The sequence below is a fragment of the Streptomyces sp. NPDC088254 genome (assembly GCF_044740925.1).
GTDB lineage: Bacteria > Actinomycetota > Actinomycetes > Streptomycetales > Streptomycetaceae > Streptomyces.
In genome coordinates, this window is record NZ_JBIURQ010000014.1 from 1 (window position 1) to 57,671 (window position 57,671).

The 57,671-nt window shown below is 72.1% G+C and carries 43 protein-coding genes and 1 rRNA gene; 20 read left to right on the top strand and 24 right to left on the bottom strand.

Annotated elements, in window-relative coordinates:
- A 5S ribosomal RNA gene (gene rrf / locus ACIOC0_RS34195) occupies positions 1-85 on the top strand; the annotation flags it as partial.
- 93 nt (positions 86-178) lie between these two features.
- On the opposite strand, the gene ACIOC0_RS34200 is transcribed toward rrf, so the two are convergent.
- The 5 genes from ACIOC0_RS34200 to ACIOC0_RS34220 are packed head-to-tail and all read right to left on the bottom strand — an operon-like array spanning position 179 to position 5,837.
- The gene (locus tag ACIOC0_RS34200) at positions 179-1,489 is read right to left on the bottom strand and encodes a DUF58 domain-containing protein (RefSeq protein ID WP_402159709.1); all 1,311 of its coding nucleotides are present in this window, start codon (positions 1,487-1,489) and stop codon (positions 179-181) included.
- On the bottom strand, positions 1,489-2,478 hold the full coding sequence (locus tag ACIOC0_RS34205; RefSeq protein ID WP_402160254.1) for an AAA family ATPase: 990 nt from the start codon (positions 2,476-2,478) through the stop codon (positions 1,489-1,491). The genes ACIOC0_RS34200 and ACIOC0_RS34205 overlap by 1 nt, the downstream gene beginning before the upstream one ends.
- On the bottom strand, positions 2,478-3,695 hold the full coding sequence (locus ACIOC0_RS34210; RefSeq protein ID WP_402159712.1) for a DUF4350 domain-containing protein: 1,218 nt from the start codon (positions 3,693-3,695) through the stop codon (positions 2,478-2,480). The genes ACIOC0_RS34205 and ACIOC0_RS34210 overlap by 1 nt, the downstream gene beginning before the upstream one ends.
- Complete coding sequence (locus ACIOC0_RS34215) at positions 3,692-4,486, bottom strand: DUF4129 domain-containing protein (RefSeq protein WP_402159714.1); 795 nt, start codon at positions 4,484-4,486, stop codon at positions 3,692-3,694. The genes ACIOC0_RS34210 and ACIOC0_RS34215 overlap by 4 nt, the downstream gene beginning before the upstream one ends.
- Positions 4,487-4,490: 4 nt before the next feature.
- Positions 4,491-5,837, bottom strand: a complete 1,347-nt coding sequence (locus ACIOC0_RS34220; protein ID WP_402159717.1) for a glycerophosphoryl diester phosphodiesterase membrane domain-containing protein — start codon at positions 5,835-5,837, stop codon at positions 4,491-4,493.
- A 140-nt stretch (positions 5,838-5,977) separates the two neighbouring features.
- Here ACIOC0_RS34220 and mtnA point away from each other — a divergent pair, with 140 nt between their 5' ends.
- From mtnA to ACIOC0_RS34255, 7 genes are all read left to right on the top strand, one after another.
- Positions 5,978-7,120, top strand: coding sequence for an S-methyl-5-thioribose-1-phosphate isomerase (gene mtnA / locus ACIOC0_RS34225; protein WP_402159720.1), 1,143 nt, complete (start codon positions 5,978-5,980; stop codon positions 7,118-7,120).
- A gap of 204 nt (positions 7,121-7,324) precedes the next feature.
- Positions 7,325-8,014, top strand: coding sequence for a two-component system response regulator MtrA (gene mtrA / locus ACIOC0_RS34230; RefSeq protein WP_207228638.1), 690 nt, complete (start codon positions 7,325-7,327; stop codon positions 8,012-8,014).
- A gap of 2 nt (positions 8,015-8,016) precedes the next feature.
- Positions 8,017-10,218 (top strand): MtrAB system histidine kinase MtrB, encoded by a 2,202-nt coding sequence (gene mtrB / locus ACIOC0_RS34235; protein WP_402159723.1) that lies wholly within the window; start codon positions 8,017-8,019, stop codon positions 10,216-10,218.
- A complete protein-coding gene (locus ACIOC0_RS34240; RefSeq protein ID WP_402159726.1) occupies positions 10,208-12,040 on the top strand; it encodes an LpqB family beta-propeller domain-containing protein in 1,833 nt (610 codons plus the stop codon). Before mtrB ends, ACIOC0_RS34240 begins: the two co-directional genes overlap by 11 nt.
- A gap of 144 nt (positions 12,041-12,184) precedes the next feature.
- Complete coding sequence (locus tag ACIOC0_RS34245) at positions 12,185-13,159, top strand: ComF family protein (protein ID WP_402159729.1); 975 nt, start codon at positions 12,185-12,187, stop codon at positions 13,157-13,159.
- A 314-nt stretch (positions 13,160-13,473) separates the two neighbouring features.
- On the top strand, positions 13,474-14,166 hold the full coding sequence (gene hpf, locus ACIOC0_RS34250) for a ribosome hibernation-promoting factor, HPF/YfiA family (protein ID WP_402159732.1): 693 nt from the start codon (positions 13,474-13,476) through the stop codon (positions 14,164-14,166).
- 206 nt (positions 14,167-14,372) lie between these two features.
- A complete protein-coding gene (locus ACIOC0_RS34255) occupies positions 14,373-15,119 on the top strand; it encodes a response regulator (RefSeq protein WP_402160257.1) in 747 nt (248 codons plus the stop codon).
- A 15-nt stretch (positions 15,120-15,134) separates the two neighbouring features.
- Here the strand turns inward: ACIOC0_RS34255 and ACIOC0_RS34260 are convergent, their stop codons facing one another.
- Positions 15,135-16,307 carry a winged helix-turn-helix domain-containing protein gene (locus ACIOC0_RS34260; protein ID WP_402159735.1) on the bottom strand — a complete coding sequence of 391 codons (1,173 nt, stop codon included), beginning with the start codon at positions 16,305-16,307 and terminating at the stop codon, positions 15,135-15,137.
- Positions 16,308-16,386: 79 nt separating this feature from the next.
- Positions 16,387-16,983 (bottom strand): GNAT family N-acetyltransferase, encoded by a 597-nt coding sequence (locus tag ACIOC0_RS34265; RefSeq protein WP_402159738.1) that lies wholly within the window; start codon positions 16,981-16,983, stop codon positions 16,387-16,389.
- Between the two features lie 480 nt (positions 16,984-17,463).
- Here ACIOC0_RS34265 and secA point away from each other — a divergent pair, with 480 nt between their 5' ends.
- Positions 17,464-20,307: a preprotein translocase subunit SecA gene (gene secA / locus ACIOC0_RS34270; protein ID WP_402159741.1), complete on the top strand. Its 2,844-nt coding sequence runs from the start codon at positions 17,464-17,466 to the stop codon at positions 20,305-20,307.
- A gap of 89 nt (positions 20,308-20,396) precedes the next feature.
- Here the strand turns inward: secA and ACIOC0_RS34275 are convergent, their stop codons facing one another.
- Entirely contained in the window at positions 20,397-21,182 is a 786-nt protein-coding gene (locus tag ACIOC0_RS34275) for an Rv3235 family protein (RefSeq protein ID WP_402159743.1), read from the bottom strand.
- 332 nt (positions 21,183-21,514) lie between these two features.
- On the opposite strand from ACIOC0_RS34275, the gene ACIOC0_RS34280 reads away from it, so the two are divergent.
- Positions 21,515-22,045 carry a DUF6912 family protein gene (locus tag ACIOC0_RS34280; protein ID WP_402159746.1) on the top strand — a complete coding sequence of 177 codons (531 nt, stop codon included), beginning with the start codon at positions 21,515-21,517 and terminating at the stop codon, positions 22,043-22,045.
- 72 nt (positions 22,046-22,117) lie between these two features.
- Positions 22,118-22,780 carry an HAD family hydrolase gene (locus ACIOC0_RS34285; RefSeq protein ID WP_352252160.1) on the top strand — a complete coding sequence of 221 codons (663 nt, stop codon included), beginning with the start codon at positions 22,118-22,120 and terminating at the stop codon, positions 22,778-22,780.
- 119 nt (positions 22,781-22,899) lie between these two features.
- On the opposite strand, the gene ACIOC0_RS34290 is transcribed toward ACIOC0_RS34285, so the two are convergent.
- Genes ACIOC0_RS34290 through ACIOC0_RS34300 form a run of 3 tightly spaced genes read right to left on the bottom strand, consistent with a single transcriptional unit; the run spans position 22,900 to position 25,364 of the window.
- Positions 22,900-23,712 carry an ABC transporter permease gene (locus ACIOC0_RS34290; protein WP_402159749.1) on the bottom strand — a complete coding sequence of 271 codons (813 nt, stop codon included), beginning with the start codon at positions 23,710-23,712 and terminating at the stop codon, positions 22,900-22,902.
- Positions 23,709-24,665, bottom strand: a complete 957-nt coding sequence (locus ACIOC0_RS34295) for an ATP-binding cassette domain-containing protein (RefSeq protein ID WP_402159751.1) — start codon at positions 24,663-24,665, stop codon at positions 23,709-23,711. Before ACIOC0_RS34295 ends, ACIOC0_RS34290 begins: the two co-directional genes overlap by 4 nt.
- 27 nt (positions 24,666-24,692) lie before the next feature.
- Positions 24,693-25,364 (bottom strand): DUF4097 family beta strand repeat-containing protein, encoded by a 672-nt coding sequence (locus ACIOC0_RS34300; RefSeq protein ID WP_402159754.1) that lies wholly within the window; start codon positions 25,362-25,364, stop codon positions 24,693-24,695.
- 236 nt (positions 25,365-25,600) lie between these two features.
- On the opposite strand from ACIOC0_RS34300, the gene ACIOC0_RS34305 reads away from it, so the two are divergent.
- A complete protein-coding gene (locus ACIOC0_RS34305; protein WP_402159756.1) occupies positions 25,601-26,407 on the top strand; it encodes a helix-turn-helix domain-containing protein in 807 nt (268 codons plus the stop codon).
- Between the two features lie 7 nt (positions 26,408-26,414).
- Here ACIOC0_RS34305 and ACIOC0_RS34310 read toward each other — a convergent pair whose 3' ends face one another.
- A complete protein-coding gene (locus ACIOC0_RS34310; protein WP_352252150.1) occupies positions 26,415-26,981 on the bottom strand; it encodes a DJ-1/PfpI family protein in 567 nt (188 codons plus the stop codon).
- Between the two features lie 583 nt (positions 26,982-27,564).
- Here ACIOC0_RS34310 and ACIOC0_RS34315 point away from each other — a divergent pair.
- Positions 27,565-32,520 (top strand): NAD-glutamate dehydrogenase, encoded by a 4,956-nt coding sequence (locus tag ACIOC0_RS34315; RefSeq protein ID WP_402159759.1) that lies wholly within the window; start codon positions 27,565-27,567, stop codon positions 32,518-32,520.
- A gap of 84 nt (positions 32,521-32,604) precedes the next feature.
- Here ACIOC0_RS34315 and ACIOC0_RS34320 read toward each other — a convergent pair whose 3' ends face one another.
- Together ACIOC0_RS34320 and ACIOC0_RS34325 are read right to left on the bottom strand one after the other, a co-directional pair.
- On the bottom strand, positions 32,605-33,456 hold the full coding sequence (locus ACIOC0_RS34320) for an ABC transporter ATP-binding protein (RefSeq protein WP_402159762.1): 852 nt from the start codon (positions 33,454-33,456) through the stop codon (positions 32,605-32,607).
- The gene (locus ACIOC0_RS34325; protein ID WP_402159765.1) at positions 33,449-34,366 is read right to left on the bottom strand and encodes an ABC transporter permease; all 918 of its coding nucleotides are present in this window, start codon (positions 34,364-34,366) and stop codon (positions 33,449-33,451) included. The genes ACIOC0_RS34320 and ACIOC0_RS34325 overlap by 8 nt, the downstream gene beginning before the upstream one ends.
- Before the next feature lie 184 nt (positions 34,367-34,550).
- On the opposite strand from ACIOC0_RS34325, the gene ACIOC0_RS34330 reads away from it, so the two are divergent.
- Positions 34,551-35,177, top strand: coding sequence for a TetR/AcrR family transcriptional regulator (locus ACIOC0_RS34330; RefSeq protein WP_130436504.1), 627 nt, complete (start codon positions 34,551-34,553; stop codon positions 35,175-35,177).
- A 42-nt stretch (positions 35,178-35,219) separates the two neighbouring features.
- Here ACIOC0_RS34330 and galE read toward each other — a convergent pair whose 3' ends face one another.
- Positions 35,220-36,200, bottom strand: a complete 981-nt coding sequence (gene galE, locus ACIOC0_RS34335) for a UDP-glucose 4-epimerase GalE (protein WP_402159768.1) — start codon at positions 36,198-36,200, stop codon at positions 35,220-35,222.
- A 96-nt stretch (positions 36,201-36,296) separates the two neighbouring features.
- Positions 36,297-36,908, bottom strand: a complete 612-nt coding sequence (locus ACIOC0_RS34340; RefSeq protein ID WP_402159770.1) for a MarR family winged helix-turn-helix transcriptional regulator — start codon at positions 36,906-36,908, stop codon at positions 36,297-36,299.
- Positions 36,909-37,053: 145 nt separating this feature from the next.
- Between ACIOC0_RS34340 and ACIOC0_RS34345 the strand changes: the two genes are divergently transcribed.
- Positions 37,054-37,467: an organic hydroperoxide resistance protein gene (locus tag ACIOC0_RS34345; RefSeq protein ID WP_130436506.1), complete on the top strand. Its 414-nt coding sequence runs from the start codon at positions 37,054-37,056 to the stop codon at positions 37,465-37,467.
- Between the two features lie 148 nt (positions 37,468-37,615).
- On the opposite strand, the gene ACIOC0_RS34350 is transcribed toward ACIOC0_RS34345, so the two are convergent.
- From ACIOC0_RS34350 to ACIOC0_RS34380, 7 genes are all read right to left on the bottom strand, one after another.
- The gene (locus tag ACIOC0_RS34350; protein ID WP_402159773.1) at positions 37,616-39,859 is read right to left on the bottom strand and encodes a CDP-glycerol glycerophosphotransferase family protein; all 2,244 of its coding nucleotides are present in this window, start codon (positions 39,857-39,859) and stop codon (positions 37,616-37,618) included.
- A gap of 8 nt (positions 39,860-39,867) precedes the next feature.
- Positions 39,868-42,072: a CDP-glycerol glycerophosphotransferase family protein gene (locus ACIOC0_RS34355; protein ID WP_402159775.1), complete on the bottom strand. Its 2,205-nt coding sequence runs from the start codon at positions 42,070-42,072 to the stop codon at positions 39,868-39,870.
- Positions 42,073-42,167: 95 nt separating this feature from the next.
- Positions 42,168-42,713, bottom strand: coding sequence for a hypothetical protein (locus tag ACIOC0_RS34360; RefSeq protein WP_402159778.1), 546 nt, complete (start codon positions 42,711-42,713; stop codon positions 42,168-42,170).
- Between the two features lie 189 nt (positions 42,714-42,902).
- The gene (locus ACIOC0_RS34365; RefSeq protein WP_402159781.1) at positions 42,903-43,799 is read right to left on the bottom strand and encodes a carbohydrate ABC transporter permease; all 897 of its coding nucleotides are present in this window, start codon (positions 43,797-43,799) and stop codon (positions 42,903-42,905) included.
- Positions 43,796-45,079, bottom strand: a complete 1,284-nt coding sequence (locus ACIOC0_RS34370) for a carbohydrate ABC transporter permease (protein ID WP_402159783.1) — start codon at positions 45,077-45,079, stop codon at positions 43,796-43,798. Before ACIOC0_RS34370 ends, ACIOC0_RS34365 begins: the two co-directional genes overlap by 4 nt.
- Positions 45,080-45,146: 67 nt before the next feature.
- Entirely contained in the window at positions 45,147-46,523 is a 1,377-nt protein-coding gene (locus tag ACIOC0_RS34375) for an ABC transporter substrate-binding protein (protein ID WP_402159785.1), read from the bottom strand.
- Between the two features lie 215 nt (positions 46,524-46,738).
- The gene (locus ACIOC0_RS34380) at positions 46,739-50,437 is read right to left on the bottom strand and encodes an FHA domain-containing protein (RefSeq protein ID WP_402159788.1); all 3,699 of its coding nucleotides are present in this window, start codon (positions 50,435-50,437) and stop codon (positions 46,739-46,741) included.
- 436 nt (positions 50,438-50,873) lie between these two features.
- On the opposite strand from ACIOC0_RS34380, the gene ACIOC0_RS34385 reads away from it, so the two are divergent.
- The 4 genes from ACIOC0_RS34385 (at position 50,874) to ACIOC0_RS34400 (ending at position 56,429) form a co-directional block, all read left to right on the top strand.
- The gene (locus ACIOC0_RS34385) at positions 50,874-52,598 is read left to right on the top strand and encodes a serine/threonine-protein kinase (RefSeq protein WP_402159790.1); all 1,725 of its coding nucleotides are present in this window, start codon (positions 50,874-50,876) and stop codon (positions 52,596-52,598) included.
- 191 nt (positions 52,599-52,789) lie between these two features.
- Positions 52,790-54,031, top strand: coding sequence for a serine/threonine-protein kinase (locus tag ACIOC0_RS34390; RefSeq protein ID WP_402159793.1), 1,242 nt, complete (start codon positions 52,790-52,792; stop codon positions 54,029-54,031).
- A 99-nt stretch (positions 54,032-54,130) separates the two neighbouring features.
- Positions 54,131-55,237, top strand: coding sequence for a peptide chain release factor 2 (prfB, locus tag ACIOC0_RS34395; protein ID WP_130436514.1), 1,107 nt, complete (start codon positions 54,131-54,133; stop codon positions 55,235-55,237).
- Positions 55,238-55,508: 271 nt separating this feature from the next.
- A complete protein-coding gene (locus ACIOC0_RS34400; RefSeq protein WP_402159796.1) occupies positions 55,509-56,429 on the top strand; it encodes a hypothetical protein in 921 nt (306 codons plus the stop codon).
- 123 nt (positions 56,430-56,552) lie between these two features.
- Here ACIOC0_RS34400 and ACIOC0_RS34405 read toward each other — a convergent pair whose 3' ends face one another.
- Complete coding sequence (locus ACIOC0_RS34405; protein ID WP_130436516.1) at positions 56,553-56,744, bottom strand: hypothetical protein; 192 nt, start codon at positions 56,742-56,744, stop codon at positions 56,553-56,555.
- Between the two features lie 226 nt (positions 56,745-56,970).
- On the opposite strand from ACIOC0_RS34405, the gene ftsE reads away from it, so the two are divergent.
- Positions 56,971-57,660, top strand: coding sequence for a cell division ATP-binding protein FtsE (gene ftsE, locus ACIOC0_RS34410; protein ID WP_130436517.1), 690 nt, complete (start codon positions 56,971-56,973; stop codon positions 57,658-57,660).
- Positions 57,661-57,671: the final 11 nt, after the last annotated feature.

Here is a 57,671-nt window from a genome sequence, read left to right on the forward strand (position 1 = left end):
TTACATTCCGAACCCGGAAGCTAAGCCTCACAGCGCCGATGGTACTGCAGGGGGGACCCTGTGGGAGAGTAGGACGCCGCCGAACAATCATTCAAGAAAGCCCCGTGCCGATGGCACGGGGCTTTCTTTGTTTCTGGCCCCGGGAAAGGGCAGTTCGCCTGGAGCTCGGGCACATTGCTCAGAGGCGTCCCGCGGATTTCAGAGCGAGATAGGCGTCCGCCAGCGCCGGCGCCAGCTCGTCCGGGATGGCGTCGACGACCGTGACCCCGTGGCGACGAAGCTTCTCGGCGGTGCGATGGCGTTCCGCCTGGTGTTGGGCGGCGGCTGCGGCCTCGTACACCTTCTCCGTGGTGCCGCGAGCCGTCGCCATGCGGGCGATGTGCGGGTCGGCGACCGAGGCGACCAGAACCGTGTGCCGCTGCGTGAGTTGAGGGAGCACCGGGAGCAGGCCTTCCTCGACGGGAGCGGCGTCCAGTGTCGTCAGCAGGACGATCAGGGAGCGGCGGGGTGCTGTGCGCAGGGCGGTCGCGGTGAGACCGCGGGCGTCCGTCTCGGTGAGCTCCGGTTCCAGGTCGGCCATCACCGTGACCAGGGAGGGGAGGAGGTCACGCGAGGTGCGGCCCTGGACGAGGGCGCGGACGCGGCGGTCGTAGGCGAGGAGGTCGACGCGGTCGCCGGCGCGGGACGCCAGGGCGGCCAGGAGGAGGGCCGCGTCCATGGAGGCGTCGAGACGGGGGGCGTCGCCGACGCGGGCTGCCGAGGTGCGGCCGGTGTCGAGGATCAGCAGGATGTGCCGGTCGCGTTCGGGGCGCCAGGTGCGGACGGCGACGCTCGTCTGGCGGGCGGTGGCGCGCCAGTCGATGGAGCGGGTGTCGTCGCCGGGTACGTAGTCGCGCAGGCTGTCGAACTCCGTGCCCTCACCTCGGGTCAGGACGCTGGTGCGGCCGTCGAGTTCGCGGAGCCGCGCGAGTTTCGCGGGAAGGTGCATGCGGCTGGTGAACGGTGGGAGCACCCGCACTGTCCAGGGAACCTTGTGGGTGCCTTGGCGCGTGAACAGGCCGAGGGGGCCGTAGGAGCGGATGGTGACGCGGTCGGCGTGACGGTCGCCTCGGCGGGTGGGGCGCAGCCGGGTGGTGATGCGGCGGCGTTCGCCTGCGGGGACGGTGAGGCGGTGCCGGGAGCCGGTGGTCTCCGTGCCGGGTTGCCAGCTGCTGGGGGGCCAGGCGTCGCGCAGGTGGGCGCGCAGGGTGCGGTGGGAGGGGTTGGTGAGGGTGAGGGTGACGTCGGCGGTGTCGCCGAGGCGTACGGAGGTGTCGCCGGAGCGGGTCAGGAGCAGGCGGCGCACGGGGGCGGCGAGGGCGTGGTCGCAGGCGCAGGCGAGCGCGAGGGGGGTGTTGACGGCGAGGATGCCCGTCCAGCCGGGTTCGAGGATGCCGACGGGGAGGGAGGCGAGGGCCGCGAGGAGTGCGGCGCGTCCGGTGGGGGCCATCAGCGGGGGACGGGGACGTGGGTGAGGATCGCGGTGATGACCGGGTCGGCGGTGACGCCTTCCATCTCGGCCTCCGGTCGGAGTTGGACACGGTGGCGGAGGGTGGGCAGCGCGAGGGCTTTGACGTCGTCGGGGATGACGTAGTCGCGGCCGGTCAGCCAGGCCCAGGCGCGTGCGGTGGACAGCAGGGCCGTGGCGCCCCGGGGGGACACGCCGAGGGTGAGGGAGGGGGATTCGCGGGTGGCGCGGCAGATGTCGACGACGTAGGCGGTGATCTCGGGGGAGACGGTCGTCTTGGCGACGGCGGCACGGGCGGCGTCCAGTTCGGCGGGGCCGGCCACGGGGCGTACGCCGGCGGCGTGAAGGTCGCGGGGGTTGAAGCCGTCGGCGTGGCGGGTGAGGACGGCGATCTCGTCCTGGCGGGTGGGGAGGGGGACGGTGAGTTTGAGGAGGAAGCGGTCCAGTTGGGCTTCGGGGAGGGGGTAGGTGCCTTCGTACTCGACGGGGTTCTGGGTGGCGGCGACGAGGAACGGCTCGGGGAGGGGGCGGGGGGTGCCGTCGACGGTGACCTGGCGTTCCTCCATCGCTTCCAGGAGGGAGGACTGGGTCTTGGGCGGGGTGCGGTTGATCTCGTCGGCGAGGAGGAGGTTGGTGAAGACGGGGCCGGGCTGGAAGGAGAACTCGGCGGTGCGCGCGTCGTAGACGAGGGAGCCGGTGACGTCGCTCGGCATGAGGTCGGGGGTGAACTGGACGCGTTTGGTGTCGAGTTCGAGGGCGGCGGCGAGGGCGCGGACGAGGAGGGTCTTGGCGACTCCGGGGACGCCTTCGAGCAGGACGTGTCCTCGGCACAGGAGGGCGACGACGAGGCCGGTGACGGCGGGGTCCTGGCCGACCACGGCCTTGGCGATCTCGGCGCGCAGGGCTTCCAGCGAGGCTCGGGCGTCGCCCCGGTGCCCGGTGTTCCCGGCGTTGTCAGTGGTCGGGTCCATCATGGACGGCGTACCTCTCTTTCGAGGGCGTCGAGTCGTTCGGCGAGTGCGGTCAGGGCCGTGTCGTCGGAAGGTGGCGGGCCGAAGAGGAGGGTGTGCAGGGCCGCGTGCCGGTCGCCGTGGAGGTGGGTGGCGAGGGCGGGCAGGAGCGCTTCGGGCGTGTGGGCCTGGGCGGCGGGGATCCCGAGGAGAGGGGCGAGGCGGGTGCGGGTGGCGGAGCGAAGAGCGGTGGCGGCGCGGTCGCGGGCGTCGGCCTTGCGGTAGAGGCGGGCGCGGCCTTCGACGGTTTCGGAGGCGCGGATCGCGACGGGGAGTCTTTCGGGGACGAGGGGGCCGAGCCGGCGTGCCCGCCAGAGGGCGGCGAGGGCTGCGGCGACGAAGAGTTGGAGTGTGCCCCAGATCCATCCGGAGGGGATCAGGTCGAAGAAGCTCTTGGTGTCTTGTTCCGGGGCGGAGGTGTCGGCGGGGGAGGGGAGGTACCAGACCAGGTGGGGGCGGGTGCCGAGGAGTTGGAGGGCGAGGGAGGCGTTGCCGTGCCGGTCGAGGCGGTCGTTGTGGAGGATGTCGGGCGCGCCGAGGACGACTGTGTCGCCGGTGCCGGAGGCGGCGGGGATGCGCAGCAGGGTGGCCAGGCGGTGGCTGGGGTAGCACTCGTCGGCGTCGCCGAGGGTGGTGGTGTAGCGGATGCCGCCGGTGTCGGCGGTTCCGGCGCTGCGGGCGGCGGGCAGTGCGCATCGGGGGGAGAGGGTGGAGGTGCGGCTGGTGGCGAGGGCTGCTGTGACGCCGGGGGCGAGGGTGTGCACGGAGTGGCTGCCGGGGGCGACGAGGAGGGTGCGGCCGGCGGAGGCGTCGATGGTGGTGTGCAGCAGCGCTTGTTGACGGTCGGTCAGGAGGTCGGGTGCGGTGACGAGGAGGGTGGTGTCGGGGCCGGTGGCTGCGCGGGCCTCGGTGAGGGTGGTGACGACGCGGGTGGTGACGCCGTGGTCGGCGAGGAGTTCGGAGACGGCGCGGCTGCCGTAGGGGTCGGCGGAGCGGGGGTCGAGGGCGCCGTGGCGGGCGTCGGAGCGGAGCACCGCGAGGACGGCGGCGCCGGCGAGGAGGAGCACGCAGGCGAGGGCGATGCCTCGGCCGCGGGTCCACAGATGGCGGGCGGTGGGCGAAACCGAGGTCGGCGCGGGGGTGGTCGCGGTGGGTTCGGGGGTGGCCGTGATGGTCATCCGGCGGTTCCCCGGTGGGTGGGGTGGGCCGTGTGGGGGCTGCTGGTGTGGGTGAGGTGCGGCTTGGTGGCGGCCAGGTCCCGGTCGAGGCCGGTGACGCGGTCGTACGTCTCGCGGGTCGCCGTGCGGCCGCCGTACGTGACGTCGTCGAAGTCGCGGGCTGCGGCGCGCAGCCGGTCGGTGTGGGCGGGCAGGGTGTGGCCGGCTTCGGCGGCGGCCTCGTCGGCGGTGCGGCCGGGTCGGGCGTCGAGGAGGGCGCGTTCCTCCAGGGAGCGGACGACGGCCCGCATGCGTTCCTGGACGGCCTGGCTGAAGTGGCCTTGCGCGGCGTGCGCCTCGGCGGCGGCGCGGTGCTCGGCGGCGCTGCGGGGGCGGTCGTCGAACAGGGCGGGTGCGGCGGCGGGTCGGCGGCGGGGTGTGCCCAGACGCCACCGGAGTGCGCTCACGACGGCGACGACGGCCGCAGTGACGACGAGCAGGCCGAGTGCGCCGCCCGGGGCGGCGGTGGCGGCGGCGCCGAACAGGCTGTCGATCCAGTTCCAGAGGGCGTCGAGGGCGCGTTCGAAGAGGTTGGGGTCGTTCTGGTGGTACAGCTGCTTGGACAACTCGCGTCGGGCTTCCTCGCGCGCGGGGTCGCGGGGAATGGTCACGGGCGGTTCGCCGCCCGAAGATGCCCATGACAGGGCGGGGCCGCCCCCGGCGCGAAGCAGGGCGTGCAGGGGACGGCCGAGGGCCGGAGGCGGCTGTGGTGGCGCCGGGACCGCCGTGAGGACTTCCCCCGCCCAGCTCACCGCATCAGCTCCCCGGGGTGGCGGTGCCGGTGTGGCCCGGGACGCCGGCGGCGCGGGCCAGGTCGAGGTCGAGGGCCTCGCGGCGGATGCGCTGGTCGATGTAGAGCAGGACGACGACGCCGGCCGTGAGCGGGAAGGTGACCAGCGAGCCGATCACCGAGCCGATCCCGGCGACGACGAGGTAGGTCCAGCTGAGGTTGGAGCCGCCTTGCGCGAACGCTTCGAGGCCGCCGTCGCCGAGGATGGCGCCCGCGAGGGCGAAGGGGACGGCGACGATCATGGCGACGATGTTCGCGATGAGCATCGACAGCGACTGGATGCCGAAGACCCGCCACCAGGAGCCGCGGACGAGCTTGGCGGAGCGGCTGAGCGCCTTGGTGACGCTCTGCTTCTCCAGCATCAGCGCGGGCGAGGCGAGGGAGAAGCGGACCATCAGCCACACGGTGACGGCGAGAGAGGCGAGCATGCCCAGCGCCGCGAGGGCGCCGCCGCCGGGGCCGCCCAGCAGGGCGCCGGGCAGGACGCCGACGGCGCCGATGACGGCCACGACGAGCAGCAGGAGGAAGATCAGGCCGAAGAGCTTCGGCAGCCGGGGGCGGGCCTCCCGCCAGGCCTCGCCGGTGGTGACGGGCTTGCCGAGGACGGCGCGGCTGGTGACCGCCGTCAGCAGGGCGGTCGCCGTGATCGTGCCGATCAGGGAGACGAGGGCGAGGACACCGGAGTTGACCATGACGTCGCCCATGGCGCCGGTCTTCTCGTCGACGGTGGCGGTCGGGTCGGTGAGGAGGGCGGTGCTGTCGGCGGTGTCGTTGAGGACCAGGCCCTGCAGGAGGACGAGGACGACTTCCACGACGACGGCGACGGTGAGGGAGATGCCGAGGACCGTGCGCCAGTAGGTGCGCATGGTGGTGACCGCGCCGTCGAGGATCTCGCCCACGCCGAGGGGGCGCAGCGGGATCACGCCGGGCTTGGCCGCGGGCGGGGGGCCGCCCCATCCGGTGCCCCAGCCGGCGCCGGGGCTCTGGTGCCCGTAGCCTGCGTGTCCGGGGCCGCCTTGTCCGGGGCTCGCGGGGCCGGCGCCCCAGCCGGCGGGGCCACCCTGTCGAGCCGGGGGGTGCGCCGGGTTCTGGGGGCCTGCGGGCGCGGACCACTGGGCGGGCGGCGGCTGTTCCTTCGACCACTTCGCGCCGGGGCCCTGCGCGGGTGCGCCCGGCGCGTCAGCGGTGTGGGTGCCGTCGGGCCGGTCGGCGGGTTCGGCAGGCGAAGTGGGCGCGGCGGGCGAGGACGCCCCGGGCTCCTGTCCGTCGGACGGGGCGGATCCGGGCGAGGCCCAGCCCGGAGAGTCGTTCATCGTCGCTCCTTGTCGGTGCCCGTCCGCGGGCGCGGTCGCACGTTGGCAGCCATCGTGCCATGGGGTGGTTCTCGCGTGACCGGCCGCGGTCAGGGCTGCATGCCTTCAATTGTCCGCCCCATAACGGGCAGACTGACGACATGGCTGATCAGTACGCGCAATCCGGCGAGGACATGCGGCCCACCGACATGCCCGCCATCCGCTGGGAGGAACCACCCGAAGGGCCCGTGCTGGTGCTCCTGGACCAGACGAGGCTGCCTGCCGAGGAGGTCGAACTGGTCTGTACGGACGCGTCCGCGCTGGTGGAGGCGATCCGTTCGCTCGCCGTGCGCGGGGCGCCGCTGCTCGGGATCGCCGGGGCGTACGGCGTCGCGCTCGCCGCCATCCGCGGGTTCGACGTGGACGAGGCGGCGGCCGCGCTGGCGGGGGCCCGGCCAACCGCGGTGAACCTGTCCGTCGGCGTGGAGCGGGCCCGCACCGCCTACCGGGCGGAGCTCGCCCGGGGCGGCGACCCCGACCAGGGCGCGCGGGCCGCGCTGGCCGCCGCCCGGCAGCTGCACCGGGAGGACGCCGAGGCCAGCGTTCGGATGGCCGAACACGGGCTGGCGTTCCTCGACGAGCTGCTGCCCGGCGGCGGGCACCGCGTCCTCACCCACTGCAACACCGGTTCGCTGGTGTCCGGCGGGGAGGGCACCGCGTTCGCCGTGGCGCTCGCGGCGCACCGGAAGGGGCGACTGCGGCGGCTGTGGGTGGACGAGACGCGTCCGCTGCTGCAAGGGGCCCGGCTGACGGCGTACGAGGCGGCCCGCAACGGCATGACGTACACGCTGCTCACGGACAACGCGGCCGGGTCGCTGTTCGCGGCCGGTGAGGTCGACGCGGTGCTGATCGGCGCGGACCGCATCACGGCCGACGGCTCGGTGACGAACAAGGTGGGCAGCTATCCGCTCGCCGTGCTGGCCCGCTACCACCATGTGCCCTTCATCGTGGTGGCGCCGGTGACGACGGTCGACCTGCACACCCCGGACGGGACGTCGGTCGAGGTCGAGCAGCGTCCCGGCTACGAGGTCACCGAGATCACGGCCCCCCAGGTGCAGGTCACGGGTGCCGGCGGCGGAATCCCGATCGCCCCTCTGGGAACCCAGGCGTACAACCCGGCGTTCGACGTGACGCCGCCCGAACTGGTGACGGCGATCGTCACGGAGCAGGGCGTGGTCTCACCCGTGACCGCCGGGGCGCTGGAGGAACTGTGCGCGCGAGCCCGCCGGGAGGACACCGCCTGACTCATTCCCCGGCGTCACCATGTGGGCCCACGCCGACGACGACCCCGCGCGGGCCCACCCCGCCGCCGTGCCGACGGAAGGGGCTGACATCAGTGCTGACAGCAACGGCAGCGGACGGGGGCAGACAGTGACGGTCCCGTACGACTAAGGTCGCTGGCCGGTGACCCTGCTCACCTGCGCCGCCTTCGCCGTTATGAGAATGGGATGATGTCGTTTATGAAGGGACGAGTCCTTGTCGTCGACGACGACAGCGCACTGGCCGAGATGCTCGGCATCGTGTTGCGCGGTGAAGGTTTTGAGCCGTCTTTCGTAGCGGACGGCGACAAGGCGCTGGCTGCTTTCCGTGAGGCGAAGCCCGATCTGGTGCTGCTGGACCTGATGCTGCCCGGGCGGGACGGCATCGAGGTCTGCCGCCTGATCAGGGGCGAGTCCGGTGTGCCGATCGTGATGCTCACCGCCAAGAGCGACACCGTGGACGTCGTCGTGGGACTGGAGTCCGGCGCCGACGACTACATCGTGAAGCCGTTCAAGCCGAAGGAGCTCGTGGCCCGTATCCGGGCACGGCTGCGCAGGTCGGAGGAGCCCGCGCCGGAGCAGCTCGCCATCGGCGACCTCGTCATCGACGTGGCCGGCCACTCCGTGAAGCGGGACGGGCAGTCCATCGCGCTGACGCCGCTGGAGTTCGACCTGCTGGTCGCGCTCGCCCGCAAGCCGTGGCAGGTGTTCACCCGCGAAGTACTGCTCGAACAGGTGTGGGGCTACCGGCATGCCGCCGACACCCGCCTCGTCAACGTGCACGTGCAGCGGCTGCGCTCCAAGGTCGAGAAGGACCCCGAGCGGCCGGAGATCGTCGTGACCGTCCGCGGCGTCGGTTACAAGGCCGGACCGAGCTGATCATGTCCAAGGACAGTGCCGCTTCGGCCCCCGGCCGGTCCGGGGCCCGTCCGCAGCGGCCTGTCGGCCGGAAGAAGACGGGTTCACACTTCACACGCCTCCTCGACGGCGGACTGCTCCAGGGCGGAGTCCAGGGCAGCCCCGTCCTGCGGCTGCTGCTGCGCTGGGTGCGCCGCCCCCTGCTGCCCGTCATACGGCTGTGGCGACGCAACATCCAGCTCAAGGTTGTCGTCACCACACTGCTGATGTCGCTCGGCGTCGTCCTGCTGCTCGGCTTCGTCGTCATCGGACAGGTCCGCAACGGCCTGCTCGACGCCAAGGTCAAGGCCTCCCAGAGCCAGGCCACCGGCGGCTTCGCCGTCGCCAAGCAGAAGGCCGACGAGGCGGCCGGCGCCGCGGCCGACGACGGCGCCGTCGTGGACGCCGCCGCCCCCCAGAACGTCATCGAATGGATGAGCGAGCTGGTGCTGTCGCTGTCCAGCGGCGGACAGGGCGCCTTCGACGTCGTCACCCTGCCCCCCGGCGACGACAGCGGCGGCGGCCGCGGACCGCGCGCCTCCGGCTACGTCGACCCCAACAAGAGCGTCCCCGAGAACCTCCGCGAACGCGTCAACAGCGGCACCGGCGCCGTCCAGAGCTACTCGCGCATCATCTACCTCAACGACAAGGAATCGCAGCCCGCCCTCGTCATCGGCAAACAGGTCAACGACCCCAACGGCGACCCCTACGAGCTGTACTACCTCTTCCCGCTCACCCAGGAGGAGAAGTCCCTCAGCCTCGTCAAGGGCACCCTCGCAACCGCCGGACTCTTCGTCGTCGTCCTCCTCGGAGCGATCGCCTGGCTCGTCGTACGCCAGGTCGTCACCCCCGTGCGCATGGCCGCCGGGATCGCCGAACGGCTCTCCGCCGGACGCCTCCAGGAACGTATGAAAGTCACCGGCGAGGACGACATCGCACGCCTCGGTGAAGCCTTCAACAAGATGGCGCAGAACCTCCAGCTCAAGATCAACCAGCTCGAGGACCTCTCCCGGATGCAGCGCCGCTTCGTGTCCGACGTCTCGCACGAACTGCGCACACCGCTCACCACCGTGCGCATGGCCGCCGACGTCATCCACGAGGCACGCGAGGACTTCGACCCGATCACCGCACGCTCCGCCGAACTCCTCGCCGACCAGCTCGACCGCTTCGAGTCACTGCTCGCCGACCTGCTCGAGATCAGCCGCTTCGACGCCGGCGCCGCCGCACTCGAAGCCGAACCGATCGACCTCAGGGACGTCGTGCGCCGCGTCGTCAGCGGCGCCGCCCCGCTCGCCGACCGCAAGGGCACGAACATACGCGTCCTCGGCGACCAGCAGCCCGTCGTAGCCGAAGCCGACGCACGCCGCGTCGAACGCGTCCTGCGCAACCTCGTCGTCAACGCCGTCGAGCACGGCGAAGGCAGGGACGTCGTCGTCAAACTCGCCTCCGCGGGCGGCGCCGTCGCCGTCGCCGTCCGCGACTACGGCGTCGGACTCAAGCCCGGCGAGGCCACCCGCGTGTTCAGCCGCTTCTGGCGCGCCGACCCGGCACGCGCGCGTACCACCGGCGGCACCGGACTCGGACTGTCCATCGCCCTGGAGGACGCCCGGCTGCACGGCGGCTGGCTCCAGGCCTGGGGCGAACCCGGCGGCGGATCGCAGTTCCGCCTGACCCTGCCGAGGACCGCCGACGAGCCGCTGCGAGGCTCACCCATACCGCTGGAACCCAAGGACTCCCGCCGCAACCGCGGACTCGACGACGCAGGCCTGCCCCGCGGCGGAGGCGAGAAGAGCGCCACCGTCCCCGTACAGCCCGCAGCAGGGCAGCGGTCGGCGGCACACACCCCGCTCGCACCCCGCACCACCGCCACCCCCACAGCCGACCCCACGGCACTGCCCGGCAACGGCGCACGCGTCGTGCCCCGGCCCGCCACCGGCACGGCATCCACCGGCAACGGCACCGCCGCCGGCACCGGAGCCGGGAGGGCACCCGAGCACGGCCGCACGCACGGCAACGCCGACGACGCCGCCGACAAGCGCGACAGGGCCGGCGACGCGGGCCGCGAGGGCCCTGAAGACGCCGACCACGCAAGCGACACCACCGGGACCGGCCGCACCGCCGACGAGGCCGCCGGTACGTCAGGCAAGGGCTCGAAGCAGCGAGGAGAGACATTCCGTGGGCGCTGACCACGACCGGGGCCGCCGGCGCACACCGCTGCGCGCGACGGCGTACGCCGCCTGCGGTGTCGTACTGCTGGCCGGATGCGCCTCCATGCCCGACCACGGCGACCTGAGCGACGTGGAGTCCACGCCCCGCCAGGAGACCCAGGTGCGGGTCTTCGCCATGCCGCCCCGCGAGGACGCACAGCCCGCCGAGATCGTCCAGGGCTTCCTCGAAGCGCTCACCAGCGACGACCCGCGCTACTCGACGGCCCGCCAGTACCTCACCCCCGCGGCCGCCCGGAAATGGGAACCCGAACGGTCCACCACCGTCCTCGCCGACGGGCCCGGCACCCTCGCCGGCCAGTCCGGCGGCCGGGAAGAAGGCGACGACTTCACCTTCACCCTGACCGGCACCAAGGTCGCCGACATCGACGCACAGCAGTCGTACACGCCCGCGGCCGGCGACTACTCCCGGACCGTGCACCTCACCCGCGACAAGAAGACCAGGCAGTGGCGCATCGACGCCCTGCCCGAGGGCGTCGTCATGGGCAAGTCGGACTTCCAGCGCAACTACATGTCCGTCAACAAGTACTACTTCGCCTCCCACACCGCGTCCGCCGGCTCCGGACAGCCCATGGCCGTCGCCGACCCCGTCTTCGTACGCGAACGGGTCGACCCCATGACCCAGATCGTGCGCTCCGTGCTCGACGGGCCCACCAGCTGGCTGCGGCCCGTCGTCAGATCCAGCTTCCCCACCGGCACCGCCCTCGCCCGGGGCGTCACCGCGCTCGCCCCCGACGACCAGAACAAGCTCACCGTCCCGCTCAACGACAAGGCCGCCCGCATCGGCCACGGCAAGTGCGACGAGATGGCCGCGCAACTGCTGTTCAGCCTGCAGAGCCTCGCCCCCACCGTCGACGAGATCGAACTGCGCGCCGGCAGCCGGCAGCTCTGCTCGCTCACCGACGACCGCGCCACCGCCGTGGCCGAACGCGGCGCGGAGACCCACGCCGGCTACCTCTACTTCGTCGACGGCCGCCACCGCCTCGTCCGGATGAGCAGCACCGGCGGCAACAGCGCCAAGGCCGACGCCGTGCCGGGACCGCTCGGCGACGGCAGCACCGCGTTCCGCTCCATGGCCGTCGCCCGCGACGAGCACACCGCCGCCGGGGTCGCCCTCGACGGCAGGAGCCTCTACGTCACCTCCATGGTCGCCGACGGCTCCCTCGGCGACCCCCTGCTGACCAGCAAGGGCAAGACCGAGAACGACCGGCTGACGGCCCCCAGCTGGGACGGCCAGGGCGACCTGTGGATCGCCGACCGCGACCCCGCCGACCCCCGGCTCCTCCTGTTCGAGCAGGGCGGCGGCGAACCCCTGGAGGTCCTCACCCCCGGCCTCGACGGACGGATCAAGACCGTACGGGTCGCCGCTGACGGCGCGCGGATCGCGCTGGTCGTGGAGAAGGGCGGCAAGCAGTCGCTGCTCATCGGGCGCATCGAACGGGACAAGAGCGGCGACAAGCCCACCGTCTCCGTCCAGGAACTGCGCTCCACCACCCCCGACCTGGAGCAGGTCACCGCCGTGACCTGGGCGGGGGACAGCCGGCTCGTCGTCGTCGGACGCGAGTCGGGCGGGGTCGAACAGGCGCAGTACGTGCAGTGCGACGGCTCCGTGCCCGAAACGGGAACACTGCCCGGCCTCACCGAAGTCAAGAGCATCGCCGCCTCCGAGGACGGCGACGCCCCGCTCTTCGCCACCTCCAAGGACGGTCTGCTGTGGCTGCCCGGCGGAAGCGGCTGGCGCACCTTGAAGGAGACGGCCTCGGTCGCGCTTTACCCGGGGTGAGGCGGGGCGGGGGTGCCTCGTGCTGCGTGTGGGGGACCAGGTCGGAAGTGACTTCCGCCGAGTTTTCCACAGGCGGCCGGGGCGAATTTCGGCCGGTTTTCCACAAGGGTGGCCGCTTCGTCCCGCCCACGGCACAGTGAACCCGTGGACAGCGTTCGTCGGTGGTGGCAGGAACTCGCCGCTCTGATCCTTCCTGCCGACTGCGCGGGATGCGGCCGGGCCCGCGTGATGCTCTGCCCCGCGTGCCGTACGGCACTCGCCGGAGCCGAGCCGCGCCGGGTGCGGCCCGAACCGGCACCACCCGGGCTGCCCGCCGTGCACGCGGCGGCCCGGTACGCGGACGAGGTGCGGGCGGTGCTGCTCGCCCACAAGGAACGCGGTGCGCTGGCACTGGCGCGCCCGCTGGGGGAGGCGTTGGCGGGGGCGGTGCGGGTGGGGTTGGGGGAGGTGGGGGTGGGGGAGGTGGGGGTGGGGGAGGTGGGGGTGGGGGAGGGGGCCCCACCCCTAGGACACCTAGGACACGTAGGGCAGGTAGGGCACCTCAGAAACGAAGGGCACCCAGGACACGGGCACCCAGGACACCTACTCCTCGTCCCCGTCCCCTCCGCGCCCCGGGCCGTGCGGGCTAGGGGGCATGACCCCGCCCGTCGTATCGCGCTCGCCGCCGCTGTCGTCCTGCGGCGGGAGGGGATGCCGGTGCGGGTGGCACCGGTGTTGCGGCAGCGGCGGGCGGTGGCCGATCAGGCGGGGCTCACTTCACGGCAGCGGATGGACAACCTCGGCGGCGCACTGGCGGTGGTGCCCGGCGGGGCGCGGTTGCTGCGTGGTGGCTCGGTGGTGCTGGTCGACGACCTCGTCACGACGGGAGCGTCCCTGGCGGAGGCGGCGCGCGCCGTGCGCTCGGCCGTTTCGGCGGATCGGGCCGGCGAAATGCCCGCCGGGGTGGCGGATCGGAGTGCGTTCAGGGGTGGGGCCGTGTATCGGGACGTTGGCCGGGAAGGCAGTGGGGTACGGGGGGTGGGAGTGCGGGAAGGAGGTGTGGGTCGCGGTGGCGGTGAGCTGCTGTTCGCTGCGGTGGTCGCGGCTTCTCCTGACTCTCCGGAAATAAACCGGAACTGAGTGCCCACTTGCGTCGTTGCAGGTAATGAGAGAGCGAATTCACCTGAACGGAGGTACGCGGTAGTAGAGGGTGACGCCATCCGTCCGGGCGAGATATGTTCGGTTGTGAGGGAAAGCCGCAGGCCACACCTCTCGAATCCGAATCCTGTGCTGCGGTTTTCGCTATGGGCCGTGGCGCCTGGGGTGGAGTTCTCGCCGATGGGGGAGGAGGAGGTGGGAGTCACCGAGTCCGAGGTTCCGGTGCTCACCGGAGCTTGGTGCAAAAGGGAGATGCTCCGCCGTTGATGCGGAGCGATCCGGGAACGGAGTTCTGCGTGGACATCGTCGTCAAGGGCCGCAAGACCGAGGTGCCCGAGCGGTTCCGCAAGCACGTGGCCGAGAAGCTGAAGCTGGAGAAGATCCAGAAGCTCGACGGCAAGGTGATCAGCCTCGACGTCGAGGTGTCCAAGGAGCCCAACCCGCGACAGGCCGACCGGTGTGAGCGAGTGGAGATCACGCTCCGCTCCCGTGGTCCGGTGATCCGGGCGGAGGCGTCGGCCAGCGACCCCTACGCGGCACTCGATCTGGCGGCGGAGAAGCTGGACGCCCAGCTCCGTAAGCAGCACGACAAGCGTTACACGCGGCGCGGCGCACGCCGGATCACGGCGGCGGAGGTCGCCGATCACGTTCCGGGCGTCGCGACTCTGAACGGCAACGGGCAGCCCGTCTCCACCGAGGAGTCGGAAGGTGTGCCCACGAAGAGGATCGGCTCGCTCGAGGTGCAGGGCGAAGGGCCCCTCGTGGTCCGCGAGAAGACGCATGTGGCCGCTCCGATGACGCTCGACCAGGCCCTCTACGAGATGGAGCTGGTCGGTCACGACTTCTACCTTTTCGTCGACTCCGAGACGAAGGAACCCAGCGTCGTTTATCGGCGGCACGCCTACGACTACGGCGTCATCCACCTCAGCACGGACACGATGGTCACGCAGGGCCATTCGCCCGAGGCGGGCGGCGCGCTGGGCGGCTGACCCTGCGCGGTGACGGTTGAAAGGTGCCCCCGTGGAGCGCGTGTGCGCCCCCGGGGGCACCCGTGTGCGACCCCCTGGAGCGCCGCTACGTCACCGTGTTGTCGTCCGGGCATGGAATCATGGCGGGCAACGGCTCAACCGTTGGGCCGGTGCCTTGCGTTGGCGATGGCAAAGGACCACTGCCACAGCCTTCTGGGGGAGGAACGATGGCGGACAGCTTCGGACCGATGCGTGACGGGGGTGCCGGCGAGGGCGTCGTCGGTGAGGGCCCGGACGCGGGCACTGAGCGCGGTGAGCCGATCAGAGTCCTTGTCGTGGACGATCACGCCTTGTTCCGCCGGGGTCTGGAGATCGTGCTGGCGGCCGAGGAGGACATCCAGGTCGTGGGTGAGGCGGGCGACGGCGCGGAGGCCGTGGACAAGGCCGCCGATCTGCTGCCGGACATCGTGCTGATGGATGTGCGGATGCCTAAGCGCGGAGGGATCGAGGCGTGCACCTCCATCAAGGAGGTGGCCCCGAGCGCGAAGATCATCATGTTGACGATCAGCGATGAGGAGGCCGACCTCTATGACGCGATCAAGGCGGGTGCGACGGGATATCTCCTGAAGGAGATCTCCACGGACGAGGTCGCCACCGCCATTCGCGCGGTGGCCGACGGTCAGTCGCAGATCAGTCCCTCGATGGCGTCGAAACTGCTCACCGAGTTCAAATCGATGATCCAGCGGACCGATGAGCGTCGGCTGGTTCCCGCGCCGCGGCTGACCGACCGTGAGCTGGAAGTGCTCAAGCTCGTCGCCACGGGGATGAACAACCGGGACATCGCCAAGGAGTTGTTCATCTCCGAGAACACCGTGAAGAACCATGTGCGCAACATCCTGGAGAAGCTGCAGTTGCACTCCAGGATGGAGGCAGTGGTGTATGCGATGCGGGAGAAGATCCTCGAGATCCGCTAGGCACGCGCGCGGTGGTCAGGCGAGGGCCTGGGCGAGTTCTCTGGTGAGGGGATCGCGCAGGTCGGGTGCGTCGACGCGTTCCACGCGTACGTCCGTGCAGCCGACCCAGCTCGCGGCTTCGACCAGGGCCTGTGCCACGCCGTGGACCGCTTTGGGGCCGTCCAGGCTGACCTGCCGGGCGACGAGTGTGCGTCCTTCGCGGGCGGGGTCCACGCGGCCGACGAGACGGCCGCCGGACAGGACGGGCATCGCGAAGTAGCCGTGGACGCGCTTGGGCTTGGGGACGTAGGCCTCCAGGCGGTGGGTGAAGCCGAAGAGGCGTTCGGTGCGGGCCCGTTCCCAGATGAGGGAGTCGAAGGGCGACAGCAGCGTGGTGCGGTGGCGGCCGCGCGGGACGGTCTCCAGGGCCGCCGGGTCGGCCCAGGCGGGCTTGGACCAGCCCGCGACGGTGACGGGGACCAGGCCCGAGTCGGCGATGACCTGGTCGACCTGCTCACCCTTGAGGCGGTGGTAGTCGGCGATGTCCGCGCGTGTGCCGACGCCGAGGGACTGTCCGGCGAGGCGGACCAGGCGGCGCAGGCATTCGGTGTCGTCCAGCTCGTCGTGCAGGAGGCTTGCGGGGACGGCGCGTTCGGCGAGGTCGTAGACGCGCTTCCAGCCGCGGCGTTCGACGCAGACGACCTCGCCGTACATCAGGGCGCGTTCCACGGCGACTTTGGTGCCGGACCAGTCCCACCACTCGCTGGTCTTCTTCGCGCCGCCCAACTCGGTCGCGGTGAGGGGGCCTTCGGTGCGCAGTTGTTTGATGACCTGGTCGTAGGTGCCGTCGGGGAGGTGGTGGTGCCACTGGGGGCGGGCGCGGTAGGCGCGGCGGCGGAAGGCGAAGTGGGGCCATTCCTCGATGGGGAGGATGCAGGCGGCGTGGGACCAGTACTCGAAGGCGTGGGTGTCCTTCCAGTAGGCGTTCTCGACGGTGGTGCGGCCGACGGCGCCCAGGCGGGCGTAGGGGATGAGTTCGTGGGAGCGGGCGAGGACGGAGATGGTGTCGAGCTGGACGGCGCCGAGGTGGCGCAGGACGCCGCGGACGCCGGCCCGGCGGTCGGGCGTGCCGAGGAAGCCCTGGGCTTTCAGGGCGATGCGGCGGGCTTCGTCCGCGGTGAGTTCTGCGGTGGGCGGCGGGGTCGTCATGGTGGGCACGATAGGGGCTGGGTCTGACAGTGCGGGCTGAGCTGCGAAGACGCGGGCCGGCGGGCGGCGGGTCGCGCTCTCAGACCGCTCCGGTCGGGGCGGGCCGGTCGGTCGGTGCCGGCAGGTAGGGGGTGGTGGAGGGCAGGCCGAGGTCGGAGGGGAGGAGGGAGGCCACCCAGCAGTCGCGGCGTACTCCCTTGTTGTCGGTGGCGGAGCGCAGGGTCCCTTCGAGGGTGAAGCCGGCCTTTTCGGCGACGGCGCGGGAGGCGGTGTTGCCGACTTCGGCGCGCCATTCGACGCGGTCCACGGCCAGGTCGGTGAAGGCCCAGCGGGAGGCGGCGCGGGCGGCCTCGGTGGTGTAGCCGCGGCCTCGGTGTTCCTTGGCGGCCCAGAAGCCGATCTCGGCGGTGCCAGGGGAGCGCATGGTGAGGCTGAGCATGCCGGTGAGGGCGTCGTCGGGGAGGAAGACGCCGAAGGTGAACATGGAGCGGTCGGCCCAGCCGTCGGGGGAGAGCTGTTCGGTGAAGCTGCGGGCGTGTTCGGGGAGGTAGGGGGAGGGGATGGTGGTCCAGCGCTGGATGTCGGGGTCCTGGGCGCAGGCGTGGACGGCGTCGGTGTCCTGGGGGCCGGGGGCGCGCAGGACGAGGCGGTCCGTGGTGAGGGTGACGGGCTCCATCGGGCGATTCTGTGCGGGTGGGCGGGGTGGACGCCAGGTCATTTGCGGGCGAGCTAAGGCGTGGGGTGCGGGCCGGGTGACGGCGTGGGTGCCGGGTGGGGTGCGGGCCGGGTGACGGCGTGGGTGCCGGGTGGGGTGCGGGCCGGGTGACGGCGTGGGCGCCGGGTGGGGTGCGGCCGGGTACGGCGGTGGTGCCGCCCGGTGATCTGCCGGCCGAGTGCACCCTGTGTGCGGGTGATCACGGTTCGCGTAATTCGTTCGCGGGTTGCGGCACCATCCGTGAGGCCCGGCCGTTGTCCAGTGTGAAGAGCAATGGCTGTGCGGTGTGGAGAAGAATGTGGGGCATGTGCGCCGCGCTGTGCGGTCCGCGCCACGGCAGGCCTCCCGGCGCGGCGGGGTCCTCGCATACGATGGCCGTTGCTCAGTCAGTCATCAGGAAACCGACCGTCCCAGGCCCGACCGGCAAGGAGACCAACCCCCGTGTCCGTCCTCTCGAAGATCATGCGTGCAGGCGAAGGCAAGATCCTGCGCAAGCTGCACCGCATCGCGGACCAGGTCAACTCCATCGAAGAGGACTTCGTCGACCTCTCCGACGCCGAGCTGCGGGCCCTCACCGATGAGTACAAGCAGCGGTACGCCGACGGCGAGAGCCTCGACGACCTGCTGCCGGAGGCGTTCGCCACGGTGCGTGAGGCCGCCAAGCGCGTGCTCGGCCAGCGGCACTACGACGTGCAGCTGATGGGTGGCGCGGCGCTGCACATGGGCTATGTGGCCGAGATGAAGACCGGTGAGGGCAAGACCCTGGTGGGCACGCTGCCCGCTTATCTGAACGCGTTGTCCGGCAAGGGCGTCCACCTGATCACGGTCAACGACTACCTGGCCGAGCGCGACTCGGAGTTGATGGGCCGTGTCCACAAGTTCCTGGGGCTGGAAGTCGGCTGCATCCTGGCCAACATGACGCCGTCGCAGCGGCGCGAGCAGTACGCGTGCGACATCACGTACGGCACGAACAACGAGTTCGGGTTCGACTATCTGCGTGACAACATGGCGTGGTCGCAGGACGAGCTCGTGCAGCGGGGCCACAACTTCGCCATCGTCGACGAGGTGGACTCGATCCTCGTCGACGAGGCGCGTACGCCGCTGATCATCTCGGGTCCGGCGGACCAGGCCACCAAGTGGTACGGAGACTTCGCCAAGCTGGTGACGCGTCTGAAGCGGGGCGAGCCCGGCAACCCGCTGAAGGGCATCGAGGAGACCGGCGACTACGAGGTCGACGAGAAGAAGCGCACGGTCGCCATTCACGAGTCCGGTGTCAGCAAGGTCGAGGACTGGCTGGGCATCGACAATCTCTACGAGTCGGTGAACACCCCTCTGGTGGGCTACCTGAACAACGCCATCAAGGCGAAGGAGCTCTTCAAGAAGGACAAGGACTACGTCGTCATGGACGGCGAGGTCATGATCGTCGACGAGCACACCGGTCGTATCCTCGCCGGCCGCCGCTACAACGAGGGCATGCACCAGGCGATCGAGGCGAAGGAAGGGGTGGACATCAAGGACGAGAACCAGACGCTCGCCACGATCACCCTTCAGAACTTCTTCCGTCTCTACAAGCGGCACGACCATGAGGGCAAGGAACAGCCCGGTCTGTCCGGCATGACCGGTACGGCGATGACCGAGGCCGCCGAGTTCCACCAGATCTACAAGCTCGGCGTGGTGCCGATCCCGACGAACAAGCCGATGATCCGCATGGACCAGTCGGACCTGATCTACCGCACCGAGGTCGCGAAGTTCGAGGCGGTCGTCGACGACATCGCCGAGAAGCACGAGAAGGGCCAGCCGATCCTGGTCGGCACGACGTCGGTCGAGAAGTCGGAGTACCTGTCGCAGCAGCTGTCCAAGCGGGGCATCCAGCACGAGGTGCTGAACGCCAAGCACCACGAGCGTGAGGCGCAGATCGTCGCCCAGGCCGGCCGCAAGGGCGCCGTGACGGTGGCCACGAACATGGCCGGTCGTGGTACGGACATCAAGCTGGGCGGCAACCCGGAGGACCTCGCGGAGGCGGAGCTGCGGCAGCGCGGTCTCGACCCGGAGGAGCACATCGAGGAGTGGGCGCACGCCCTGCCCGCGGCTCTGGAGAGGGCCGAGCAGGCGGTGAAGGCCGAGAAGGAAGAGGTCGAGGAGCTCGGCGGCCTGTATGTGCTGGGCACCGAGCGGCACGAGTCGCGTCGTATCGACAACCAGCTGCGCGGTCGTTCCGGCCGTCAGGGCGACCCGGGCGAGTCGCGGTTCTACCTGTCCCTCGGTGACGATCTGATGCGGCTGTTCAAGGCGCAGATGGTCGAGCGCGTGATGTCGATGGCGAACGTGCCGGACGACGTGCCGATCGAGAACAAGATGGTGACGCGTGCGATCGCGTCGGCGCAGTCGCAGGTGGAGCAGCAGAACTTCGAGACGCGTAAGAACGTCCTGAAGTACGACGAGGTCCTCAACCGGCAGCGTGAGGTCATCTACGGCGAGCGGCGTCGGGTGCTGGAGGGCGAGGACCTGCACGAGCAGATCCAGCACTTCATGAACGACACGATCGACGCGTATGTGACGGCGGAGACCGCCGAGGGCTTCGCCGAGGACTGGGACCTGGACCGTCTGTGGGGCGCGTTCAAGCAGCTGTACCCGGTGAAGGTGACCGTGGAGGAGCTGGAGGAGGCGGCCGGTGACCGGGCGGGTCTGACGGCCGAGTTCATCTCCGAGTCCATCAAGGATGACATCTTCGAGCAGTACCAGGCGCGTGAGGCGCAGCTCGGTTCCGAGATCATGCGTGAGCTGGAGCGCCGGGTCGTGCTGTCGGTCCTGGACCGCAAGTGGCGTGAGCACCTGTACGAGATGGACTACCTCCAGGAGGGCATCGGTCTGCGCGCGATGGCGCAGAAGGACCCGCTGGTGGAGTACCAGCGTGAGGGCTTCGACATGTTCACCGCGATGATGGACGGCATCAAGGAGGAGTCCGTCGGCTATCTGTTCAACCTGGAGGTCCAGGTGGAGCAGCAGGTCGAGGAGGTTCCGGTGGAGGACGCGGCGCCGGTCGAGATGGAGAAGCAGGACGTGGTGCCGGCGCAGGCGAACGGGCGCCCGGAGATCCGCGCCAAGGGGCTGGACGCCCCGCAGCGGCGGAACCTGCACTTCTCCGCACCGACCGTGGACGGCGAGGGCGGCACCATCGAGGGTGACTTCGACAGTGACGGCGAGCCGGTGCGGTCCGAGGCCGACGGGCTGACGCGCGCGGAGCGGCGCAAGCAGGCGAAGGCCGGGCGGCGCCGCAAGAAGTAACCGTCGCGTGGTTCGCGTGGTGTGAGGGCCGGGTCACCCAGGTGAGGGTGGCCCGGCCCTTCGCCGTGCCGGGCGGGGAAGCGGCGCGGTCAGTCGTCCGCGGGGCGGGGTCGGCGGGGGCCGTCGATCTCTACGGCCGTGCAGCGCCAGCGGTGGTCGGCGCCGAGCTCCAGGCGGAAGGCCATCGCGCGCAGCCGGTCGCCGGCGCCGATGCGGGCGAAGGCCTCGATGGCGCCGGGGCGGGCGACGTAGTAGCCGATGTCGCGGACGACGGGGCTGACGCCGTGGGGGGTGCGCAGGGGGCCGTGTTCGGCGAGGTGGGCCAGGTCGTCGTAGGCGCGGCCGACGGTGTGGCGGAGCATGCAGTGCACGGGGCGACGCCCGCTGAGGACGGCGAGCAGCCGGTCGGCGAAGAGATCGGTGGGGCGGGGCTGCGGCGGGACGAACGGCCTGCGCGGCGTCTGCTCGGGAACGGTGGCGGGCCGGGCGGGAACGGTGGCGGAGTCGGGCCGGCCCGGTTTGGTGGTGGGGCCGGCCGGGTGGGGCACGGTCGTGGAGCCGGTCCGGCCGCCGGTAGCCGTCGTCGCGACCGACCCCGGTGCCGTGCTGTCGAGGCCCGGGTGGGGTGTGGTGCGTGCGGTGGCCGGGGCGGGGCGTCCGGGGCCCGGGGCTGTCGCGGGGCGGTTGTCGGCGGGGCCGGCGCCGCCCCGGCGGGAGGTGCCCGGGGAGCCTGGAGGGCGGCCGTCGCCGGGTGTGGTGCGGGGTGCGCCGCCGCTCGGTGTGCGGGGCGGTGCGCCTGCGGGGCGGCGGGTGTCGCGGCGGCCCGGAGGGCGACCGCCGGGGGTGCGCGGTTTCCTGGTCATGACCTTGTGCATGGGTGTCCCCGTTCGTACGTGCCCGACCGTGCGTACCGGGCAGTAACTTTCCGTGGTCGTTCTTGTACGGGCTGCGACCGGCCATGGCAAGGAACCCCGACGGCGCGGCGCGGGCAGGCGCGATTCACTTGTCCGGGTGACGGGGGAAGGGGAAACCCCTGGCAGGCGCGGTGCCGCGGGTGAATTCCGAGGCGCGAGGTGGACGTTTCGACCCTCGCGGGCGGGGACTCGAAAGAGTACTGCCGCACGTATCCTGAAGGCCCTCGGGAGGCGGCAGCCGCCCCTCGCCGGGGTGCCGACCGGAGTCCTCGATCAGGAAAGAGCGGCCTGCCATGCGCGTGTACGTCCCCCTGACCCTCCCCTCCCTCGCCGAGGCGCACAAGGCGGGGGAGCTGGGGTCCGGGCCGCTCCTCGCGTACGCCGTCACGCCCGCGTTGCGTGAGTGGTACGTCTCCGACGACCTGGAGGAGCTGGAGTACGCGGCCCTCGGCCGGGCCGCGTTGGCCTCGCTGAGGCTGCTCGCGGCGGAGCCGGCCGCCCCGCGTCGGCGGGTCGTCGTCGCCGTCGACGTGCCCGACGGTGCCGTGGGCCCCGGCTCCGGCGCCGGCCCCGATGACGAGGGCGGCGACGAGGCGGCGCTCGGCCGGGTGCGGGTCACGGTCGCGGTACCGCTGGCCAAGGCGGCCTCGGTGCACGTCGACGCCGGGGACGCGGAGGCCGACGTGGCGGCCGGCGCGCAGGCGCTGGCGGCGGCGGACGGCGGGGACGATGACGCGCAGGCGCTGGTGGACGGCGTCGAGGACCACGAGCTGCTGTGGTTCGCCACACAGGAGATCCCCAACCTGGTCGGTTCCGGGGCCTGAGGACCCGGGAGGCCGCGAGGCCGCCGAGCTCGGTTCACTTGATTGTCGGTGGCGGCGGGTACGTTTGCCGGTATGGGGAAGTCAGCGGCGCACATCGTCTGGGACTGGAACGGCACGCTGTTCCACGACAACGACGCGATCATCGGGGCGACGAACGCGGCGTTCGTCGAGTTGGGCCTGGAGCCGATCACACTGGAGCGGTACCGGGCGCTGTACTGCGTGCCGGTGCCCAAGTTCTATGAGCGGCTGTTGGGCCGCCTGCCCACGGACGCCGAGTGGGAGGTCATGGACGAGGTCTTCCACCGCTACTACGCCGAGCACCGGGTGCGCTGCGGGCTCACCGAAGGGGCGGCGGAGCTGCTCGCCGAGTGGCGGCGGGCGGGGCGCAGCCAGTCGCTGCTGAGCATGTACGTGCACGACGAACTGGTGCCGCTCGTCAGGGGTTTCGGGATCGAGCCGCACTTCGTGCGGGTGGACGGGCGGACCGGGCCGTCCGGGGGCAGCAAGGCGGAGCACATGGTGCGTCACCTCCAGGCGCTGGCCGCAGTGGAGCCGGAGCGCACGGTGGTGATCGGGGACGCCGCGGACGACGCGGTGGCCGCGCTGCACGTGGGGGCGCAGGCAGTGCTGTACACGGGTGGCTCGCACGGCCGGGCCAGTCTCGAGGTGGTGGGTGTGCCGGTGGTGGACTCGCTGGCGGAGGCGGTCGAGGTGGCTCAGGAGCTGGCCGCGTAAGGGGTGAGGGCCGGGCGGGGCCCGGAACGCGAGCCGGGCGGCGCATTCCGACGTGGTGTCGGGATACGCCGCCCTCGGGCGGTGCGTGGTGCGGGAGGCGGCCCGCGCTGTCATGGCGGTTACTTGGGGTCGCGGTTGAACTTCGCGGCCGACCAGAAGTAGCCGAGCACGGCGAGTCCCACGCACCAGGCGACGGCCAGCCATCCGTTGTGGCCGATCTCCGTGCCGAGGAGCAGTCCGCGCAGGGTCTCGATGGCGGGGGTGAAGGGCTGGTACTCGGCGATCGGCTGGAACCAGCCCGGCATCGCGTCGACGGGGACGAACGCGCTGGAGATGAGGGGCAAGAAGATCAGCGGCATCGCGTTGTTGCTGGCGGCCTCGGCGTTCGGGCTGACCAGGCCCATTCCCACGGCGATCCAGGTGAGCGCCAGGGAGAACAGCACGAGCAGTCCGAAGGCCGCCAGCCACTCCAGGGCGCTGGCGTCGGTGGAGCGGAAGCCGATGGCCACGCCGACGGCGCCCACCAGGATCACGCTGGCCACCGACTGGATCACGCTGCCGACGACGTGGCCGACGAGCACCGAGCCGCGGTGGATCGCCATGGTGCGGAAGCGGGCGATGATGCCCTCGTTCATGTCGTTGGCGACGGAGACGGCGGTGCCGATCGTGGTGCTGCCGATGGTCATCAGCAGCAGGCCCGGCACCAGGTAGGCGATGTAGGCGGAGCGGTCCCCGCCGCCGATGCCCGCGCTCATGGTGTCGCCGAAGATGTAGACGAAGAGCAGCAGCAGCATGATCGGCGTGAGCAGCAGGTTCAGGGTGAGGGAGGGGTAGCGACGGGCGTGCAGGAGGTTGCGGCGCAGCATGGTGGCCGAGTCGCGGACGGCGAGGGACAGCCGGGTCGGGCGGGCGGGAGCCAGGGGGGTGCTCATCGGGCGTTCTCCTTGGACTGGTGGGGGACGTCGGCCGGGCCGGTGAGGGCGAAGAACACGTCGTCGAGGTCGGGGGTGTGCACGGTCAGCTCGTCCGCCTCGATGCCGGCCGAGTCCAGGCGGTCGAGGACGGCGCGCAGGTCGCGCTGGGTGCCGTCGCTGGGGATCTGCAGTGCCAGCGCTTCGTCGTCGCGGGTGGCGGCGTCGAGCGCGAGGGCGGCGCCGCGGTAGGCGGCGGGGTCGGAGAAGCGGAGCCGGACATGGCCGCCGGGGACGATCCGCTTGAGCTCCTCGGCGGTGCCCTCGGCGGCGATCGTGCCGTCGTGGAGCACGGCGATGCGGTCGGCGAGCTGGTCGGCCTCCTCCAGGTACTGGGTGGTGAGGAAGACGGTGACACCGCCCGTGACGAGCTCGCGGATGATCTGCCACATGGTGTGCCGGGAGCGGGGGTCGAGGCCGGTGGTGGGTTCGTCGAGGAAGATGACGCGGGGGCCGCCGACCAGGGTCATGGCGATGTCGAGGCGGCGTTTCATGCCGCCGGAGTAGGTGGAGGCGGGCTTCTTCGCGGCCTCCACCAGGTCGAAGCGCTCCAGCAGTTCGGCGGTCACCCGTCGGCCCTCGCTCCTGGACAGGTGGTGCAGGTCCGCCATCAGGAGCATGTTCTCCTCGCCGGTGATCAGCCCGTCGACGGCGGAGAACTGCCCGGTGACGCCGATCTCGGCGCGCACGGACTGCGGGTCGGCGGCGAGGTCGTGGCCGGCGATCCGGGCCTGGCCGCCGTCGGCGGTGACGAGGGTGGAGAGGATCTTCACGGCGGTGGTCTTGCCGGCGCCGTTCGGGCCGAGCAGGGAGAAGATCGTCCCTTCGGGGACGGCCAGGTCGACGCCGTCGAGCACGGTCTTGTCGCCGTAGGACTTGCGCAGCCCGGTCGCCGCGATGGCCAGGTTCGTCATGGTGGGTGTCTCCTCGGAGGCCGCGGGTCAGAGGCTGCGGGCGACGATGTCGCCGAAGCCGGTGGTGGCGTGGATGGTCAGGCCGGCGCCGGCGCCGTCGGTGTTCTTCAGCGCGTTGTCGATCCGGCCGTGGCCGGTGCCGGCGTTCAGGGAGGCGGAGACCCCGCGGGCCGCGCCGACCGACACCTGGCCGTACTCGGTGCGCAGCACGACCGTGCCGCTGACGGCCTCGGCGATCCGCAGGTCGCCCTTCTGGGTGCTGATCTCGGCGGAGCCGCCCAGGCGGCCGACGGCGATGTCGCCGGCGAGGACGGCGAGGCGGGCGCCGGCGACCTCGTCGAGCTTGACCGTGCCCTGCGCGCTGTCGAAGGCGACGTCGCCGAGCCTTCCGACGCCCCGGAGTTCGGCGTCGGCCGCCTTCGCCTCGACCCGGGAGCCGGCCGGCAGCTGGACGGTCACCTCGACCGCTCCGGAGTGGCCGAGGACGCGGTTCTTCGCCGGTGCGGCCTCGATCCGCAGGACGCCGTCGCCGTACTCGACCGTCGTCTCCTCCGCCGCCTTGACGTCGCGGCTCTTCGAGGCGTCCGCGGGCAGGACCTCGACGGTGGTGTCGTCGCGGTCGGCGGCGATGAAGCGGATGCGGCCGGCGGGCACGTCGAGGACGGTGGCGATCGCGGCGGGGGTGTTGAACGTCTGCATGGTGTTCTCCATCGACTCGTTGTGTTCGCGTTCGTTTCTGACGATGGAAAAGCTACGTTGCGTTCATGAATCGCTCAACATTTATGTTGCAATCAATCAGCATCACTGCAGGTCATAGGCTTTAAATCATTGCAATGGAGTGGAATTTAACGCAACGTCGGGGCGCTCGTCCGTTGCAATGAATGAGAGTGAACGCTAAGCTGGCGGCATTCGACGGGAGACATGAGGAGAACGCGATGCCGGGAGGCAGGCTCAGCCAGCAGGAACGCCAGCAGATCGCACTGGGGCTGGCCGACGGCCTCGCCTACGCGGAGATCGCCAGGCGCCTGGACCGCCCGACCTCGACCGTCACACGTGAGGTGATGCGCAACGGCGGTCCCACCGCCTATCGCGCAGACCTGGCCCACCGCGCCACCGAGCGCCGTACGCACCGGCGCCGGCAGGCCGCGCCCCGGAGGGTGGAGGCGTCCCCGCAGCCCTACGGGCGGGACGCCGAGGCGGTGCGCGAGTTCGAGGAGACGTTCACCACCGTCATGATGGCCTCCGGGATGACCGCGATGCCGGCGCGCGTCATGGCCTCCCTCTCCCTCAGCGACGAGGGCAGCCTCACAGCCTCCGAACTGGTCAGGCGTCTCCAGGTCAGCCCGGCGTCCGTCTCCAAGGCGATCGCCTTCCTGGAGAGTCAGAGTCTCGTCCGCCGGGAGCGCGACGAGCGGCGCCGCGAGCGGTACATCGTCGACGACGACGTCTGGTACCAGTCGATGATGGCCAGCGCCCGGGCCATCGCCCATGTCGTCGAGGTCGCGCGGCAGGGCGTGGGCGTCCTCGGTCCCGGCACCCCGGCCGCCGCCCGGCTGGAGAACGTCGCCCGGTTCCTCGACTTCGTCGCCGAGAGCACCGCCCGCGCGGCGGAGCAGGCCCGGGCGGTGCTCCACACGAAAACCGCGACCCCCTCGACCGCCGAAGCCGGAGCAGAAGCCGAGGCCGGAGCCGAAGTTGAAGCAGAAGGCGACGCCGCCGCGCCGGATCCTGGCCGCGCGTGACCCGACGTCAGGTCGCCGGCGCCTTCACGCGCAGGACGGCGAGGAACTCGCGCATCCACGCGGGGTGGTCCGGCCAGGCGCGGGAGGAGACCAGCGTGCCGTCGACGACCGCCTCGGTGTCCTGGAAGGTCGCGCCCGCGGTCTGCATGTCCAGCTCCAGCGCCGGGTACGCCGTGACGCGGCGGCCGGTGAGGCCGTCGACCGCGGCGGTGAGGAGCGGGCCGTGGCAGATCTGGGCGACCGGCTTGTCCGCGTCGAAGAACGACTTGAGGATCTTGCGGAGTTCGGGATCGTTGCGCAGGTACTCCGGGGCGCGGCCGCCGGGCACGACGACGGCGGCGTACTCGCCGGGATCGACCTCGGAGAAGGCCAGGTCGGCGGGCCAGGTGTAGCCGGGCTTCTCGGTGTAGGTGTCGAAGCCGGGTTCGAAGTCGTGGACGACGAAGCGGAGCCGTTTGCGGGCGGGGGCGGCGATGTGGACCTCGTAGCCCTCCTCGCGCAGACGCTGGTAGGGGTACAGCACTTCCAGGCTCTCCGCTGCGTCGCCGGTGACGATGAGGATCTTGACGGTCATGTCGGGCGGCTCCTCTCGGACGGACGCTCCTCATGGGCACCGTGCCTCTCGGGGGCGGCCTTGCCAAGAGGCGGCGTGTTCTCAGGGTCCCTCCCGGGCGGGCGCGGGGCGACCTCTGCCGCGGCACGCCCCTCACACACCCCACCCACCCCCGCCCCTGTGCAGAACGTCAAACTTCGACCCCTGGTTTTGTACACATACGGCTCATGACGACCCCCCGGTCGGGGGCGATAGCCTTGTGGCGTGATCAGCGCGATAGTTCGCGGGGGCGTCGTGGCCCCTGCCCTGCGCCCGGTGACCTCGGAGGAACTCCGGGGCCGGGCGGCGGTCGCTGGTCTTCGCGGGCGGGACGGGGTCAAGAGGGCCCCCAGGACGCCGTGCAGATCCCCGGAGCCGACGGTGCAGAGAGCAGCGTCACACCCGCAGGGAGCACCGAGTATGGCCGATATCCCCCCGCTCATCTCGCCCTGCGGCATAGCGTCGAAGCAGACCGGACACCCCGCGTCGTGGCGTCACGCCGCACGGAAAGAGACCGTACTTCCTTCTACGTCACGCAACGGCGCGCGACAGGAGCCAGAGGACAATGCAGACCAAGCTGGACGAAGCCAAGGCCGAGCTGCTCGAGAGGGCGGCCCGGGTCGCTGAGAACAGCCCGGTCGGGGCGCACCTACCGACCGGGACGACGGGCGAGGGCACTGAGGGAACCCCGGGCGCCCCTGACCACGAATCCGTGCTCTCGTTCCTCCAGCGCTACTACCTGCACACCGCCCCCGAGGACCTCACCTACCGCGACCCGGTCGACGTCTTCGGCGCCGCGTTCTCCCACTACCGGCTCGCGGAGAACCGGCCGCAGGGCACGGCGAACGTGCGCGTCCACACCCCCACCGTCGAGGAGAACGGCTGGACCTGCAGCCACTCCGTCGTCGAGGTCGTCACCGACGACATGCCCTTCCTCGTCGACTCGGTCACCAACGAGCTGACCCGCCAGGGCCGCGGCATCCACCTCGTCATCCACCCCCAGGTCGTGGTCCGGCGGGACGTCACCGGCAAGCTCATCGAGGTGCTCGCCGTCGCGCCCTCGTCCCGCGACCTGCCGCACGACGCGCACGTCGAGTCGTGGATCCACGTCGAGACGGACCGCGAGACCGACCGCGCCGACCTCAAGCAGATCACCGCCGACCTGCTGCGCGTCCTGTCCGACGCCCGCGAGGCCGTCGAGGACTGGGGGAAGATGCGTGAGGCCGCGCTGCGCATCGCCGGCGGGCTCGACGACGAGCCCGTCCCCGGCGACCTGCCCGGGCCCGAGGTGGAGGAGGCCCGCGAGCTGCTGCGCTGGCTCGCCGACGACCACTTCACCTTCCTCGGCTACCGGGAGTACCAGCTGCGGGAGGACGACTCCCTGGCGGCGGTGCCCGGCACCGGCCTGGGCATCCTGCGGGCCGACCCGCACCACGCCGACGGCGACGCCCACCCCGTCAGCCCGTCCTTCGAGCGGCTCCCGGCCGACGCCCGCGCCAAGGCGCGCGAGCACAAGCTGCTGGTGCTGACCAAGGCCAACAGCCGGTCCACCGTGCACCGGCCGTCGTACCTGGACTACGTCGGCGTGAAGAAGTTCGACGCCGACGGCAACGTGGTCGGCGAGCGGCGGTTCCTCGGACTGTTCTCCTCCGCCGCCTACACCGAGTCCGTGCTGCGGGTCCCGGTGATCCGGCGCAAGGTGGACGCCGTCCTGGAGGGCGCCGGCTTCTCGCCCGACAGCCACGACGGACGCGACCTGCTCCAGATCCTGGAGACGTACCCGCGCGACGAGCTGTTCCAGACCCCGGTCGACGAGCTGCGCTCCATCGTGACGTCCGTGCTGTACCTGCAGGAGCGCCGGCGGCTGCGGCTGTACCTGCGACAGGACGAGTACGGGCGCTACTACTCGGCCCTGGTCTACCTGCCCCGCGACCGCTACACCACCGGCGTGCGGCTGCGGATCATCGACATCCTCAAGGAGGAACTGGGCGGCATCAGCGTCGACTTCACCGCCTGGAACACCGAGTCGATCCTGTCCCGGCTGCACTTCGTCGTCCGCGTTCCGCCGGGCACCGAACTGCCGCAGCTGTCCGACTCCGACAAGGAGCGCATCGAGGCCCGCCTGGTGGAGGCGGCCCGGTCGTGGGCCGACGCGTTCTCCGAGGCGCTCACCGCCGAACTCGGCGAGGAGCGGGCGGCGGAGCTGCTGCGCCGCTACAACAACGCCTTCCCCGAGGGCTACAAGGCCGACCACACCCCGCGCTCCGCGGTGTCCGACCTCGTCCACATCGAACGGCTCACCGAGGAGCGCAACTTCTCGCTCAGCCTGTACGAGCCGGTCGGTGCGGCCCCCGACGAGCGCCGCTTCAAGATCTACCGCAAGGGCGACGCGATCTCCCTGTCGGCGGTGCTGCCGGTGCTGAACCGGCTCGGCGTCGAGGTCGTCGACGAGCGGCCCTATGAGCTGCGCTGCACGGACCGCAGCGTCGCCTGGATCTACGACTTCGGCCTGCGCATCCCGACCTCGCTGCGCGGCGGCGCCGGCGACCACCTCGGCGACGACGCACGCGAGCGGTTCCAGGAGGCGTTCTCGGCGACCTGGACCGGTCAGGCGGAGAACGACGGCTTCAACGCGCTGGTGCTGGGCGCGGGCCTGACATGGCGGCAGGCGATGGTGCTGCGCGCGTACGCAAAGTACCTGCGGCAGGCCGGTTCCACGTTCAGCCAGGACTACATGGAGGACACCCTCCGCACGAACGTCCACACCACGCGCCTGCTGGTGTCGCTGTTCGAGGCGCGGATGTCGCCGGACCGGCAGCGCGCCGGGATGGAGATCGTCGACGCGCTCCTCGAGGAGCTGGACGCGGCTCTGGACCAGGTGGCGTCCCTCGACGAGGACCGCATCCTGCGGTCCTTCCTCACCGTCATCAAGGCGACGCTGCGCACCAACTTCTTCCAGAAGTCGGCGAGCGGCGCCCCGCACGACTACGTGTCGATGAAGTTCGACCCGCAGGCCATCCCCGACCTGCCCGCGCCGCGCCCCGCGTTCGAGATCTGGGTGTACTCGCCTCGGGTGGAGGGCGTGCACCTGAGGTTCGGCAAGGTCGCGCGCGGCGGTCTGCGCTGGTCCGACCGGCGTGAGGACTTCCGCACGGAGATCCTCGGCCTGGTCAAGGCGCAGATGGTGAAGAACACGGTCATCGTGCCGGTGGGCGCCAAGGGCGGCTTCGTCGCCAAGCAGCTGCCCGACCCGGCCGCGGACCGTGACGCGTGGCTGGCCGAGGGCGTCGCCAGCTACCGCACGTTCATCTCGGCGCTGCTCGACATCACCGACAACATGGTCGCCGGCGAGGTCGTGCCCCCGGCGGACGTCGTCCGGCACGACGAGGACGACACCTATCTGGTGGTCGCCGCCGACAAGGGCACGGCGACGTTCTCCGACATCGCCAACGACGTCGCCGGCAGCTACGACTTCTGGCTGGGCGACGCCTTCGCCTCCGGCGGCTCCGCCGGCTACGACCACAAGGCGATGGGCATCACCGCGCGCGGCGCCTGGGAGTCGGTGAAGCGGCACTTCCGCGAGCTGGGCGTGAACACGCAGGTCGAGGACTTCACGGTCGTCGGCATCGGCGACATGTCCGGTGACGTGTTCGGCAACGGCATGCTGCTGAGCGAGCACATCCGCCTGGTCGCCGCCTTCGACCACCGGCACATCTTCATCGACCCGAACCCGGACGCGGCCACCTCCTACGCCGAGCGGCGCCGCCTGTTCGAGCTGCCCCGCTCCAGCTGGGCCGACTACGACACCTCCCTCATCTCCGCCGGCGGCGGCGTCTTCCCCCGCACGGCGAAGGCGATCCCGGTGGGCAGCCACATCCGCGAGGCCCTCGGCATCGAGGCCGGCGTCACCAAGATGACCCCGGCCGACCTGATGAAGGCGATCCTCAGCGCGCCGGTGGACCTGCTGTGGAACGGCGGCATCGGCACGTACGTGAAGGCCTCCACGGAGTCCAACGCGGACGTCGGCGACAAGGCCAACGACCCGATCCGCGTCGACGGGCAGGACCTGCGCGTCAAGGTCGTCGGCGAGGGCGGCAACCTGGGCCTGACCCAGCTGGGCCGGATCGAGTTCGCCCGCATCGGCGGCAAGATCAACACGGACGCCATCGACAACAGCGCGGGCGTGGACACCTCCGACCACGAGGTGAACATCAAGATCCTGCTGAACGGCCTGGTCGCCGAGGGGGACATGACGGTCAAGCAGCGCAACAAGCTGCTCGCCGAGATGACCGACGAGGTCGGCGCGCTCGTCCTGCGCAACAACTACGCGCAGAACACGGCGATCGCCAACGCCCTCGCCCAGTCCAAGGACATGCTCCACGCCCAGCAGCGCTTCCTGCGCCACCTGGTGCGCGAGGGCCACCTGGACCGCGCGCTGGAGTTCCTGCCCACCGACCGGCAGATCCGCGAGCGGCTCGGCGCGGGGCAGGGCCTCAGCAGCCCGGAGACGGCCGTGCTGATGGCCTACACCAAGATCACGGTGTCGGACGAGCTGCTGCACACCTCGCTGCCCGACGACCCCTACCTGCACTCCCTGCTGTACGCGTACTTCCCGACGGCGCTGCGCGAGGAGTTCGCCGAGCAGATCGAGCACCACCCGCTGCGCCGTGAGATCACCACGACGGTGCTGGTCAACGACACCGTCAACACCGGCGGCACGACCTATCTGCACCGGCTGCGGGAGGAGACCGGGGCGTCGCTCGAGGAGATCGTGCGGGCGCAGACCGCGGCGCGGGCGATCTTCCGTTCGGCACCGGTGTGGGACGCGGTCGAGGCGCTCGACAACCAGGTCGAGGCGGAGGTGCAGACCCGGATCCGGCTGCACTCGCGCCGGCTGGTGGAGCGCGGTACGCGCTGGCTGCTGAACAACCGGCCGCAGCCGCTGCAGCTCGCCGAGACGGTCGAGTTCTTCGCCGAGCGCGTCGAGCAGGTGTGGGCGCAGCTGACGAAGCTGCTGCGCGGCGCGGACCTCGAGTGGTGGCAGATGATCTACGACGAGCTGACCGGGGCCGGTGTTCCCGACGAGCTCGCCACCCGGGTCGCCGGGTTCTCCTCGGCGTTCCCGGCGCTGGACATCGTGTCGGTGGCCGACCGGATGGGCAAGGACCCGCTGGACGTCGCCGAGGTGTACTACGACCTCGCCGACCGGCTGCGGATCACGCAGCTGATGGACCGGATCATCGAGCTGCCGCGCGCCGACCGCTGGCAGTCCATGGCCCGCGCCTCCATCCGTGAGGACCTGTACGCGGCCCACGCGGCGCTGACCGCGGACGTCCTGGCCGTCGGCAACGGCACCTCGACGCCCGAGCAGCGCTTCACGGCGTGGGAGCAGCGCAACCAGGCGATCCTGAGCCGGGCGCGCACCACGCTGGAGGAGATCCAGGGGTCGGACTCCTTCGACCTGGCGAACCTGTCGGTGGCGATGCGGACGATGCGCACGCTGCTGCGCACGCACTCGTAGCGGGCAGGCGAGGACGTCTGACGACAGGGCGCCCCGGGCCGTGACGGCTCGGGGCGCCTGTCGTCGTCGGGGGCGTGAGGATGCTCAGGCGGCCTTGGGCGCCCCCGGCTTGGCCTTGTTCTTGCCGGGGCCGCCGGTGAACGCCTCGTACGCCTGGAGGACCTCCTCGGTGGGCCCGTCCATGCGCAGTTCGCCTCGCTCCAGCCACAGCACGCGGTCGCAGGTGTCGCGGATGGACTTGTTGCTGTGGCTGACCAGGAACACCGTGCCGGCGTGCTTGCGCAGTTCGCGGATGCGTTCCTCGGAGCGCTTCTGGAAGGAGCGGTCGCCGGTGGCGAGCGCCTCGTCGATCAGCAGGACGTCGTGGTCCTTGGCGGCGGCGATGGAGAACCGCAGCCGGGCGGCCATGCCTGAGGAGTAGGTCCGCATCGGCAGGGTGATGAAGTCGCCCTTGTCGTTGATCCCGGAGAAGTCGACGATGTCCTGGTAGCGCTCCTTGACCTGCTCGCGGGACATGCCCATGGCGAGCCCGCCGAGGTGGACGTTGCGTTCGCCGGTCAGGTCGTTCATCAGGGCCGCGTTGACGCCGAGCAGGGAGGGCTGGCCGTCGGTGTGGATCTTGCCGTTCTCCACCGGGAGCAGGCCGGCGACTGCCTTGAGCAGGGTCGACTTGCCGGATCCGTTGGTGCCGATGAGGCCGATCGCCTCGCCCCGGTAGGCGACGAACGAGACGTTCTTGACGGCGTGCACCTTGCGCACGCCGGCCGCCTTTTCGGCCTTCCCTCGGCGCAGGATGCGGTGCAGGGCGGCGGTCGCGGAGCCCCGGCCGGCGCCGGTGCCGTTGACGCGGTAGACGATGTCGACGCCGTCGACGACGACGGTGGGGATCCGCTCGCCGCCGGCGCGGCCGGTGTCGGGGACGGTGTTGTCAGCCACGGCCGTACGTCTCCTCAGCCTTCCAGAAGTAGATGAACCCGCCGACTCCGGCGAGCAGCGCCCAGCCCGTCGCGATCAGCCACACGTGGTGCGGCAGCTGACCGGCGTGGAAGGAGTCGATCAGGGCGAAGCGCATCAGGTCGATGTAGACGGCGGCGGGGTTGGCCTGGAGGACGGGGGCGACCCAGGACGGCAGGCCGTGGTGGGCGCCGGCCAGCTTGTCGATGCTCCACATCACGCCCGAGACGTACATCCAGGTGCGCAGGACGAACGGCATCAGCTGGGCGATGTCCGGTGTCTTCGCGCCGAGCCGGGCCATGACCATCGAGACGCCGGCGTTGAAGGTGAACTGCAGCAGCAGCACGGGGACGGCCAGCAGCCAGGACGCGGAGACCGGCACGCCGAAGCAGAGCAGGATCACCACCAGCGCGCCCATGGAGAACAGCAGCTGCTGGAGCTGCTGGAGGCAGAACGAGATGGGCAGCGCGGCACGCGGGAAGTGCAGGGCCCGCACCAGGCCGAGGTTGCCGGAGACGGCGCGGGTGCCCGCCATGATCGAGCTCTGTGTGAATGTCCATACGAACACGCCCGTGACCAGGAACGGGACGTAGTCCGGCACGCCCTGCTTGGTGCCCAGCAGCACGCCGAAGATGAAGAAGTACACCGCCGCGTTGAGCAGCGGGGTCATCACCTGCCAGAGCTGGCCCAGCTTCGCCTGGCTGTACTGGGCGGTGAGCTTGGCGGTGGCGAACGCGCCGATGAAGTGGCGGCGCGCCCACAACTGGCGCACATAGGAGGGCAGTGAAGGGCGGGCGCCGCTGACCGAGAGGCCGTGGCGGGCGGCGAGCGCCGCCAGGTCTTCGTGGGACTCGGGCCGCGTCGGGGGCGGTGTGTGGAGGACCTGACTCACATCCGCTGCTTTCACTCGGGGGGAGGGTGACGCCTCGGGGCGGCGCGCACGGGCGGACGGCGTTCCTCACGCGTTCCTTGCCGTCCCCTCACGTCGGGACGGCACCGTATCGTCGCAACGCGAGCGTAAGGCGAGTCGACGTCGGAACGCAACCGTATCGTCGTGACGCCCTATGCTGGTCGGCATGACGACGAACGCCGACGAGCCCTCGACGCGTCCGCGCCGCCGGGCCCCCGCCGGAGCGGCCGTGCTGCGCGAGGACGTCACGGAGGCCATCCGGGCCGCCGTGTTCGAGGAGCTCGCGACCGTCGGCTACGCCCGGATGTCCATCGAGGGCATCGCCCGACGCGCCGGGGTGGGGAAGACCGCCGTGTACCGGCGCTGGCGCTCCAAGCTGCACCTGGTCCTGGACATCGTCTCGGCCATCGCCGTGCAGGGCCTGCCCGCGCCGTGCACGGGCAGCCTGGAGGGCGACCTGAGAATGCTGTACGAGGTCACGTCACGGGCGCTGCGGCACCCGGTGGCCTCGCAGATCATCCCGGACCTCCAGGCCGAGGCAGCCCGCAACCCGGAGATCGCCGAAGCCCTCCAGAAGGCCCTGCGGGACGGGCAGGAGGGCGTCGCCCTGAAGATCGTCGCGGCGGCGACCGAGCGCGGCGAGGTGCGCCGGGAGGCCGACGCCGAGCTGGCCCTGGACCTGATCTCCGGTCCGCTGTACTGGCGCTCCGTGGTCATCCGCAGCCCGAAACTCCCCAAGGACTACCTCGCGGCCCTGACCCGGGCGACCGCGGAGGCGATCAAGGCCCTGTGACCCCGCGCGGCGGTCCCGAAGCACACCTTCTGCGCTGCCCGCCTACGAACGGGCCGCCTCCGGGTGGAGGTGCACCCAGCCCTCCCAGGCGGAGACGATCATGTCCTGGACGTCGTGCGCGGCCTTCCAGCCGAGAAGGGTCTCGATGCGCTCGGCGGAGGCCACCACACGGGCCGGGTCCCCCGGTCTGCGCGGGCCGACCGTCGGCGGGCGGTCGTAGCCGGTGACGGCGTTGATCCGGTCGATCATCTCCCGGACGGAGACGCCCTCGCCGCGGCCGATGTTGAGGGTCAGGGTGTGCCCCGGGGAGTCCTGGAGGGCACGGGCCGCGGCGACATGGGCCTCCGCCAGGTCGACGACGTGGATGTAGTCCCGGACGCAGGTGCCGTCCGGCGTCGGATAGTCGTCGCCGAAGATGCGCGGCGCGGCGTTCTCCGTGAGGCGTTCGAACACCATGGGCACCAGGTTGAAGACACCGACGTCCGCCAGCTCCGGGCTCGCCGCACCGGCCACGTTGAAGTAGCGCAGCGAAGCCGTGGACAGCCCCGTGGCCCGGCCGGTCGCGCGGACCAGCCACTCGCCCGCCAGCTTCGTCTCGCCGTAGGGCGAGATCGGCGCGCACGGAGTCTCCTCCGTGACGAGGTCCACGTCCGGCATGCCGTAGACGGCGGCCGAGGAGGAGAACACGAACGAGGGGACCCCGGCGGCGGTGACCGCGTCCAGGAGGACCCTCAGACCCTCCACGTTCTCCCGGTAGTAGTGCAGGGGCCGGTCCACCGACTCCCCGACCTGCTTCTTCGCCGCCAGATGCACGACACCGGTCACCTCGTGCTCTGCGAGCGTGCGCTCCAGCAGCGGGCCGTCCAGTGTGGAGCCCGCCACCAATGGCACCCCTCGCGGCACCCGCTCGGCGACCCCGGTGGACAGGTCGTCGTACACCACCACCCGCTCGCCCGCCCCGGCCATCGCCCGCACCACGTGCGCCCCGATGTATCCGGCCCCGCCTGTGATCAACCAGGTCATGTCGTCACATCCCCCTCATGGACGCCCGGTGCGCCCGAAACCCAGTGAATCAGGCGGCACGCGCTTCCGCAGAGCCTGTGGATAACTCCGCGTGCGTCAGTCGGTGCGTACGGTGTCCGCCTGCTCGCCGGCGTCCGGGTCCTCCTGGGCGGCCGCCGAGTCCAGTGCGGTGGTGAGCACGTCCAGGCGCTCCTTCAGTTCGCGGATCTTATCCAGTTCGAATCCGGTCGCGCTCACGATCCGGCGCGGCACCCGCAGGGCCCGCTCGCGCAGCTCCGTGCCCTCCTGCGTCAGGCGGACCTCGACCGAGCGTTCGTCGCGCGCGCTGCGCTCGCGGTGGACGAGACCGGCCGCCTCCAGGCGCTTCAGCAGCGGCGACAGCGTGCCGGAGTCGAGGCGCAGATGCGCGCCGAGCTTCTTGACGGGCAGTGCGCCCTCCTCCCACAGGACCAGCATCACCAGGTACTGCGGGTAGGTCAGGCCGAGGTCCTTGAGGATCACGCGGTAGACGCCGTTGAAGGCGCGTGACGCGGCGTGCAGGGAGAAGCAGATCTGGCGGTCCAGCCGGAGCCAGTTCGCCTCGGTGACCGCGGTCTGCGCGGCTTCCGTGGCGTCGGCGGCCCCGGCCTCGACGGCTTCCGGGGCTTCGGCGGCGGTTCCTGGACCGGGGGAGGCGGGTGCGGCGGAGTGAGGGGACATCGGGGTCATGCCTCCAGCGTAACTCGGGCGAGCAATTAAGTTGTGTGCAACTTAATTGTGTGCTCTACTTGTGGTCGTGAGGCCGCCCGGACGCCCCGGCGAAAGGGCCGGCCGCCCCTGACCACGCAGGACTTCCGAGAGGGATGGTTCATCCATGGACGCGCTGTACACCGCTGTCGCCACCGCCACCCACGGCCGTGAGGGCCGCGCCGTCAGCTCCGACGGCAAGATCGACCTCGCGCTGGCCATGCCGGTGGAGCTGGGCGGCAACGGTCAGGGCACCAACCCCGAGCAGCTCTTCGCCGCCGGATACGCCGCCTGTTTCGGCAGCGCCCTCGGCCTGGTCGGCCGTCAGGCGAAGGTCGACGTCAGCGAGGCCGCCGTGACCGCCGAGGTCGGCATCGGCAAGCAGGGCGAGGGCTTCGGCCTCAAGGTCGCCCTCCGCGTCGAGCTGCCGGACTCCCTCGACGAGGCCACCGGTCGCAAGCTGGTCGAGCAGGCCCACCAGGTCTGCCCCTACTCCAACGCCACCCGCGGCAACATCGAGGTCGAGCTCGTCATCGAGTAGCCCTGAGGAGGACGGGCCCCACAACGGCCGACCGCCGCCCCCGGCCGGGCCTGGCGACCGCCGCGCCCCCGGCCCGCACCGCCGCCCCCGGCCGGGCCTGGCGACCACCGAGCCCCCGGCCCGCACCGCCGCCCCGGCCGCCCCCGGCTCACATGGGCGCCAGCACGCCCTCGCCGTCGGCCGGCGAGGCAGGCGAGGAGGGCGAAGACGGCGGGAGAACCGCCGTAGGGGCCTGCTCCGGCAGCGGCTCGCCCAGCAGCAGCGTCCGTACGACCCGCTCGGCGGCCCGGCCGTCCTCCCACACGCAGAACCGCTCCCGGAAGCCCGCGCGCAGCCGCGCCGACTCCTCGTCCCGCCAGCCGCCCGAGGAGAACAGCCAGGTCAGCTCCCGGTAGCTGCGCGAGACATGGCCGGGCGCGTCGGCGGTGATGTCGAAGTAGGCGCCCCGGCTCGCCTTGTAGACGTCCCAGTCGTCGGCGTGGACGACGATCGGCCGGTCCAGGTTGGCGTAGTCGAACATCAGGGCCGAGTAGTCGGTGACCAGCACGTCGGCGGCGAGCATGACGTCCTCGACGTGCGGCTCGTCCGTCACGTCGACCAGGATCCCGCGCCGGTGCAGATCGCTGAGACCCAGGCCGCGCGCCGGGCCGGTCGCCAGGGACGGGTGCAGCCGCACCACGAGGGTGTGGCCCTCGCCGAGGTCGGCGGCGAACCGGGCCAGGTCGATCCGGTCCACATGCCCGCCGCGCCGGTACTCGCGGCGGGTCGGCGCGTACAGCACGACGGTGTGACCGGCGGGGATCCCCAGCCGGGCGCGCACCGCCGCCCCGTCCGCCGGACCGGCGTTCACCAGCACGTCGTTGCGGGGGCTGCCGGTCCGCACCGACGTGAAGTGGCACGGATAGGCCCGCTCCCACACCAGCTCGGAGTGCGGGTTGGCGACCAGGCTGTAGTCCCAGCGGTCGGCACGGCGCAGCATCTGCGGCACGTCCACCCCGTGCCGGGCTCCGGGCTTGGTGAGCAGATCGGCCGCCATGTACTTCAGCGGGGTGCCCTGGTGGGTGTGGATGTGGACGCTGCCGGGCCGCTTGACCAGCGTGCCGGGCCAGTTGACGTTGTTGACGAACCAGCCGGCCCGCGCGGTCACCCGCCGGTAGTCGGGGGAGTCCAGCAGCACGTGCTCGACGTCCTCGGGGAGCAGCGCCGCCGTCTCCTCGTCGCGCACGACCCACACCCCGCGCAGCGCGGGAGCGATCTCGCGGGCAGCGCGGTAGACGGCGGCGGGGTCGCCGAGCACGCCGCGGTGGGAGAACGCCGAGTACACGACGAGTTCGCGGTCCGGAGCCCGGCGCGGCCGGGCGGCCGCCAGCCCCCGGCGGGCGCGGCCCGCTGCCGCCCTGCGCGCCGACGCCCCCCGTCGGGCCAGCTCACGGCCCGCCCGACCGGTCTGCCGCCGGACCCGGTAGACGGCGTAGGGCTGACGCAGCACCCGCAGCTCGGCGGGCGTCGGCTCGCCGGGCGGCTGGTGGCGGGCGAACAGCTCGGCAGTACGGCGGAAGAACTCGGCCTTGTCCGACGGCGGCAGCCGGTCCGGCTTGGCGAGGATGTCCAGACAGTGCTCGCCCATCTTGCGGTGCAGATAGGGCCGCCAGGACGCCAGCTCCGGGCGGGAGTCGACGAACGCGAACACCCGCTCGTACTGGTCGTGGATGTCGAAGTGCTTGCGGCTTGTGGTGGACAGGATGTTGCCCTGCCGGCGCTGGCGGTAGTTCAGGCAGATCCGGTCCAGGGCGGCGACCCGCCCGGCGCTGAGCATGACCGGGAACGTCCAGGGGGTGTCCTCGTAGTAGCCGGGCGGGAACCGGAAGCCGTACTTCTCCACGAAGCCGCGCCGGTACACCTTGTTCCACACGACCATCAGCAGGTCGAGGATCTCGGGGCGCTGCGCCGCGGTGAACACGTCGTCCCCGCACTCGGCGAGGATGTGCGCGAGGGCGTTGCGGCGGGTGCCGCCCCACCAGTACGTGCGCGCGTAGTCGAAGACGAGCACGTCGGGGTCGCCGCTCTCGTCGAGCCGGTCGGCCATCGCGTGCAGCGCGCCGTCGGTGAGGGTGTCGTCGCTGTCGAGAAAGAACAGGTAGTCGCCGCTCGCATGCGGCAGACCGGCGTTGCGGGCGCGGCCGAGGCCGACGTTCTCCGGCAGGTGCAGGACCCGCACGCGGTCGTCGCGGGCCGCGTACTCGTCGAGGATCGCGCCGCAGCCGTCGGGTGAGCGGTCGTCGACGGCGATCACCTCGATGTCGCGGTACGACTGCTCCAGGACCGAGTCGAGGCACTCGCGCAGGAAGCCCTGCACCTTGAAACAGGGGACGATGATGCTGAAGCGAGGCACTGCGGGGGTCAGCTCCTTACGAAGGTGCGGGCGGCGGGGGCCGGGGTGCGCTCGGCGAGGGGGCGCACGGGCGGGATCGCCTCCGGAGGTTCGCCGAGCAGCACCCGCCGCACCACGCGCTCGGCGGCCCGGCCGTCGTCGAACTGGCAGAAACGGGACCGGAACGCGTCCCTGAGGGCCTGGGCCGAGGCCGACGCGTAGGAGCCGTCCCTGAAGAGGCGCACCAGCTCCTCGGGCGTACGGGCGACCGCTCCCGGCGGCTGAGCCATCAGGTCGAAGTACACGCCCCTGGTCTCGGTGTAGACCTCCCAGTCGTCGGCGTACACGACGATCGGGCGGTCAAGGTTGGCGTAGTCGAACATGATCGACGAGTAGTCGGTGACCAGGACGTCGGCGGCCAGGCAGACCTCCTCGGTGGAGCGGTGCCCGGTGACGTCGATGACCCGGCCGGTGCCCGCGCGGGTGCCCCGGTCGTAGAAGTAGTGGGCGCGCAGCAGGACGACGACGTCGTCGCCGACGGCCTCGCAGAACGCCTCCAGGTCCAGGCCGGCGCCGAAGCCGCTCTCGTAGTCGCGGTGGGTCGGCGCGTACAGGACGGCCGTCTTGCCCTCGGGCACGCCCAGTTCGCGCCGGATCCGGGTGACGTCGTCCGCGGTCGCCGTGCAGAAGACGTCGTTGCGCGGATAGCCGTACTCCAACTGCTCGTAGGAGCCGGGGAAGGCGCGCTCCCACATCTGGGTGGAGTGGGTGTTGGAGGAGAGGTTGTAGTCCCAGCGGTCCACCCGGCCCAGGAGTTTGGTGAAGCTGCCGGTCGCGGCCGCGACCACCGGGTACGTCGACTGGTCGACGCCCATCTTCTTCAGCGGGGTGCCGTGCTGGGTCTGCACGTGCACGCTGCCCGGACGTTTGACGACGCCCTCGGCGAAGTTGGCGTTGTTGACGAGGTACTTGGCGCGGGCCAGGACCTGCCAGGCGCGGCGGCTGCCGAGGACGGCGTACTCGACCCCGGCGGGCATGGCATGCGCCTGGTCGGGTTCGACGAGGAACACCTGCCGGATGTGCGGGGCGAGTTCGGCGGCCTTGGCGTGGATCGCGGCCGGGCTGCAGGCGTAGCCGCGGCCCCAATAGGCGCAGTACACAGCAAGGTCGGGGTCGAGGGGACGGCGCAGCTGACGCCGGTAGTACAGCCGGGTGCGCAGGCCGGCGGGACGGGGGAGGCGCTGGACGGCGGCCGAGGCCCGCTGGTTGGCGCCGCGCAGCGCGCGGAACGCCGTGTACGCGCCCGCCGCGAGCAGCCGGTGCTGCACGCCCACGCTGCCGCCGGGCGTGCGGAAGCCGTCCGGCCGGTGCCGGCGGTGCAGCCGGCCGGCCCGGCGGAAGAACGCCCTGCGGCTCGCTCCCGGGAGCCGCGCCGGATGCGCGGCCGTCCTCAGCACGAGCGCGAAGAGCTGCTCGAACAGCGGCCCCGACCGCCGCTTCGAGAGCCCCTGTTCGGCGGCCGTCCGCAGCACCAGGTCGACCTGGTCGAGGAGTTCGGCGTGGTGCGCGCCCGGCTGGTTGATCCGGCTGCCCTGCCGGCGCACATGGTGCCGTACGACGACCGAGCGCAGAACCGCGATGCGCTCCGCCCGCACGGTGACCAGCCCCCCGAAGCCGAGGTCCGTGAAGTGGCCTTCGGGGAAAGCGAGTCCGTGCTCGGTGAGGAAGTCGCGCCGGTGGGCGGTGCCCCACACGGGCAGTTCCACGCCGGTCACTCGCGGGGCTTCGCCGGGGGCGAAGGCGCCCTTGGGGGCCCGCGCCAGCAGCGGCGCCGCCGGGTTGACCGGCTCACCCTCCCACCAGGGGGTGCGCTCGTGTTCGGCGTACAGGACGTCGACGTCGCCCGTCCGCGTCAGACGGGCGTCCAGGGCGGTCAGCGCGCCCGGGGCGAGGGTGTCGTCGCCGTCGAGGAACAGCAGATAGGCGCCGGTCGCCGCCCGCATCCCGGTGTTGCGCGCCCCGGCGAGTCCCGCCGACGGAGGGGAGTGCACCGCCGTCACCCGGGAGTCCCGCTCCGCGTACCCGGCGGCGACGGCCGCGGCCGGGGCGTCCGGTGCGTCGCAGACCGGGATCAGCTCGAAGTCGCCGAAGGACTGGGCGAGGACGGAGTCCAGCGCCTGGGACAGCCGGCCCACGACCCCGTGGGACGGGACGATGATGCTGAAGCGGGGCATTCTGCTCTTTCTCTGTCGGTGGTCGCCGGGACCCGGTCCGCGCGGGCCGCGACGAGCCGTGGGCGTCGGAAGGGCTCTCGGAAGGGCAAACGGAGTCAGAGGCGCACGGTGACGGCGGCGGCGCCGGCGGATCGCGGCTCGGCGGTGAGCGGCGGGCGCGGCTCGGTTCCCGGCGGCGTGGCGGGGCGCCGGACGCGGGCCTGGACCGCGAGGCCGGTGGACGGGCGCTTCGGGGCCCGCTCCACACCGAGCTGGAGGCGCCGGGCGCGGCCCCGGCGGGGCGGCTCGTGCCGGCCGGAAGGCGTCCGCGTGTACGGGAGGTGTGCCGAACGGCCGACGGGAGCGGACGGCCGTGACCGGATCCGGAGGCGCAGCCGGTGGCGGGCTGTGCGGGCCGCCGCACGCAGCGCCCGGCGGGCGCGGTGCGTCCTCAGCCGGGTGACGGTGTGCCGCCGCCGGGCACGGGGCGGGACGGGCGCGCCCGGCATGCCGTGCTGAGGCCGGGCGGTGGGGGAGCCGAGGCCGTGGGCCCGCCGCCGTCGCGGGCCCACACGGACCCGGGGCGGCACGGAGCCGGGGCGCTCGGGCCGCGGGTACCCCCGAACCTCCGACGCGGGGACGGTGACACTGAACCTGGGCAAAAGACATCCATGGGTCGGCGCGGGCAGAAGACAGGGCCTTGCCCGGGAACGGCCGATGGAGTGACTTGGTTACGTTCGCCTACGGCATCCGGGGGACACCGGGTGAACGGCGGGGGCGTCCTGTTGACGGCCCGCCCCTCGATCCGCCACCCTGTCCACCCCCCCTTGCGCCGCCGCCTGCTTGACCGCCTACTTGACCGCGCCGGCCATCACGCCGGACACGAACTGCCGCTGGAACGCGAAGAACACGGCCAGCGGGATCACCATCGAGATGAACGCGCCGGGCGCCAGCACGTCGATGTTGTTGCCGAACTGCCGTACCTGCGTCTGCAGGGCGACCGTGATCGGCTGACTGTCCGCGTCGGTGAACACCAGCGCGACCAGCATGTCGTTCCACACCCACAGGAACTGGAAGATGCCCAGGCTGGCGATGGCCGGACCGCCCAGCGGCATCACGACCCTTGCGAACAGGCGCAGTTCGCCCGCGCCGTCGAGGCGGGCCGCCTCCAGCAGTTCACGGGGGATCTCCGCGAAGAAGTTCCGCAGCAGGAACACCGCGAACGGCAGACCGAAGCCCACATGGAACAGGATCACCCCGAGGACGGAGCCGAACAGGCCGATGCTGCCGAACAGTTCGGCGATCGGGAGCAGCGCCACCTGCACGGGCACCACCAACAGGCCGACCACGCCCAGGAACCACCAGTCGCGCCCGGGGAACTCCATCCAGGCGAACGCGTATCCGGCGAGCGAGCCGACGACCACCACCAGGATCGTCGCCGGGACCGTGATCAGGGCCGTGTTGACGAGGGAGCCGGTGATGTCGTCGTTCCCCAGCAGCCGCCGGTAGCTGTCGAAGGTCAGCCGTGACGGCTCCGCGAACACCTTCCACCAGCCGCTCGCGCTCATGTCCTCCGGGGTGCGCAGCGAGGAGATCAGCAGCCCGATGGTCGGCACCAGCCAGAACAGGCCCACGAGGACGAGGAAGACGCGGACCAGGCCGCCGTTGAGCCTCTCGACGACCCGCGAGGCGAACGACCGCCGGGCTCGCGCGTCCGTCGTCCCCCCGGTCTCGATGTGGACGATCATCGCCGCACCTCCCGCCGCAGCCGACGTACGTTGAACCACATCACCGGGATCACCAGCAGCAACAGGAACACCGCGATCGCGCTGGCCACGCCCGGCTGGTCCTCGGAGAAGCCCTTGCGGTACAGCTCCAGGGCGAGCACGTTCGCGTCGTCCTGGGAGGAGCCGGGGGCGATGATGAAGACCAGGTCGAACACCTTCAGCACGTTGATCATCAAGGTGACGGCGACCACCGCGAGGACCGGCGCCAGCAGCGGCACGGTGATCCTGCGGAACACCTGCCACTCGTTCGCCCCGTCGACCCGCGCCGCCTCCGTCAGCTCCCGTGGCACGCTCGCCAGCCCGGCCGCGATCAGCACCATCGCGAAGCCCGCCCACATCCAGATGTACGAGCCGATGATCGCCGGCGTGACCAGCGACGGGCCGAGCCAGTCCACGCCGTTGTACGCCTCCTGGAAGTTGCTCGCGGGCAGCCGCAGCCGCGCCCCGTCGGCCGCCGCGGGCAGGGTGAAGCTGCCGTCCGCCGCGGCCGTCGTGGAGGCGACCACCTTGCCGTCCTTGATCGCCTCGATCCGCATCCCCGGATAGCCAAGCTCGGAGGCGTCCGGCTGCCCCGGCCTGCCGACGCCCTTGCCGCGGGTGAAGTCCTGCCAGGTCGAGCCGGTGACCTCGCCCAGCTTTCCCGCCGGCAGGACGGCCCGCTTCGCGTCGTCCGGCATCAGGTCGGGCGCGACGCCCACCAGGGGCAGCGCCACCGAGTCGCCCATGCGGACGGGCCCCCTGGTGACGAACCCGCCGCCCTTCACCGGCGCCAGCGGCGAGTTCCGCCCCGGGTGCGCCTTGGGGAACGCCGACGACTGCGCGAACGTGTCGTGCACGCCGACCCACACCGCGTTCGCCACGCCCTTGTCCGGGTCCTGGTCGTAGACCAGCCGGAAGATGATGCCGGCGGCGAGCATCGAGATCGCCATCGGCATGAAGACGACCAGCTTGAACGCCGTTCCCCAGCGCACCCGTTCGGTCAGCACCGCGAAGACCAGACCCAGCGCGGTCGCGACCGTCGGCGCGAACACCACCCAGATCACGTTGTTCTTGAGCGCCGTACGGATGCCGTCGTCCGTGAACAGCGTTCCGTAGTTGTCGAATCCGGCGAACCCGTCACCGGACTGGTCGTAGAGACTGCGCACGAGCGAGTACCCGATCGGGTAGACCACGAGCGCGCCCAGCAGCACCAGGGCGGGCAGCAGGAACAGCGCTGCCACGGTCCAGCGCGTGCCGGTCACGCTCCCCCGCGACCCGTGAGCGGCGGGGGACGAGCCCTCCCTCGCCGCCGTGGCGGACGCCATCGCCTCAGCCGCCGTACGCGGCCGCCGCGTCGGCCTCCAGCCTCCGCTGGGTGCCCGCGACGTCCGCCGGGTTCTTCAGGAAGTCCTGCAGCGCCTTCCACTCGCCCTTGCCGGGAGTGCCGCCGAAGGCCTGCGGGGCCTGGTCGGACATGTCGAAACGGAAGTCGTCGCCGGCCGCGACCAGCGACTCGGCGATCTTGCGCTGCACGTCGTTCGGGTAGACGGAAGGGTCGAGGTTCTTGTTCGGCGAGAGATAGCCGCCCAGCTTGGCCTGGATGGCCGCCGCGTCGGGGGAGGCGAGGAAGGTCGCCAGCGCCTGCGCGCCCTCGGAGTCCTTCAGGATCACCGCCGCGTCACCGCCGGACACCACCGGCGCGGTGTCACCGGCCTTCGGGAACGGGAACACCTTCGCGCCCGTGCCGACCTTGACGCCCGCCTGGACGATGTTCACCTGCGCGAAGTCGCCCTCGTAGACCATGGCGGCCTTCGGCTGGTCACCGCCGGTGAAGGTCTGCGTCACCGAGGCCGGGAAGTCCGTCTGGAGCGCCCCTGCCGCGCCGCCCGCGACGTAGTCCTTCTTGCCCCAGACCTGCGCCAGCGCGGTCAGCGCGTCCTTCACGGACGGGTCCGTCCACTTGATCTCGTGCTTGGCCAGCCGGTCGTACTTCTCGGGGCCCGCCTGGGAGAGGTACACGTTCTCGAACCAGTCGGTCAGGGTCCAGCCGTCGGCGCCGCCCACCGAGAACGGCGTGACACCGGAGTCGTAGACCGTCTGCGCGGTGCTGAGCAGCTCGTCCCACGTCTTGGGCTCGGCGGCCCCCGCGTTCTCGAAGACCTTCGCGTTGTACCAGAACAGCGACTTGTTGGCGGCCTTGTAGTACACGCCGTACTGCCGGCCGTCGATCTTGCCGATGTCCTGCCAGCCCTGCGAGTAGTTCTTCTGCAGCTCCTTCAGGGCCGCCGCGCCCAGCGGCTTCGCCCACTTCTTCTCCACGGCCTGCTTGATCGCGCCCGGCTGCGGAAGCAGCGCGACGTCCGGGGGCTGCCCGCCCGCCACCTTCGAGCCCAGGAAGTTGATGATCGGGTCCTGCGCGGGCACGAACGTCACCTTGGCGCCCGTCCGCTTCTCGAACTCCGCCAGCACCTTCTTGAAGTTGGCCTGTTCGGCGCCGGTCCACACGGCGGCGACCTCGAGCGTCGTGCCGTTCAGCTTGGGGAGGGTCACGGTGCTGCCCGAGTCCTTCGCCGGGCTGCTCTCGCTCGCGCCGCTCTTGTCGTCGTCTCCGCCGCACGCGGTGAGCGAGAGCGCGAGCGCTCCCGCGAGGATCGCGGCGGCGGTTTTCACGGTCCTCGGTGTCCGGATGGTGTCGCTCCTGCGCATCACTGCCCCGTTCTTCGTCCTCGTCGAACGTTCGAGCGCTGTCCCGTGCCACTGGTCTACGCCGGGCACCGGGGGTCGGCAAGAGCGCCTGCCCTGTCAAGCGGCCGATTGTGACCGCGTCGTGACGGGGTGCGCCCACCGACCCCGTCGTCGAGCGCCGGACGCGCCCGCCACGGCCGAACAGGTGACGGACCCCGAGGCTGCGCGGCCGCCCGTCACAGGAGGGAGGGGACCTGCGCCGCCGACACCTCCCGGGCCGCCCGTTCCAGGGCGCTCGCCAGGAGGGCGAGGTCGGTGGGGCCGTTGCCCAGCTCCCGCACGGGGCGGCGGGCCGGGGGGTCGCCCATGCGCTGCCACTCCAGGGGGACCACCGTGGGACGCAGGGTCGCCGTGCGCGGGATGCGGCCGGTGACACGGCCGGCCTGGAACGGGGTGAGCCGGCCGTCGGCGGTCCGCACCCGGCCGCGACCCGGCACCGGCTCGTCCGCGCCCGATCCCGGCGGGTCGAGGACGATCCGCAGCGTCGCCTGCCGGGCCGGCTCCGACTCCGCCGTACGGCCCCCGGGGCCGGCGGCCGCCACCAGGTGCACCCCCAGCCGCTCCCCCTCGCGGGCCACCGCCTCCAGCGCGCGCATCACCGAGCCGGCGGCGGGCCGTCCGGGTGAGCCGAGGGCGGGGGAGACCAGCGCGTCCAGGTCGTCGACGACGACCACCAGCCGGGGCAGCGGCGGGGGCGCCTCGGTGCGCTGCCGGGCCGCCGCTCCGGGGCGCAGCCGCAGCGTCGAGCTGGGCGGGCCGTCCAGGTCGGCGGCCCCGCCCTCCTGGCCGCCCGGCTGCCCGCCGCCGTGGCCGCCCGGCTGCCCGCCGCCGTGACCGCTCGGCCCCCGCTGCGGGCGGATACGGCCCGACACCGCGCGGTGCCGGTGCCACTCCGCGAAGTCCGCGCGGCCCACCAGCTCCGCCCGCCGCTTCAGCTCAGCGCTCAGCGACTGCGCGAACTCGCGCATGCGGACCGGATCGTTGGCGGTGAGATGGGTCGTCACATGCGGCACGTCGGTGCACACGCGCAGCCCGTCGCCCGGGCCCCCGCCGCTCTTGCCCGCGGTGTCCCGGCCGTCGATCAGGACGATCCCCAGCCGGTCGGGGCGCTCGGCGGCGGCCAGCGAGGCCACGACCGCCCGCAGCAGTTCCGTACGGCCGCTGCCGGGCGGGCCCTCGACCAGCAGGTGCGGGCCGTCGGCGGCGAGGTCGGCCGGAACCGGGCCGCGCGGGCCCGCCCCGAGGACCGCGCACGCCCGGCCGCCGAGCGCCCCGGCGTCGTCGGCCGCGTCCGCCCACCGCGCCATCAGGGACGCCGGGGTCGCCCGGGCGAGGCCCAGCTCGTCCAGGAGCCGCGCCGAGGGGGGCAGCGGCGCGGACACGCGCGTGTGCCGCTCGCCGCCGGCGCCGTCGGGGCGCAGCGGGGCGAGCGCCCGCGCGAAGCGTTCGGCCCAGGCGGCGGAGACGGCGTCCACCGTGCCGACGGTGCCGTGGCCGACCGGTCCGGGCCGCTCCCCGTCCGGCCCCGCGGACCCCGGCCCCGCCGTCCCGGACGGTGCGACCCGCAGCAGCCGCAGCGCCGTGGCCACGTCACCGCTGAGCAGCGCGACCGCCCCGCAGGCGCGGAACGTGGGCACCGTCGCGCAGGCCGCCTCGTACGTCTTCGCCACCGGGGAGGCGGGGGAGGCGGAGGGCGTCTCCGCCAGGCAGACGACGTGTATCCCGGCGCGGGGGCCGGCCGAGGCCAGCCGCGCCGTCGCCTCGCGCAGATCCGTGCCGCCGGGGTCGCCGTCCACGACCACGACCGTGTACGGGCCGGGGAACCCCTGGGGGCCGTCGTCCGCCGCCGCCCAGGAGGGCCGGTGGGCCGCGCCGCGGGGCGCGGGGACGGGCGTGGGGGCGGCGGTCCCGGCGTCCGCGAGGTGGTCCTCCAGGCGGCGCGTCAGCTCCTCGACGCGGGCTGCGGCCTGCTCGCGGTCGTAGGCCAGCAGGAGCCGGCAGTCCTGGCCGTGACCCGGGCGCAGATGCGGGAGCCAGCCCAGCCACGACCACTCGGCGGCGCGTTCTTCGTCCGAGCGGGACCGGTCCGTGCTGATCAGCACGATCTCCAGGGTGTCCGGTGAGTGCAGCGCGGCGAGCTGGGCCAGCACCGCGCGCGCCAGCCCGGCCAGCCGCGGACGCGGCCCGGCCAGGCCCAGTGCGCCGACCTCGCGCAGTCCCGCCGTGACGGGGACGGCGGGCAGCAGGCCCGAACCGTCGGGCGCCGTCCGGTCCGCCGTGCCGAGCCGCACCGCGAGCGCCTCGGGGTGACCCGGACCGCGCTCCCAGAGGCGTGGGCCGGGGCCGAGCGCCGTCAGCAGCAGCGCGGCCGGGTCCGGCCAGGTGTCCGGCACGGGGTACGGGGCGAGGACGGCGGGGGCGGGCGGGACGGCGATCGCGGTATCGCCCTCGTCCGGCTGTGCTCCGGCGGCGTCCTCCTGGGCCTCGCCGCGTCCGCCGGTCAGCCTCCGCGCCCACGCGGAGAGACCTCCTCGACGGCGGACGCCCGGAGGTATCTCGGTGCCGCGCAGGGGCGTGCCCTTGCGGCGGGAGGCGGGCTGGTGGCCGGTCTCGTCGTCGGGATGGGCCGCGGAGGTGGGCGCGTACGGGGCGCCGTCGTCCTCGGCGGGCGTGCGGGGGTGGGCAGGGGGCGCGGGCGTGTGGGCTGCGTGCCCCTCATACCCCAGCGCGCCGGTGGTGAAGGAGCCGAGGCCGGACCGGCCGGCGTGCGTCTCACCGACGGGGGAGCGGTCCTCGGAGGGCGGGGAGGCGGGGCCGCCCCCCGGCGCCCCTGGCGGGACCGACCCGGCGTGGCTCTCGATGCGCGGCGCCCCGCCCTGGCCGGGCACCAGGGGCGTGCCCCCCGGGCGCGGTGTCCGCCGCCCGTCCGGGCCGGCCGGCGAGCCGCTCCAGTCGACCGTGCCGTAGGCGTGCCCGGTCGGCCCCGAGGGGACGCCGTCGGCCCTCGTGCGGTCGGCTCCCCGCTCGCTCACGCGCGCGTGCCCGTCGGCGGCCTCGCCGGCGCCCTGCGGCACGCGCGCGTGCGGCCCGTCCGGCTCGCCCTCCGCGCCGAAGCGCGTCCCGCCGTGCGGCTGAGTCGCTCGGCCGCGCTCCCCGCCCGGGGCGTCGCCGTACGTCACGCGTACGTGCCCCTCGCCGTCCGGCGTCGTCGACACCCGCGCCCCCGCTCCCCCGGGCGGAGCCAGCCGCAGGGCGGACTCGCCGACCCTGAGGAGGGCCCCGGGCGACAGGCGGACCGGGCGGCCCCGGACCGGGCCGCCGTCCAGAGTGGTGCCGTTGGTGGAGCCGAGGTCGGCGACCGTGACCCGGCCGTCGGGCGACAGCGTCACCGTGCAGTGCAGCCGGGAGACGTCCGGGTCGTCGATCGGGACGTCCGCGTCCGCCGAGCGGCCCACGCGGATCTGACCGCCGTGCAGCAGATGGACCCCGCCCGCGTCCGGGCCGGCGACCACGTCCAGCCGGGCCGGTGCGTCGTCCACCTCCGGATGCGGCTCGGGGTCGGCCGGGGCGCCCACCGCCAGCACCGCGCCGTCGGTCAGCGGCGGCTCGCCCAGCGTGCAGCGCTGTGCGTCGAGCCGCTCCGCGCCCGCGTACAGCACGGGCTGCGCTCCCCCGGAGGGCGCGGCGCCGCTCTCCCCGGTGACCGCCGCGGCCAACGCGGAGGCCACTGCGGCCAGCGCGGTGCCCGCGGGGGCGGTCACCAGCACGTCACAGCTCGCGCTGCGGCCGCGCGCCGTCGATCCCCCCGCGCGAGCGGAGCCGGGCGTGGGGGAGGGCGGGCATGTCGGGTCTACGACGGTCAGCCGGATCTGCATCGCCGTCAGCGGTCCCTTCTGCGCGGGCGCGGACTTCCCCCCACCCCTACACGAGCACACAGGCCAGTACTCCAGGCATCCTCGCACCTGTCGCCGACAACGCGCCCGCCTCCGAGCGGCAAGTGATCTTGATTGGTCGGCTCTGCCCGCAAAAGTGCCTGACAGACGCCGTGGCGACGACCGTTCCCAGACCGCTTGAGATCGGTCACGCCCGTCTTCGGCAACCAAGGAACCAAAGGGAGCGTCTTTCTCCCGTGTTCCTTCGAAACACCTATGCGAAGGCCCACAGCCGGAGGACAGCCCCGTGGCGGCGCGGCGGCACTACAGTGGGTCGGAATCCGGACCTCCAGGGCTGCGGACCTCGCAGGACCGGCAGACGACCAGATCAGACAAGCGGCCGAGCAGGCAGCCGAGCAAGCAGCAGGGAGCGCATGACGTGCGTCCGGTAGGGAGCAAGTACCTCCTTGAGGAGCCGCTCGGACGCGGCGCCACGGGCACCGTCTGGCGGGCCCGCCAGCGCGAGACCGCCGGCGCCGAGGCGGCCGTGCCCGGTCAGCCCGGGGAGACCGTCGCGATCAAGGTCCTCAAGGAGGAGCTCGCGAGCGACCCCGACGTCGTGATGCGCTTCCTGCGGGAGCGCTCCGTCCTGCTGCGCCTGACGCACCCGAACATCGTCCGGGTCCGCGACCTGGTCGTCGAGGGTGATCTGCTGGCGCTGGTCATGGACCTCGTCGACGGCCCCGACCTGCACCGCTACCTGCGCGAGAACGGCCCCTTCAGCCCCGTCGCCGCGGCCCTGCTCACCGCCCAGATCGCCGACGCGCTCGCCGCCAGCCACTCCGACGGCGTCGTCCACCGCGACCTGAAGCCCGCCAACGTGCTGCTCGCCCAGACCGGCGGCGAGATGCACCCCATGCTCACCGACTTCGGCATCGCCCGCCTCGCCGACTCCCCGGGTCTGACCCGCACCAGCGAGTTCGTCGGCACGCCCGCCTACGTCGCGCCGGAGTCGGCCGAGGGCCGCCCGCAGACCTCCGCCGTCGACGTCTACGGCGCCGGCATCCTGCTGTACGAACTGGTCACCGGCCGCCCGCCGTTCGCCGGCGGCTCCGCCCTGGAAGTCCTCCACCAGCACCTGAGCGCCGAACCGCGCCGCCCCTCCACCGTCCCCGACCCGCTGTGGACGGTCATCGAGCGCTGTCTGCGCAAGAACCCCGAGGACCGGCCCAGCGCCCAGAACCTCGCGCGCGGATTGCGCATCGTCGCCGAGGGCGTCGGGGTGCACGCCAACTCCATGCAGATCGCCGCCGCCGACGGCGTCGGCCATGTGCTCGCGCCCGACCCGGCGCCCGCGACCGTCCCGGGCACGCCCCCGGGCGCTCCCGCCGGCGCGTACGACCCGAACGCCGCGACCAGCGTGCTCCCGCACACCTCCGGCCCCGGGAACCCGCCCGGCGCCGCCGACCCCACCGCCGTCCTGCCGCACACCGCGGGACCGGGCGGTCCGGGTGGCCCGGGCGGTCCTGGGGGCGCGGCCGATCCGACCGCCGTGCTGCCGCCGGTCCCGCCGCACCAGCCCGGGCAGCAGGGCCAGCAGCCCGAGCAGCCGCACCCCTGGCAGAACCAGCTGCGTGCCGCCCGCGACCGCAACGAGCAGACGCAGATCCACTACGTCGACCCCGACGAGGACCCGCTGCGCCGCCGCCCCCAGCGCCAGGTGGCCCGCCCGCAGCAGCAGCCACCGCGCCGGCAGCAGCAACCGCAGCAGCAGCGCCGCCAGCAGGGCGGCTACGGCCACCCGCAGCCGCAGCCGCAGCCGCAGTACGCCCCGCAGCAGCAACAGCCCCAGCGGTACGCGACGCCCCAGCCGCAGCAGCCCCAGCGCCGCCCCGCGCCGGAACCGCCGCAGCCGCGCCAGCCCCGGCAGCGCAGCGCCAACCCGATGAGGATCCCCGGGCTCGGCTGTCTGAAGGGCTGCCTGTTCACGATCGTCATCCTGGTCGTCGCCGGCTGGCTGATCTGGGAACTCAGCCCGCTCCAGAGCTGGATCGGCACCGGAAAGGGCTACTGGACGCAGCTCGGCGACTGGTTCGAGCAGGCCACCAAGTGGATCGGCGACCTCGGCGGGGACTCCGGCTCGGGCGGCGGCGCGGGCAACTGACATTGGTTTGGGGATTTGTCGACTCCCGGCGGGTGATTTCCGTCTCCGCGGTGAAGGTTGGCTCCTCGGACGCGTAGTTTTGTCGGCTGGGGCTCCGGGGAGCCCGTGGCGCCCGCCGCCGACGTCGTCGCTGTCGATGTCACGGCCCCCGGAGGGCGCAGCGTCGGCAACACGCGTCGGTAGGAGCAGTCTTGGCACGGAAGATCGGCAGCCGGTACACCGCCCACCAGATCCTGGGACGGGGCAGCGCCGGCACGGTGTGGCTCGGCGAGGGGCCGGACGGCCCCGTCGCCGTCAAGCTGCTGCGCGAGGACCTCGCGTCCGACGAGGAGCTGGTGGGCCGTTTCGTGCAGGAGCGCACCGCCCTGCTCGGCCTGGAACACCCCAACGTCGTCTCCGTACGGGACCTGGTGGTCGACGGCAACGACCTCGCGCTGGTCATGGACCTCGTCCGGGGCACCGATCTGCGCACCCGGCTGGACCGGGAGCGCCGGCTCGCGCCCGAGGCCGCGGTGGCGATCGTCGCGGACGTGGCGGAGGGGCTCGCGGTCGCGCACGCGGCCGGGGTCGTGCACCGTGACGTCAAGCCGGAGAACATCCTGCTCGACATGCAGGGCCCGCTGGGCCCCGGCGGCTCGCACCGGGCGCTGCTCACCGACTTCGGCGTCGCCAAGCTGATCGACACCCCCAAGCGCACCCGCGCCACGAAGATCATCGGCACGCCCGACTACCTCGCCCCCGAGATCGTCGAAGGGCTGCCGCCCCGCGCCTCCGTCGACATCTACGCGCTGGCCACGGTCCTGTACGAGCTGCTGGCCGGCTTCACCCCGTTCGGCGGCGGGCACCCGGGCGCGGTGCTGCGCCGGCACGTCACGGAGGCGGTCGCGCCGCTGCCGGGCATCCCCGACGAGCTGTGGCAGCTGATCGTGCAGTGCCTGGCCAAGGCGCCCGCCTCCCGGCTGCGGGCCACCGAGCTGGCGGCACGGCTGCGGGAGCAGCTGCCCATGCTGGCCGGCATGCCGCCGCTGGACGTCGACGAGCCGGACGCCGAGGCGGCGGAGGACGAGCCGAGAGGCGAGCCGGACGAGGCCGAGCCGTCGCCTGCGGCCTCCACGGCGGTACGGCGCGGATCCGTGCCGCTCGTGCCCGGCGCGAAACCGGACTCCAACCGGGACACGCACACCTCGATGCGGGTGCCCGCGCCCGACGAGCTCGCCGGCGGAGCGCACGGGACGGCGCGGGTGCCGCGCGCGGCGGGATCGCCCCGGCCCGGCTCGGCCCGTGCCCGCGCGGCGGCGCGGCGGCGGCGCATCACGCTGGGGGTGGCGGCGCTGGTGCTGCTCGCGGCGATCGGCGTGGGCACATGGGCGGCGACCTCCGACGAAGGGGCCGCACCGCAGGACACGAAGAACTCGGCACCCGCGTCTCCCTGAGATCGGGGACGCCCCTTCCCGTCCCCGGGGGCCGAGCCCCCGGGGCACGTACCCGCCCGCACCGGCGTTCCCGGTCGGCGGAGCCGTTACGCTGGGAGCGTGGCAGTCGTCGATGTATCCGAAGAGCTCAAGTCCCTCTCCTCGACCATGGAGTCGATCGAGGCCGTTCTGGACCTCGACAAGCTGAGGGCAGACATCGCCGTGCTCGAGGAGCAGGCGGCCGCGCCGTCCCTGTGGGACAACCCGGACGAAGCGCAGAAGATCACCAGCAAGTTGTCCCACCTCCAGGCCGAGGTCAGGAAGGCCGACGCCCTGCGCGGCCGGATCGACGACCTCGCGGTGCTGTTCGAGATGGCCGAGGAGGAGGACGACCCGGACACCCGTGCCGAGGCCGAGAGCGAACTCGCCGCCGTCAAGAAGGCGCTGGACGAGATGGAGGTCCGCACGCTGCTCAGCGGCGAGTACGACGCCCGAGAGGCGCTCGTCAACATCCGCGCCGAGGCCGGCGGCGTCGACGCCGCGGACTTCGCCGAGAAGCTCCAGCGCATGTACCTGCGCTGGGCCGAGCAGCACGGCTACAAGACCGAGATCTACGAGACGTCGTACGCGGAAGAGGCCGGCATCAAGTCGACCACCTTCGCCGTGCAGGTGCCGTACGCCTACGGAACCCTCTCCGTCGAGCAGGGCACCCACCGTCTGGTGCGCATCTCGCCCTTCGACAACCAGGGCCGCCGCCAGACCTCCTTCGCGGGCGTCGAGGTGCTTCCCGTGGTCGAGCAGACCGACCACATCGAGATCGACGAGTCCGAGCTGCGGGTCGACGTCTACCGGTCCTCCGGGCCCGGCGGCCAGGGCGTCAACACCACCGACTCCGCGGTGCGTCTGACCCACCTGCCCACCGGCATCGTGGTCTCCTGCCAGAACGAGCGGTCGCAGATCCAGAACAAGGCGACCGCGATGAACGTTCTCCAGGCCAAGCTGCTCGAGCGGCGCCGCCAGGAGGAGCAGGAGAAGATGAACGCCCTCAAGGGCGACGGCGGCAACTCCTGGGGCAACCAGATGCGTTCGTACGTCCTCCACCCGTACCAGATGGTCAAGGACCTGCGCACCGAGTTCGAGGTCGGCAACCCCGAGGCCGTGTTCAACGGCGAGATCGAGGGGTTCCTGGAGGCCGGGATTCGCTGGCGCAAGCAGCAGGAGAAGTAGGTTTGTCGACAAGGCAACCGCCCCTCGAGCAGGGGCGGTTGCCTTTTAGGTCACACTCACAGTCTTCAACTTCCGGCAAAGCGGGCCGTCGTGGACATTGCGTGCGCAACGGCCTTGACGTCGGTTTGAAAACTCGGAAGGGTGAAGCGTGGCATGCGTATCTCTGGGGCGCATGTGAACCGGGGGACTTGGCGAACGATTCAGCTGCCCCCGTCGATCACCGCCCCGGCGCTGCCTCATTCACGATTCGGCTACTGGGGGTAGCAACCATATGACCAAGAAGACGCGGATCCGGGTCGCGCGCATAGCCGCCGGCGCCGTGATCGCCGCGGGCGCCTCGCTGACCGTCGCGGGCGTCGCCTCCGCCACCGGCAACGAGGGTGGCACGAGCAACCTGGTGGAGACGATCACGGGCAAGGGCGACCGGAACCCGCACAACCCGGGCGACCCGGGTGAGCCGGACCCGTGCGACGTCGGCACGGGCCCGGAGTGCCCCGACCCCGGTGGCGCCACCGGCACGACGGGTACGACCGGTACTACCGGCACCACGGGTACTACGGGCACCACCGGTACCACGGGTACGACCGGCACCACCGGTACGACTGGTGACACGGGCACCACGGGTACGACCGGTGACACGGGCACGACCGGTACGACCGGCACCACTGGCACCACCGGTACTACGGGTACCACCGGGACCACCGGGACCACCGGTACGACCGGCACCACGGGTACTACGGGCACCACCGGTACCACGGGTACTACGGGCAGCACGGGTACCACTGGCACCACGGGTACTACGGGTACTACGGGTACGACCGGCACCACGGGTACTACGGGCACGACCGGCACCACGGGCACCGGTACCAACGGTTCGACCGACGGTGGCAACGACACCACCGGCGGTTCTGCCACCGCCGGTTCCACCGCTGGCGGTTCCACCGGCGGTTCCGGCACCACCCCCGACGGTGGCAACAACACCTCCCCGCAGGACGCCGGTACCTCCGCGCTGACCGACACCTCGGACACCGTCTCCGACGCCTCCGCCCAGGGCGGTGGCAAGGAGCTGGCCGAGACCGGTGCCGGGCAGACCACGTTCCTGATCCTCGGCGCCGCGACGATGATCGCCGGCGGCATCGGCTTCCGTGTGCTGCCGCGCCTCGTCGAGGGCCGCGGCGGCGCGGCCGCCTGACGGCAGCCGCACCCGCACGCACCGTAAGCGCGCGCACGCCGAGAGGCCCGGAGCTCAAAGCTCCGGGCCTCTCGGGCGTCCTGAGGTCGTTCTGAGGGTTTCCGCGGTGCCCCGGCCGCCGGCCTAGGCGGTCTGGTGGGCCAGCAGCGCCACCGCCGCGACCAGCACCGCCAGCAGCGCGATCAGCGCCATCGGGTTCAGGCCCGCGAAGAAGTTGTCCTGCTGCAGCCGCTCGCGGTTCGCACGGCACACAGGGCACCGGCCCTCGCTCACGGGCGCGGCGCAGTTAGCGCACACCAGCCGGTCGTACGTCATGCGCTCGCCCTCCTTGCACCGGTTCCACAGACACAACGCTCGCGCGGGCGCGAACGTTCCCCCCACCACTGTGCCAGGTTCCCCGGGCCCCCGCGCGGGCGCTCGGGAAGAGCGCCGCCCGTACAAAAGGGCACAACCCCCGCGCAACCGCAACCGGTGCCTGCGCGCGCGTACCCGGTTCGCGTAAGGTCACGCTCATCTACCCCCGGCGACCCGTGGTGCACCCGTGATCCGATTCGACAACGTGTCCAAGGTCTACCCCAAGCAGACCCGCCCCGCACTCAGGGATGTCTCCCTCGAAGTGGAGAAGGGCGAGTTCGTGTTCCTGGTGGGGTCCTCGGGCTCCGGCAAGTCCACCTTCCTGCGGCTCGTCCTCCGCGAGGAGCGCTGCAGCCACGGCCAGGTGCACGTGCTGGGCAAGGACCTCGCGCGCCTGTCCAACTGGAAGGTGCCGCAGATGCGCCGCCAGCTGGGCACGGTGTTCCAGGACTTCCGCCTGCTGCCGAACAAGACGGTGGCGGAGAACGTCGCCTTCGCGCAGGAGGTGATCGGCAAGTCCCGCGGCGAGATCCGCAAGTCCGTTCCGCAGGTCCTCGACCTCGTCGGCCTCGGCGGCAAGGAGGAGCGGATGCCGGGCGAGCTGTCCGGCGGTGAGCAGCAGCGCGTCGCCATCGCGCGCGCGTTCGTGAACCGGCCCAAACTGCTGATCGCGGACGAGCCCACCGGCAACCTCGACCCGCAGACCTCCGTCGGCATCATGAAGCTGCTCGACCGGATCAACCGCACCGGCACGACCGTCGTCATGGCCACGCACGACCAGAACATCGTGGACCAGATGCGCAAGCGCGTCATCGAGCTGGAGAAGGGCCGCCTCGTCCGCGACCAGGCACGCGGCGTCTACGGCTACCAGCACTGACCGCGACCGTC

Coding starts and splice junctions, on each gene's coding strand:
- ACIOC0_RS34280 (WP_402159746.1), top strand. CDS start 21,515: ATGCGCGTGTACGTCCCCCTGACCCTCCCCTCCCTCGCCGAGGCGCAC.
- ACIOC0_RS34310 (WP_352252150.1), bottom strand. CDS start 26,981: ATGACCGTCAAGATCCTCATCGTCACCGGCGACGCAGCGGAGAGCCTG.
- ACIOC0_RS34200 (WP_402159709.1), bottom strand. CDS start 1,489: ATGGCCCCCACCGGACGCGCCGCACTCCTCGCGGCCCTCGCCTCCCTC.
- ACIOC0_RS34285 (WP_352252160.1), top strand. CDS start 22,118: ATGGGGAAGTCAGCGGCGCACATCGTCTGGGACTGGAACGGCACGCTG.
- mtrB (WP_402159723.1), top strand. CDS start 8,017: ATGTCCAAGGACAGTGCCGCTTCGGCCCCCGGCCGGTCCGGGGCCCGT.
- ACIOC0_RS34355 (WP_402159775.1), bottom strand. CDS start 42,072: ATGCCCCGCTTCAGCATCATCGTCCCGTCCCACGGGGTCGTGGGCCGG.
- mtnA (WP_402159720.1), top strand. CDS start 5,978: ATGGCTGATCAGTACGCGCAATCCGGCGAGGACATGCGGCCCACCGAC.
- ACIOC0_RS34305 (WP_402159756.1), top strand. CDS start 25,601: ATGCCGGGAGGCAGGCTCAGCCAGCAGGAACGCCAGCAGATCGCACTG.
- ACIOC0_RS34315 (WP_402159759.1), top strand. CDS start 27,565: ATGCAGACCAAGCTGGACGAAGCCAAGGCCGAGCTGCTCGAGAGGGCG.
- ACIOC0_RS34275 (WP_402159743.1), bottom strand. CDS start 21,182: ATGCACAAGGTCATGACCAGGAAACCGCGCACCCCCGGCGGTCGCCCT.
- ACIOC0_RS34380 (WP_402159788.1), bottom strand. CDS start 50,437: ATGCAGATCCGGCTGACCGTCGTAGACCCGACATGCCCGCCCTCCCCC.
- ACIOC0_RS34405 (WP_130436516.1), bottom strand. CDS start 56,744: ATGACGTACGACCGGCTGGTGTGCGCTAACTGCGCCGCGCCCGTGAGC.
- ACIOC0_RS34375 (WP_402159785.1), bottom strand. CDS start 46,523: ATGCGCAGGAGCGACACCATCCGGACACCGAGGACCGTGAAAACCGCC.
- ACIOC0_RS34210 (WP_402159712.1), bottom strand. CDS start 3,695: ATGACCATCACGGCCACCCCCGAACCCACCGCGACCACCCCCGCGCCG.
- ACIOC0_RS34290 (WP_402159749.1), bottom strand. CDS start 23,712: ATGAGCACCCCCCTGGCTCCCGCCCGCCCGACCCGGCTGTCCCTCGCC.
- galE (WP_402159768.1), bottom strand. CDS start 36,200: ATGACCTGGTTGATCACAGGCGGGGCCGGATACATCGGGGCGCACGTG.
- ACIOC0_RS34255 (WP_402160257.1), top strand. CDS start 14,373: ATGGCGGACAGCTTCGGACCGATGCGTGACGGGGGTGCCGGCGAGGGC.
- ACIOC0_RS34345 (WP_130436506.1), top strand. CDS start 37,054: ATGGACGCGCTGTACACCGCTGTCGCCACCGCCACCCACGGCCGTGAG.
- ACIOC0_RS34340 (WP_402159770.1), bottom strand. CDS start 36,908: ATGACCCCGATGTCCCCTCACTCCGCCGCACCCGCCTCCCCCGGTCCA.
- ACIOC0_RS34220 (WP_402159717.1), bottom strand. CDS start 5,837: ATGAACGACTCTCCGGGCTGGGCCTCGCCCGGATCCGCCCCGTCCGAC.
- ACIOC0_RS34205 (WP_402160254.1), bottom strand. CDS start 2,478: ATGGACCCGACCACTGACAACGCCGGGAACACCGGGCACCGGGGCGAC.
- ACIOC0_RS34295 (WP_402159751.1), bottom strand. CDS start 24,665: ATGACGAACCTGGCCATCGCGGCGACCGGGCTGCGCAAGTCCTACGGC.
- ACIOC0_RS34365 (WP_402159781.1), bottom strand. CDS start 43,799: ATGATCGTCCACATCGAGACCGGGGGGACGACGGACGCGCGAGCCCGG.
- ACIOC0_RS34400 (WP_402159796.1), top strand. CDS start 55,509: ATGACCAAGAAGACGCGGATCCGGGTCGCGCGCATAGCCGCCGGCGCC.
- mtrA (WP_207228638.1), top strand. CDS start 7,325: ATGATGTCGTTTATGAAGGGACGAGTCCTTGTCGTCGACGACGACAGC.
- ACIOC0_RS34300 (WP_402159754.1), bottom strand. CDS start 25,364: ATGCAGACGTTCAACACCCCCGCCGCGATCGCCACCGTCCTCGACGTG.
- ACIOC0_RS34330 (WP_130436504.1), top strand. CDS start 34,551: ATGACGACGAACGCCGACGAGCCCTCGACGCGTCCGCGCCGCCGGGCC.
- ACIOC0_RS34260 (WP_402159735.1), bottom strand. CDS start 16,307: ATGACGACCCCGCCGCCCACCGCAGAACTCACCGCGGACGAAGCCCGC.
- ACIOC0_RS34265 (WP_402159738.1), bottom strand. CDS start 16,983: ATGGAGCCCGTCACCCTCACCACGGACCGCCTCGTCCTGCGCGCCCCC.